This is a genomic window from Pseudoalteromonas sp. NZS127, assembly GCF_015864805.1.
Taxonomy (GTDB): Bacteria; Pseudomonadota; Gammaproteobacteria; order Enterobacterales; family Alteromonadaceae; genus Pseudoalteromonas; species Pseudoalteromonas nigrifaciens.
Window position 1 is genome coordinate 1 of the sequence record NZ_JADYWN010000015.1, and the last position, 57671, is coordinate 57671.

General features: G+C 40.5%; 49 protein-coding genes and 2 pseudogenes (1 of these 51 running past the window's edge). 21 read left to right on the top strand and 30 right to left on the bottom strand.

Annotated features, from left to right (window positions below; genetic code table 11):
• Nucleotides 1-296, top strand: a pseudogene (locus tag I6E78_RS18705) (hypothetical protein); the annotation flags it as partial.
• An 827-nt stretch (nt 297-1123) separates the two neighbouring features.
• Here I6E78_RS18705 and I6E78_RS13350 read toward each other — a convergent pair.
• Both I6E78_RS13350 and I6E78_RS13355 read right to left on the bottom strand, forming a co-directional pair.
• Nucleotides 1124-2035 (bottom strand): hypothetical protein, encoded by a 912-nt coding sequence (locus tag I6E78_RS13350; protein ID WP_197182686.1) that lies wholly within the window; start codon nt 2033-2035, stop codon nt 1124-1126.
• Between the two features lie 285 nt (nt 2036-2320).
• On the bottom strand, nt 2321-2926 hold the full coding sequence (locus tag I6E78_RS13355) for an excalibur calcium-binding domain-containing protein (RefSeq protein WP_197182687.1): 606 nt from the start codon (nt 2924-2926) through the stop codon (nt 2321-2323).
• A gap of 284 nt (nt 2927-3210) precedes the next feature.
• On the opposite strand from I6E78_RS13355, the gene gloA reads away from it, so the two are divergent.
• Nucleotides 3211-3738 (top strand): lactoylglutathione lyase, encoded by a 528-nt coding sequence (gloA, locus tag I6E78_RS13360; protein WP_086993386.1) that lies wholly within the window; start codon nt 3211-3213, stop codon nt 3736-3738.
• Between the two features lie 82 nt (nt 3739-3820).
• On the opposite strand, the gene I6E78_RS13365 is transcribed toward gloA, so the two are convergent.
• From I6E78_RS13365 to bioB, 8 genes and pseudogenes are all read right to left on the bottom strand, one after another.
• Nucleotides 3821-4099, bottom strand: a complete 279-nt coding sequence (locus I6E78_RS13365) for a hypothetical protein (RefSeq protein WP_011328280.1) — start codon at nt 4097-4099, stop codon at nt 3821-3823.
• Nucleotides 4100-4325: 226 nt separating this feature from the next.
• Nucleotides 4326-4682 (bottom strand): annotated as a pseudogene (locus I6E78_RS13370) (NADPH-dependent FMN reductase); the annotation flags it as partial.
• A gap of 49 nt (nt 4683-4731) precedes the next feature.
• Complete coding sequence (locus tag I6E78_RS13375; RefSeq protein ID WP_197182689.1) at nt 4732-5184, bottom strand: DUF302 domain-containing protein; 453 nt, start codon at nt 5182-5184, stop codon at nt 4732-4734.
• Between the two features lie 116 nt (nt 5185-5300).
• The gene (gene htpX, locus I6E78_RS13380) at nt 5301-6170 is read right to left on the bottom strand and encodes a protease HtpX (RefSeq protein ID WP_089368331.1); all 870 of its coding nucleotides are present in this window, start codon (nt 6168-6170) and stop codon (nt 5301-5303) included.
• 154 nt (nt 6171-6324) lie between these two features.
• Nucleotides 6325-7008, bottom strand: coding sequence for a dethiobiotin synthase (gene bioD / locus I6E78_RS13385; RefSeq protein WP_197182690.1), 684 nt, complete (start codon nt 7006-7008; stop codon nt 6325-6327).
• Nucleotides 7009-7073: 65 nt separating this feature from the next.
• Entirely contained in the window at nt 7074-7958 is an 885-nt protein-coding gene (locus I6E78_RS13390) for a methyltransferase domain-containing protein (protein WP_197182691.1), read from the bottom strand.
• Nucleotides 7955-9106 carry an aminotransferase class I/II-fold pyridoxal phosphate-dependent enzyme gene (locus tag I6E78_RS13395; protein WP_197182692.1) on the bottom strand — a complete coding sequence of 384 codons (1152 nt, stop codon included), beginning with the start codon at nt 9104-9106 and terminating at the stop codon, nt 7955-7957. The genes I6E78_RS13390 and I6E78_RS13395 overlap by 4 nt, the downstream gene beginning before the upstream one ends.
• Nucleotides 9107-9164: 58 nt before the next feature.
• Entirely contained in the window at nt 9165-10205 is a 1041-nt protein-coding gene (gene bioB, locus I6E78_RS13400) for a biotin synthase BioB (protein ID WP_182676656.1), read from the bottom strand.
• Nucleotides 10206-10305: 100 nt separating this feature from the next.
• Between bioB and bioA the strand changes: the two genes are divergently transcribed.
• The 5 genes from bioA to I6E78_RS13425 all read left to right on the top strand — a co-directional run bounded on the left by bioA (nt 10306) and on the right by I6E78_RS13425 (nt 16150).
• On the top strand, nt 10306-11607 hold the full coding sequence (gene bioA, locus I6E78_RS13405; protein ID WP_197182693.1) for an adenosylmethionine--8-amino-7-oxononanoate transaminase: 1302 nt from the start codon (nt 10306-10308) through the stop codon (nt 11605-11607).
• A 156-nt stretch (nt 11608-11763) separates the two neighbouring features.
• The gene (locus I6E78_RS13410) at nt 11764-12576 is read left to right on the top strand and encodes a hypothetical protein (protein WP_011328289.1); all 813 of its coding nucleotides are present in this window, start codon (nt 11764-11766) and stop codon (nt 12574-12576) included.
• On the top strand, nt 12577-13617 hold the full coding sequence (locus tag I6E78_RS13415) for an extracellular solute-binding protein (RefSeq protein WP_011328290.1): 1041 nt from the start codon (nt 12577-12579) through the stop codon (nt 13615-13617). It abuts the gene before it with no gap.
• A complete protein-coding gene (locus I6E78_RS13420) occupies nt 13617-15116 on the top strand; it encodes an ABC transporter permease (RefSeq protein WP_011328291.1) in 1500 nt (499 codons plus the stop codon). Before I6E78_RS13415 ends, I6E78_RS13420 begins: the two co-directional genes overlap by 1 nt.
• A 14-nt stretch (nt 15117-15130) precedes the next feature.
• On the top strand, nt 15131-16150 hold the full coding sequence (locus tag I6E78_RS13425; protein ID WP_179807023.1) for an ABC transporter ATP-binding protein: 1020 nt from the start codon (nt 15131-15133) through the stop codon (nt 16148-16150).
• Nucleotides 16151-16205: 55 nt separating this feature from the next.
• Here the strand turns inward: I6E78_RS13425 and I6E78_RS13430 are convergent, their stop codons facing one another.
• Nucleotides 16206-16640 (bottom strand): ATP-binding protein, encoded by a 435-nt coding sequence (locus I6E78_RS13430; protein WP_011328293.1) that lies wholly within the window; start codon nt 16638-16640, stop codon nt 16206-16208.
• Nucleotides 16641-16944: 304 nt separating this feature from the next.
• Here I6E78_RS13430 and asnS point away from each other — a divergent pair, with 304 nt between their 5' ends.
• Nucleotides 16945-18342, top strand: a complete 1398-nt coding sequence (gene asnS / locus I6E78_RS13435; protein WP_197182694.1) for an asparagine--tRNA ligase — start codon at nt 16945-16947, stop codon at nt 18340-18342.
• A gap of 275 nt (nt 18343-18617) precedes the next feature.
• Here the strand turns inward: asnS and I6E78_RS13440 are convergent, their stop codons facing one another.
• Nucleotides 18618-19544 (bottom strand): electron transfer flavoprotein subunit alpha/FixB family protein, encoded by a 927-nt coding sequence (locus I6E78_RS13440; protein ID WP_197182695.1) that lies wholly within the window; start codon nt 19542-19544, stop codon nt 18618-18620.
• On the bottom strand, nt 19545-20294 hold the full coding sequence (locus I6E78_RS13445; RefSeq protein WP_011328296.1) for an electron transfer flavoprotein subunit beta/FixA family protein: 750 nt from the start codon (nt 20292-20294) through the stop codon (nt 19545-19547).
• Between the two features lie 219 nt (nt 20295-20513).
• On the opposite strand from I6E78_RS13445, the gene I6E78_RS13450 reads away from it, so the two are divergent.
• From I6E78_RS13450 to I6E78_RS13470, 5 genes are all read left to right on the top strand, one after another.
• Nucleotides 20514-22160, top strand: coding sequence for an electron transfer flavoprotein-ubiquinone oxidoreductase (locus I6E78_RS13450; protein ID WP_197182696.1), 1647 nt, complete (start codon nt 20514-20516; stop codon nt 22158-22160).
• Nucleotides 22161-22281: 121 nt separating this feature from the next.
• On the top strand, nt 22282-22746 hold the full coding sequence (locus I6E78_RS13455; protein WP_011328298.1) for an acyl-CoA thioesterase: 465 nt from the start codon (nt 22282-22284) through the stop codon (nt 22744-22746).
• 261 nt (nt 22747-23007) lie between these two features.
• The gene (locus I6E78_RS13460) at nt 23008-23577 is read left to right on the top strand and encodes an outer membrane beta-barrel protein (RefSeq protein WP_011328299.1); all 570 of its coding nucleotides are present in this window, start codon (nt 23008-23010) and stop codon (nt 23575-23577) included.
• A gap of 403 nt (nt 23578-23980) precedes the next feature.
• The gene (gene tsaA, locus I6E78_RS13465) at nt 23981-24685 is read left to right on the top strand and encodes a tRNA (N6-threonylcarbamoyladenosine(37)-N6)-methyltransferase TrmO (RefSeq protein WP_197182697.1); all 705 of its coding nucleotides are present in this window, start codon (nt 23981-23983) and stop codon (nt 24683-24685) included.
• 94 nt (nt 24686-24779) lie between these two features.
• On the top strand, nt 24780-26504 hold the full coding sequence (locus I6E78_RS13470) for a proline--tRNA ligase (RefSeq protein WP_086994275.1): 1725 nt from the start codon (nt 24780-24782) through the stop codon (nt 26502-26504).
• 120 nt (nt 26505-26624) lie between these two features.
• On the opposite strand, the gene I6E78_RS13475 is transcribed toward I6E78_RS13470, so the two are convergent.
• From I6E78_RS13475 to I6E78_RS13490, 4 genes are all read right to left on the bottom strand, one after another.
• A complete protein-coding gene (locus tag I6E78_RS13475; protein WP_197182698.1) occupies nt 26625-29684 on the bottom strand; it encodes an ATP-binding protein in 3060 nt (1019 codons plus the stop codon).
• A gap of 229 nt (nt 29685-29913) precedes the next feature.
• Nucleotides 29914-31122 carry an ABC transporter permease gene (locus I6E78_RS13480; protein ID WP_011328303.1) on the bottom strand — a complete coding sequence of 403 codons (1209 nt, stop codon included), beginning with the start codon at nt 31120-31122 and terminating at the stop codon, nt 29914-29916.
• On the bottom strand, nt 31115-31903 hold the full coding sequence (locus I6E78_RS13485; RefSeq protein WP_011328304.1) for an ABC transporter ATP-binding protein: 789 nt from the start codon (nt 31901-31903) through the stop codon (nt 31115-31117). Before I6E78_RS13485 ends, I6E78_RS13480 begins: the two co-directional genes overlap by 8 nt.
• Nucleotides 31900-32712 carry a DUF3025 domain-containing protein gene (locus I6E78_RS13490; RefSeq protein WP_011328305.1) on the bottom strand — a complete coding sequence of 271 codons (813 nt, stop codon included), beginning with the start codon at nt 32710-32712 and terminating at the stop codon, nt 31900-31902. Before I6E78_RS13490 ends, I6E78_RS13485 begins: the two co-directional genes overlap by 4 nt.
• A 116-nt stretch (nt 32713-32828) precedes the next feature.
• Here I6E78_RS13490 and I6E78_RS13495 point away from each other — a divergent pair, with 116 nt between their 5' ends.
• Both I6E78_RS13495 and I6E78_RS13500 read left to right on the top strand, forming a co-directional pair.
• Nucleotides 32829-34454 (top strand): M28 family metallopeptidase, encoded by a 1626-nt coding sequence (locus I6E78_RS13495; RefSeq protein ID WP_197182699.1) that lies wholly within the window; start codon nt 32829-32831, stop codon nt 34452-34454.
• Nucleotides 34455-34575: 121 nt separating this feature from the next.
• On the top strand, nt 34576-35748 hold the full coding sequence (locus I6E78_RS13500) for a putative manganese transporter (RefSeq protein ID WP_197182700.1): 1173 nt from the start codon (nt 34576-34578) through the stop codon (nt 35746-35748).
• Between the two features lie 76 nt (nt 35749-35824).
• Here I6E78_RS13500 and I6E78_RS13505 read toward each other — a convergent pair whose 3' ends face one another.
• The 6 genes from I6E78_RS13505 to seqA all read right to left on the bottom strand — a co-directional run bounded on the left by I6E78_RS13505 (nt 35825) and on the right by seqA (nt 43257).
• A complete protein-coding gene (locus tag I6E78_RS13505) occupies nt 35825-37399 on the bottom strand; it encodes a dihydrolipoyllysine-residue acetyltransferase (protein ID WP_011328308.1) in 1575 nt (524 codons plus the stop codon).
• 8 nt (nt 37400-37407) lie between these two features.
• On the bottom strand, nt 37408-38385 hold the full coding sequence (locus I6E78_RS13510) for an alpha-ketoacid dehydrogenase subunit beta (RefSeq protein WP_011328309.1): 978 nt from the start codon (nt 38383-38385) through the stop codon (nt 37408-37410).
• The gene (locus tag I6E78_RS13515) at nt 38385-39599 is read right to left on the bottom strand and encodes a thiamine pyrophosphate-dependent dehydrogenase E1 component subunit alpha (protein WP_197182701.1); all 1215 of its coding nucleotides are present in this window, start codon (nt 39597-39599) and stop codon (nt 38385-38387) included. Before I6E78_RS13515 ends, I6E78_RS13510 begins: the two co-directional genes overlap by 1 nt.
• 264 nt (nt 39600-39863) lie before the next feature.
• A complete protein-coding gene (gene astE, locus I6E78_RS13520) occupies nt 39864-40919 on the bottom strand; it encodes a succinylglutamate desuccinylase (protein WP_011328311.1) in 1056 nt (351 codons plus the stop codon).
• Between the two features lie 97 nt (nt 40920-41016).
• The gene (gene pgm / locus I6E78_RS13525; RefSeq protein ID WP_011328312.1) at nt 41017-42654 is read right to left on the bottom strand and encodes a phosphoglucomutase (alpha-D-glucose-1,6-bisphosphate-dependent); all 1638 of its coding nucleotides are present in this window, start codon (nt 42652-42654) and stop codon (nt 41017-41019) included.
• A 9-nt stretch (nt 42655-42663) separates the two neighbouring features.
• Complete coding sequence (gene seqA, locus I6E78_RS13530) at nt 42664-43257, bottom strand: replication initiation negative regulator SeqA (RefSeq protein WP_197182702.1); 594 nt, start codon at nt 43255-43257, stop codon at nt 42664-42666.
• 263 nt (nt 43258-43520) lie between these two features.
• Here seqA and I6E78_RS13535 point away from each other — a divergent pair, with 263 nt between their 5' ends.
• From I6E78_RS13535 to fur, 5 genes are all read left to right on the top strand, one after another.
• On the top strand, nt 43521-44288 hold the full coding sequence (locus tag I6E78_RS13535; RefSeq protein WP_086994251.1) for an alpha/beta fold hydrolase: 768 nt from the start codon (nt 43521-43523) through the stop codon (nt 44286-44288).
• Nucleotides 44289-44383: 95 nt separating this feature from the next.
• Entirely contained in the window at nt 44384-44605 is a 222-nt protein-coding gene (locus I6E78_RS13540) for a DUF2788 domain-containing protein (protein WP_011328315.1), read from the top strand.
• A 2-nt stretch (nt 44606-44607) separates the two neighbouring features.
• The gene (gene ybfE, locus I6E78_RS13545) at nt 44608-44886 is read left to right on the top strand and encodes a LexA regulated protein (protein ID WP_011328316.1); all 279 of its coding nucleotides are present in this window, start codon (nt 44608-44610) and stop codon (nt 44884-44886) included.
• 12 nt (nt 44887-44898) lie between these two features.
• Nucleotides 44899-45426, top strand: a complete 528-nt coding sequence (gene fldA, locus I6E78_RS13550; RefSeq protein ID WP_011328317.1) for a flavodoxin FldA — start codon at nt 44899-44901, stop codon at nt 45424-45426.
• A 196-nt stretch (nt 45427-45622) separates the two neighbouring features.
• Nucleotides 45623-46066, top strand: coding sequence for a ferric iron uptake transcriptional regulator (gene fur, locus I6E78_RS13555; RefSeq protein ID WP_011328319.1), 444 nt, complete (start codon nt 45623-45625; stop codon nt 46064-46066).
• A 113-nt stretch (nt 46067-46179) separates the two neighbouring features.
• Here fur and glnS read toward each other — a convergent pair whose 3' ends face one another.
• The gene (gene glnS, locus I6E78_RS13560; RefSeq protein ID WP_197182703.1) at nt 46180-47838 is read right to left on the bottom strand and encodes a glutamine--tRNA ligase; all 1659 of its coding nucleotides are present in this window, start codon (nt 47836-47838) and stop codon (nt 46180-46182) included.
• A 216-nt stretch (nt 47839-48054) separates the two neighbouring features.
• Between glnS and I6E78_RS13565 the strand changes: the two genes are divergently transcribed.
• Nucleotides 48055-49125, top strand: coding sequence for a DUF3083 family protein (locus tag I6E78_RS13565; RefSeq protein ID WP_197182715.1), 1071 nt, complete (start codon nt 48055-48057; stop codon nt 49123-49125).
• A 74-nt stretch (nt 49126-49199) separates the two neighbouring features.
• Here I6E78_RS13565 and sucD read toward each other — a convergent pair whose 3' ends face one another.
• The 6 genes from sucD to sdhA all read right to left on the bottom strand — a co-directional run.
• Entirely contained in the window at nt 49200-50072 is an 873-nt protein-coding gene (gene sucD, locus I6E78_RS13570; protein WP_011328322.1) for a succinate--CoA ligase subunit alpha, read from the bottom strand.
• On the bottom strand, nt 50072-51238 hold the full coding sequence (gene sucC, locus I6E78_RS13575; protein ID WP_011328323.1) for an ADP-forming succinate--CoA ligase subunit beta: 1167 nt from the start codon (nt 51236-51238) through the stop codon (nt 50072-50074). Before sucC ends, sucD begins: the two co-directional genes overlap by 1 nt.
• A gap of 177 nt (nt 51239-51415) precedes the next feature.
• Nucleotides 51416-52954, bottom strand: coding sequence for a 2-oxoglutarate dehydrogenase complex dihydrolipoyllysine-residue succinyltransferase (odhB, locus tag I6E78_RS13580; RefSeq protein WP_011328324.1), 1539 nt, complete (start codon nt 52952-52954; stop codon nt 51416-51418).
• 3 nt (nt 52955-52957) lie between these two features.
• A complete protein-coding gene (sucA, locus tag I6E78_RS13585; RefSeq protein ID WP_197182704.1) occupies nt 52958-55777 on the bottom strand; it encodes a 2-oxoglutarate dehydrogenase E1 component in 2820 nt (939 codons plus the stop codon).
• A gap of 88 nt (nt 55778-55865) precedes the next feature.
• A complete protein-coding gene (locus I6E78_RS13590) occupies nt 55866-56582 on the bottom strand; it encodes a succinate dehydrogenase iron-sulfur subunit (protein ID WP_011328326.1) in 717 nt (238 codons plus the stop codon).
• A 10-nt stretch (nt 56583-56592) separates the two neighbouring features.
• A protein-coding gene (gene sdhA / locus I6E78_RS13595; protein WP_011328327.1) for a succinate dehydrogenase flavoprotein subunit crosses the window boundary here: on the bottom strand, nt 56593-57671 show its 3' portion. The gene runs 694 nt beyond the window's last position; only the last 1079 of its 1773 coding nucleotides appear in the window; the start codon falls outside the window, past its right edge; it ends in the stop codon at nt 56593-56595.

Consider the following 57671-nt stretch of genomic DNA (forward strand, 5'->3'; position numbering starts at 1 on the left):
AGCGCAGTGGCAAGAAGGAATGGATACACTGGCGATATTCGTGCACTAAATTTTTAAGGCAAACATTTGTTGAATGGGCAGGATTATCTGTGCGTTATTCATTTTGGGCAAAAGCATATTATCGGCAGCAAGAGGCCAAAGGAAAACCCCATAATACCATCATCAGATCATTAGCATTTAAGTGGATAAGAATACTATTTAGGTGCTGGAAAACACATACGCCCTACGATGAATCAACTTACTTAATCGCATTGAAAAGTAAGNACATACGCCCTACGATGAATCAACTTACTTAATCGCATTGAAAAGTAAGGGATCACCGCTGTTAAAATTTGCGGTGGAAAGTGAACTTTAGTGCTTGCTGTCCACCTCAGGGCGTGTTGTTAGTTGTTTGTAACTGTAATTGCCCAAACAACCAATTTTTAAAATATTCAATAGTTTTTCGGAAGAATCAAAAAATACCCCGCCGTAACTTTGCCACTTACCATGAATTTGAGCCTTTAATACTTCGGCTAGTTATTCACACTAAAAAACTTAGGCGAAAACTGTTTAGCAACAAATACCAAATCAGAATAGGGCACTAAAGATACCACAATAAAGAAACGAAACAAGTGCAAAATTTTCATATAAATACAACAAGTTCCAAATAAATTTAACAAGAACAAGTTGCGGCAACTAACGCCCAAATAATGGGCAAATAAATAGTTGGCTATACTGTGCGAGGCACGAGCGCAGCCAACTGTTTTTTGTCCTGTTGATTTGCTTGTTAGCAGCAAGGTTTATTAAAAATACTTAAATTGCCAACAATGCAAAAACTCAATGAATGGAAGTAAGAAGCAAAAAACACTGCTGCACTACTTAGCCACAAACCTCAATTGATAAACAATAACAAAAAGTGTTTAACAATCAATTTATAAAATATTATTAACCAAAAAAAAGGAAGAAAAAGCAGAGAACACAATCCTTTGTTTTGAAATATTCACTTAGCCAAACACTTTAAATAAAGAACAAGTAGTGCCTGCTAACGCCCTGTTAACAGGCAAAATGCAGTTGGCTAAAATGAGGAACGAAGTGACAAAAAGCCAACTGTATTTTGTCCTTGTTTAACAGCTTGTTAGCAGTATCACTTCTGGATTTCCGCCAGTTCTTGTTCATTGAAATCGATTTCGCTTACTCGGAGAAGTCCGCTAGCAATCGCAGGTTCAAATGATTCCAGAACCCTATTGAAACCACCACTTCTAGATGACTCCTCCTCAGGTACATTCATTAAAACCAACTCAAGATAGGCATCAACGTTTTTGGTTGCTTTGTAATGAGATATTTTACTGAGCATCACATAGAGGCGATCCCGATACATAAATGGCATTCCCCTATTTGGCCTGAAATCTACAAAGACTTCATTTTCACCTTCACGATAGTAGGCATCATAAATTGGCTGAATATTACTCACAGGATCAACGCCGTGAAACTGCGTTGTTAATTTCGCCTCTGTTATTACGTTAGACTGATGAAGTTTTTTCTTATCCAAATATTTTGCTAATGATAATTTTTCAGCCTCTCTCCAGTTGTAGCTAATCCTTGTTGGCGCAGAATCTTCGGATTTTAAGGGGGCTTGCTCAGAACTATTACTCTCCTCCTCTACTTCTTCTTCTGATGCTTTAGTCACCGTTGGAGCTGGAGCATGAAAGTCGCCATAAACATTTGTATGACTTTGATTCTGGGTATTATTACTTGTAATAGATATTAACTGGGATAGGAGAGCAGTGTTCTTTTTCTCTAGGTTTTGTACTTCAACCTCTTTCTTTTTTGCCTCCCGTGAAATTGACACGAGCTTACCTAGAGAGAAGTTATCAAACGATTCGGCCAAAACGAGAACCAGTAATAGAAATAATAGAAATATAATACCGTTATTGATCTCACCTTTTGGCTCAACCCCAACATAATTAAACAATACCATTGCGGCTAACAAGAAACAGAATATTGAAATTAAAACTCTGACAAATGTAGATGCTTCTTTTTCTTCGGATTTACTCATATCTTCCCTTGTACTGCTAACAGCTTATTGAACACCACTTTGGGGGGTTATAACACCCCAAAACGGCGCATATTACGTTGCTCGATAACCAAACCAAACAACTTACTTATAAACAAGCAGTTACAATTGCTATTTTGTAACTTTTGTTATTTAATCCCAAAACGACTTTTAATAATGTTATGGGACAAAACCTACAGCACTGTATTTGTATACAGCCATTTATTAAATCTATTTTTTATATAAACGCATCTGCAATTATCACCTATTTAAAACCTTGAATCATTTTCACAAGGTATTTTCACAAGGTATTCCGTCGTTATCGCCATCCATTTTTGTATTCGGGCAGTTTTTTATAAAGAATACAGCTTCGGCTCGTGAGGTCATTTGGCTGCAGTGTTGCCTGCCATCGCAGCTAAAATTTTGAGTGTTTTTAGGAATAACTGCCTTTGGGTCTTTTTCATCAAAGGTGGTTAAGTCGGCATTGGTAATAACGGGGGTGTTGTTTTTATTGCCTGCATGAGTGTTTGCGAAGTACCTATTGTATGCGCTAAAACCTATGCTTAATATAATTACCAGCGCAACAAGGTTAGCTAAAGTGCTCGACTTCTTTTTTGCTTTACTCATTTTAAAGGGTTTATTAAAAGCAGCTGTTTTTGCTAGTTTGGTTTCTACTTTGCTTTCGATTACGCCTTCAATGCGGCAATTAATTGCTTTGCTTTTACCATTGGGATCAGTAGCTACCTCAAAATAGATAGTGTCGCCTACTTTGGGTTTGCGGTTCATGTGTTTAAGCGAAGATATGTGTATAAAGGTGTCGTGTGCAACGCTGCTAGATTTAATAAAACCATAGCCTCGGTTGTCGTTCCACGACGTTAACAATCCTTTGTTCATTGGTGTTCCTGATTTTTATACTTTTTATTAGTTATTTTTTATGTGTTACTTATGCAAACTATACGTTTCTAAAAGTGGTCGGTAAACTTATTTTAAGTAATTTTAAAATTAAACTACTTTATAGCCATTGCTTGGCGGTATTTTAATTAACTAATTATTGAATAGTGATTGAATAACGAATGAATTACATAGGGTGGTTTTAATTTGCGGTGCTGTTGATTATGATGGCACTAGAAATACTTAATAAGTCTGTTGTGCTTTAAATTTTTAGTAAGGATCATCTTATGTCTAGCTATAACGAATCTCCAGAGCAAGTTACTAAAGCGACCGAAGGTTATGTAATGCAGCAAACTATGCTGCGAATTAAAGACCCAAAACCGTCATTAGCATTTTATGAAAACGTATTAGGTATGAAGTTGTTGGGCAAATATGACTTTCCTGGTATGAAGTTTACCCTGTACTTTTTAGGTTACGAGCAACAACTGCCTGCGGGCGATGATAAAACCAAAGCTGAATGGGTGTTTCGCCGCCCTGCACTAATTGAGCTTACCCATAATTGGGGCACAGAAAACGACGATAGCTTTGCAGGCTATGTAAGTGGTAACGAAGAGCCAAAAGGCTTTGGCCATATTGGTATTAGCGTACCCGATGTATACGCCGCGTGCGAACGTTTTGCAAAATACGATGTAGAGTTTGTAAAAAAACCAGACGATGGCTCGATGAAAGGTTTGGCGTTTATTAAAGACCCCGATGGTTATTGGATAGAAATACTCTCGGCCGAGGGCATTACCGAAATTATTATGTCTCAGTAATAGCTAGGCCGTATGTTTAAAGTTACAAAGCCAGCAGCTAAGCTGGCTTTATTGTTTGTAGGCGTTGTTAATTAAACTTAGTTTATTTAGGAGCGTTTCGCTGTGAGGGATCTTTAGTAAAGCTGCTTAATACTTCAGTTGGATTTTGAGTTAGTTTTTGCTGTTGAGCAGCCTCTGCCCACCAGGCTAATTGGGTAAATGTACGTGAGAAGTAATTAAACCAAGTGTCTTGTTCACTTTGCTCATTGAACGAGCCATTTTCAGCCATTACCTCTTGCGCTTTTGGTACATGGATCATTGCTGATACGGGTAAACAGCCTAATTCACTTAAAAAGTTACGCATACCCATTGCGGCGCGCATACCACCCCATTGCCCAGCGGAATGGATAACCTAAACTCTGGATAATAAATCTATCTCAAGCAGCTACTTTCTGCGCTAACTGCGTTGAATTCACTTGCAATAGGCCAGCTATTGACGCGTAAATTCGCCTTGTTTTCACTAAAAGTCTCTGGCTAGAGAAAATAAATTTAAATATAACAATGATTCAATACGTTAGTAAATCTCTTAACCAGAGTTTAGGTTAAGCAACAATGGCGCTGGGTTTGTACGAAAACAGTGAGCTGCCAAAATGGTTTAATAAGTTGGCCAGTGCTGGGCTCATAGAATGGTTGTACTCTGGGCTGATCATAATATAGCCATCGACTGCGGCAATTTTATCGGCTAGGGTATTTAGCTGCTCGGGAGCTTTACTTTTGGGGTAAGCAAAGTGTGGCTTAAATACCGGTTCGAGCGGATAATCTAGCGCGTCGATTAGCTCTATTTCGTGTGTACTAAATTGGCTTTGCAAACACGCTATACATGCTTGGGCTACGCGCTCACCAAGCCTTGCTGGTTTAGGGGGTGTGCTATTGCGTACTGTGCCTAAAAATACTAAAAACTTCATGTATATTCCCTCGTTGTTTAAATTACTTTTTTAGGATTGGTAATTAAGCTCAGGACTGCAGTGCCTGTGCAGCAAGCTCTGCAAGTACATTGGCAAGCTTTGTAGCAACAGCGCATTGCCCTGCACCATGGCGCTTAGTTAAATAGCTAAGATCGTTGTAGCTTAACCATACTTTTGCATTGGCGTCTTGCCAAACAAGTGCTTTAAGCGGTAAATCAATCCCCATTGTTTGCGCGCACTGCATTAAAGGAGTACCGCCTTGTGGATTACCAAATATAATAACTTCGGTGTAGCCAAGCTGCTGCCCTACTTTTTTAGCCCCTGCGGCGTGATCAATACGTGCAAAAATTGTTAGTCCTTTATTTTTAGCCAGTAACTCAAACTTATTCATAGTGGCTTGGGCACTTTGCTGGCTTTGTAGTGTTATTAGGCCGTTTGTTGCTTTAGCCGGAAAAAACACAAAAAGTAACGCAAATACAAAAGTGGTGCTTAATAGTTTCATGTATAAACTCTGGTTTGGTTAAACATATGAGCAACTAACTTAGCATGTAATTTAGCCACAAAAAAGCCAGCGGTTAAGCTGGCTTGGTATATATGCAATAACTTTGCGCTAAAACATTATTTACGCAGTGCGTCTATGCGGGCGTCAAGCGGTGGGTGCGACGAAAACAACTCAGCCATACCTTTACCACTGGCAATACCAAACGCCATCATTGAGCCTTCTAGTTGCGAAGGATGATTTTGCTTTAATCGCTCAAGGGCTGAACGCATTTTGTCTGCGCCTACAAGTTTGGCAGCGCCGCTGTCGGCAGCAAACTCACGTTGGCGGCTGTAATAAGCCACTATAACGCTGGCTAAAATGCCAAAAATTACTTGAAACAACATATCGAACAGGAAGTAGGTCCAGCTGTTGCCGCCCTCTTGTTCATCGTTGTTACTGTTTATAAAGTTATCGACTATGCCTGCTAGCACTTTAGCGGCAAATATAACAAAGGTGTTTACCACGCCTTGTATAAGTGTAAGCGTTACCATGTCGCCATTAGCAATATGCGATACTTCGTGGGCAAGTACGGCTTCGGCTTGATCTTGGCTCATGCTGTGTAATAAACCTGTGCTTACTGCCACTAGTGAGTTGTTTTTACTTGGGCCGGTGGCAAATGCGTTCATTTCTGGGCTGTCGTAAATGGCCACTTCTGGCATTTTAATGCCGGCTTTTTGCGCTTGTGCTGCAACCGTAGTTACTAGCCAATGTTCGGTTTCGTTACGTGGTTGGGTAATAACATGTGCGCCGGTTGATTTTTTAGCCATCCATTTCGACATAAATAACGAAATAAACGAGCCACCAAAACCAAACACAGTAGCAATCATTAGCATACCGCCTAAGCTACGGTTGCTTAGTCCAAATACACTCATCACTATTGAAAGCACTACACCTAATACCAACATAACCGCGAGGTTTGTTAGTAAAAATAAAAAAACACGTTTCATACTTGTCCTCAAAAAATAATATCGATTGCGGTACTATTAATATGTTTAGTACGTTTGGCACTAAATTGATTAAAAGCAATCACTGCGTTATGACACAGTATGTCACAACGTCAGCGCTATTCTGTGACAAACTATGTCGTAAAACAAGTGTTTTTTATGTGTTTAGTGCGAAATTTTCTAGCAATGTTTTATATATTTGTAATTTAGGGGTTTGCTCACTGTATGGGCTTATTGCCAGTATAGGAAAGGGTAAACGTAATTTAAGTGAATCAAGATTAGCTTGGTACTCGTCCATGTTTGGCTCAACCTGATTTGCAATCCAGCCAATGCAATTTATACCCATACTTTGCATATGTGCAGCCGTAAGTAGCGCATGATTTAAGCAGCCTAACTTCATACCTACTACTAATATTACCGGCAGTTGCTCTGCTTTAACCCAATTGTATAAATAATCTGTGTTGCTTATAGGCAGCGCCCAGCCACCAGCCCCTTCGGTAAGTATGTAATCGGCACCTTGCTGTTTTATGTTTTTATACGCGCTGCTTAGCTTATCTGCAGTAATAGTAACCCCTGCTTGCTCGGCGGCTATGTGCGGGGCAATAGCAGGTGCAAAGGCAAACGGATTAATTACATCGTACTTGGCACTTACCGTTGCGCTTTCCATTAATATTAGTGCATCGGCATTTACTAGCTGATCAAACGCCATTTCGCAGCCAGACGCGAGCGGTTTAAAACCAATTGCTTGCTTTTTATGTTGGGCAAGTAGCTTTAGTAATAAACTGGTAACGTGGGTTTTTCCGGCGTCGGTGTCGGTGCCGGTAATAAAAAATTCTTTCATGGCGTTATTCACCTTTGCTGTTTTATTTAACGGTTTTTATTTAGCGATTTTTATTTAACTGGTTTTTATTTACCAAGTGCTAATAGCATAACGTGATACGACACGTGCGCTTTATTATTTTTAAGCGGATATGCGCTGCATACCTGCTGCAAAGCGTGCTTAGTTAACAAGCCTCTGCGCGTATTACTGTGATTTTGCGCTGTAGCACCTATGGCCTTAATAGAGCGAATGGCATTTAATGGCGATGTAAACTCATCGCAATACAAGGCTTTTTGCATTGTATTAATAGTAAACCCAGACTTTTGGACTGATTGGTTTATATGCTGTTCGCTATTAAAGGTATTTATATGGCTGTTGTTATCAAGTGCGCTAAATGCGGTTTTTATCTCGTTAAGCGAGCCTTCAATAACGCAGCTAATATAGGCTTGCCCGCCTGGTTTGAGCGCAGTATAAAGCGATTTTAATAATTGAGCAAAATCGGCCGACCATTGCACTGCAAAGTTACTGTAAATAATATCAATACTATTGGCTTGCAGCGGAAGATTATCCATATCGGCGCATAGCCGTGGCGTATTTAGTGCGCTGCTTTGTAGCATGTTTAAACTAAGATCCATGGCAATAACGCTGCCAAATAATGTTTGCAAAGTATGTGTATTAACTAATGGCCCTGCGCCTAAGTCGATACACAGTTTGGCTTTATTACTGCTATTTGCATTCGCTTTTATAAGTTTAAATAAATCATCTGCGGCTTGTTTTTGCACATTAGCATGGTGGTTATAACTGCTGGCTGCTTTTGAAAATTTACTCTGCGCCCCTTTTTTAAGGCTACAGCTTGGTAATAATATAGGCCCTGCTGATAATGATTGTATATTTAACGGCTGCCTATTTGGCTCTGTATTTAATGGCTGTGTAGTTATAGAAGCAGCATTTAAAAGTGTTTGAGCAATCATACTAATGCACCTACTAAGCTATTAACTAAATGGTTAATGTCGTGCTTTGTATGCGCTGCGCTGAGTGTAATTCGCAAACGTGCGGTGTTATGAGCAACGGTTGGCGGGCGAATAGCAGTAAGCCAAACACCGTATTCTTTAAGTTTACTAGCCACGTTTAAGGTGTGCTCGGCGCAGCCTAAAACAATGGGCTGAATAGCGGTACTTGACTCCATTACGCCAATATTATGTTGTTTAGCAAGTTGCTTAAAGTAGCTAATATTTGCGTTTAATTTAGCGCGTTTATCATCTGCGGTTTTAATCGCTTTAATACGTGCAAGAGTAAGCCCTGCAATAAGCGGCGACATAGCCGTGGAATAAGTGTAATCGCGATTAAATTGCAGCATGTAATCAATAAAATGTTTACTGCCTAATACACACGCGCCGCTACTGGCTACCGCTTTGCCAAAAGTAATAACCAGTAACTCAGGTAGTTGCTCGGTATTAAGCGCCTCGCAGCTGCCTAATCCGGTTTTACCTAATACGCCAAAACCATGAGCGTCGTCTATCATTAGCCAAGCATTGTGCTGTTTGGCTAACGCCAGTAGCTCGCTAAGTGGCGCTTTGTCGCCATCCATCGAAAATACACCTTCGCTTATAATTAGCTTATGTTTGGCTGTTGATTTTTCTAAGCGGGCGCGTAAATGGTTCATGTCGTTATGATTAAAACGGATTAAAGCGGCGTTAGCATGCAGTGCGCCGTCTATTAGGCTGGCATGATTAAGCTTATCTTGAAAAACAGCACTGTGCTGCGCTACGGTTTTATCTTGAAACAGCGCTTTTATTACACTGCTATTAGCACTAAAGCCCGAGCTAAACAGCATAGCGGCTTCGTAACCTAACTGTGCGCATAAATACTGCTCTAGTGCGTGTTGCTGAACTTGATAACCGGTAACTAACGCTGAGCTGTGACTCCCTAATGCCGGTAATTCATTTAAAGCAATTGCGTTATCGCCAAAGCCTAAGTAGTCGTTACTGGCAAAATTAAGATAGGTTTTGTTATTAATAGTAATTTTGCGCGCCGTAGCATGCTGTACTTGGTGGCGTTTACGCAGTAGCGCATCGTGCAAGCAAGCTTGCAGATGCGTATTTATAAATTCAAATGACATTTGGCTGTGTTTACCTAGGCTTAGTTATAGCTTAGTTATTACTTAGTTATAATTATGGTTATGCTTCGTAAAATAACTTAGACGTTGCTTTGTCGGCCACTTGCGATGAAAGCGACGCGGCTACGGCTTCATCTGAATAGTCGTGACGAGTTTCTGGGTTCATCCCTAACTTTTTAATTAAGGCCATATCGGCATCGGCATCTGGGTTTTCGGTGGTAAGCAGTTTGTCGCCATAAAATATAGAGTTAGCACCTGCAAAAAAGCACATTGACTGCATTTGCTCGTTCATGGCGTTGCGCCCTGCCGACAAACGCACATAGCTTTGCGGCATCATAATGCGCGCGGTTGCAATTGTGCGTATAAACTCAAAATGATCTAAGTCATCTACGTTTTCAAGCGGTGTGCCTTTAACTTTAACCAGCATATTAATGGGTACGCTTTCTGGTTGTTGATCTAAGTTGGCCAGTTGCATTAATAAGCCATAGCGATCGGCTGCTTGCTCGCCCATACCTACAATACCGCCCGAACATACTTTCATACCCGCGTCGCGTACATTGCCTATGGTATCTAGGCGGTCTTGAAAAGTTCGGGTAGATATAATTTGCTCGTAATACTCAGGCGAGGTGTCAAGGTTATGGTTGTAGTAGTCAAGCCCAGCATTGCGTAGTTCGTGGGCTTTTTCGTTATTAAGCATGCCTAGGGTCATACAGGTTTCTAGGCCAAGCTCTTTTACTTCTTTAACCATTTGCGAAATATACGGCATGTCTCTGTCTTTTGGATCTGACCACGCGGCACCCATACAAAAACGAGTTGCGCCTTTTTGCTTGGCTAAACGCGCTTGTTCTACTACTTTTTCTACCTCGATTAGGCGTTCGCGTTCTAAATCGGTTCGGTAATGCCCAGACTGCGGGCAATATTTACAATCTTCTGGGCAGGCACCGGTTTTAATCGATAATAAAGTAGAAATTTGCACTTCATTTGGGTTGAAATTAGCACGATGAACCGATGCGGCTTTAAATAGTAAATCGTTAAATGGCATTTCAAATATTGCTTTAACTTCACTGTGGGTCCAGTTGTGACGAACAGGTGCAAGTTCCATAGTTTTCTACTCTCTTTATTTTTTTCATAACGGTGATATTGGCTTAGTCTACTTCTTGAAGTACCATTGTCAACGAACCCAAGCCCACTTAAGTTTACATATGATTAAAAAGAATACGATTGACCTGAATTTTGATCGCCAGCATATTTGGCACCCTTATACCTCTATGACCAAGCCTATAATGGTTTACCCTGTTACCCACGCAAATCATAATATTATTGAGCTTGAAACAGGCGAGCAACTCATTGATGGCATGGCCTCATGGTGGAGCGCTATACATGGCTATAACCACCCAGTTTTAAATAACGCCATGATTGAGCAAATTAACTCTATGAGCCACATTATGTTTGGCGGATTTACCCATAAACCCGCTGTAGAGCTGTGTAAAAAGCTAGTAAGCATTACCCCTGCTAGCTTAACTAAGGTATTTTTAGCCGATAGCGGCTCGGTAAGTGTTGAAGTAGCTATAAAAATGGCACTGCAGTATTGGCTTAGCCAAGGCATTACTAACAAACAAAAATTAATGACCCCCTACAAGGGCTATCATGGCGATACCTTTGCGGCTATGAGTGTATGCGATCCAGTTAATTCAATGCACAGTTTGTACAGCGGCTTTTTACCCGAGCATATTTTTGTACCAGCCCCGGTAAGCCAATTTAATAGTGAATTTAACCAAGCTGAGGCAACCGAGCTTGAAGCGTATTTTAAAGCGCACCACCAGAGCGTAGCGGCATTTATTATTGAGCCAATTGTACAAAATGCTGGTGGCATGAACTTTTATCACCCTGAGTACTTAGCCTGCGTACGCAAGTTATGCACGCAATATAAGGTGTTACTTATATGCGACGAAATAGCCACTGGCTTTGGCCGTACCGGTAAATTATTTGCCGTAGAGCATGCTAATATTCAGCCCGATATAATGTGTATAGGCAAAGCACTTACTGGCGGCGCTATGACCCTATCGGCCACTCTTACCAGTGACAAAATAGCCACAGGTATAAGCGAAGGCGAAGCCGGTGTATTAATGCACGGTCCTACTTTTATGGGCAACCCGCTTGCCTGCGCTGTGGCCTGTGCCAGTATAGATTTACTGCTTGAGCAAAACTGGCAGCAGCGCATTGCCAATCTAAACAGCCAACTGCAACAACTCAATAAATGCAAAGAGCTTGATGACGTAGCCGATGTACGCACTTTAGGCGCTATTGGGGTGGTAGAGCTAACAGCGGAAGCAGGCAATGTTGATGTGGCTAAAATTCAGGCTTATTTTGTAGCACAAGGTGTATGGATACGCCCCTTTGGTAAACTTATTTATTTAATGCCGCCATATATTTCAGACCAGAGCAGCATAAAAACCTTGTGTGATGCCATTTATAACGCCATTAAAGGCAAGCATTACGCTTAAACTTACCGCTAAATTAAAGTTTTAGGGTTAAAAGTTGTACACACTTTGCCCTAATAAACAAACAGCCTTCTAACTCACCTTTAAGAGTATTGATCTCAGTGATCTTTACCTATATGATAATACCTATCATTTACAGTTACCTTTTCGGACTCTTTTATGAACTTATTATTTAAACCAGCTAAAGCGTTAGGCGTAAGCCTGTTATTAGCCTCTGCTTTTATAACGCAACCGGTACTTGCTAATGGCCCTATTGGCGAGCATGTTAATCACCTTCAGGCTAATCTTAAAAGTTACGCCGAAGAAGTAGAGTGGATGGTTGGCAAAGTCGATACTATGGTAAGCGACTACGATACCAAAGGTGCTAAAGCGGTAAAAACAGATGACCTTATTGAATATTGGGAATCGGTTAAATTTCACAGCGCCATAGAAACCAATTTTGTACCTGTTTACGCTTCTATTTGGCAAGGTATTTACGGCGTAAAAATGGCTATCGAAAACAAACAGCCTGCAGCTGAAGTTCGTAAACAACAACAAGCCATGAACAATGCCCTATGGCAAGGCCTTGGCGCTGTTAAATTAGCGGCTAAATTTCAGCAACAGGGTTTATTAGCAAATGTAACAACAACGGCAACCAAAGAAATGACCCAAAGTGCCACTATCGACGAAATTAAGCACCGACTCGATCGTGTTGTTGCAAAATTTGCTGAGCGTTTAAACGACGAAGCCACCGAAATTGTACACGACACTTACCTACACTTATTTGAAGGCGTAGAAGGCACACTAATAGCGCAAGACGCTAACTTAGTTGAAGTGTTAGAGAAAGACTTTAACGTAACACTGCCACTTGCTATTTCTAGCAACAAAAGCGTAGACGAAGTACGTAATGTAATAAGCGACATGCAAACAAAATTAGATCGCGCTAAAACGCTGATCGAAAAAGCCGAAAAAACACGTAAGGATGTATTTTAAGTGAAGCGTAGGACCTTTATACAAGGCCTGGTTGCGCTTGGGGCTGTGGGTGCATTACCACTGCCTCTTGCTCGCGCACTAGCGGCCAATATAGCAAACCCTGTGTCTGTAGATAGCTTACCTAAACTAGAGGGTGAGCTTACGCTTTATTTAGGGCGTGGTGAAGGTGGCTTATACGAAAACGTATTACAAGCTATCGAGAAGAAAAATCCAAACCTTAAACTCGGTATACGCCGAGGCCCAACTGCTGCATTAGCAAATACCATAGTAGCTGAAGCAAAAGCAGGCGTTCGCCGTGCTGACTTATTTTGGGCGGTTGACTCAGGCGCAATTGGTTTAGTTACCGATGCTGGCCTTGCACAGCCAATACCAAGTGATTTATCGGCTCAGTTACAACCGCAATTTAGATATAAAGAATGGACGCCGGTAACCGGCCGTATTCGTACCTTGCCATACAACACGTCGCGTTTAACTAAAGAGCAAATTCCAACCAGCATTATGGAAATTGCCGACAGCGATTTAAGTATTGGTTGGGCCCCTGCTTATGCATCGTTCCAGTCGTTTGTAACTGCAATGCGAATTTTAGAAGGTGATGACAAAACCGCTAAGTGGCTTAAAAAAATTAAAAAGCGCTCTAAAACCTATGCCGGTGAATTAGGTGTAGTTATGGGCGTTGAGCGCGGTGAAGTTGATATTGGTTTTGCCAATCACTATTACACACTTAGGTTAAAGTCGGGTAAGCCCGATGCTAAGTTAGATTTAGCTTTTACCCAAAACGATGCGGGCTGTTTGGTCAATGCCTCAGGGGTGTTAGCTTTAAGTGACGATCCGTTAGCAACTAATTTTATGCGTTATTTACTAAGCACCGAAGTGCAAAGCTATTTAGCCAGTGAAGCTTACGAAATCCCACTTGTTAATGGCATTAGTGTGCCACAGGGCATACCGTCTTTATCGAGTATTTCGCCGCCTAAAATTGATTTAACTCAGCTCGCCGATTTACGCCCCACTATCGATTTAATGCGCAGTAGCGGCGTACTGTAATGCGACTACCAGCATCCTACCCAATGGCGCTGCTTGCAGCGCTCATTACGCTTACCCCTATTTATGTGTTAATTACCCTTGCCAGCGACACAAGCTCAGTATTTGACAGCCATAACCTCGACATTTTAGCTAATACCTTATCGTTAATGGCGTTAACTGTATTGGGTTCTATTTTAATTGGCGTGCCACTGGCGTTTATTAGTGCTTATGTGCATTTGCCATTTAAAAAATTATGGCTGGTTATATTTGCAGCTCCCTTAGCTATACCGAGTTATATAGGGGCGTTTACACTTTATGCAGCTTTTGGCCCTGGGGGGGAAATAAATAACCTGCTTGGTATTCCAACGCCCTCAATGGACGGCCTTAGCGGCGCAGCCATAGTAATGACCTTGTACACATTTCCGTTTGTAATGATGACCACCCGCTCGTCCTTACTCAGCCTTGATGCCAGTATGGTAAACGCTGCACGTACACTGGGTATGTCGATGACACAAAGTGTATTTAAAGTAATATTACCCCGCGTAGTTAATGGTATTGCCGCGGGATCTTTGCTTGTTGCACTTTATACTTTATCTGACTTTGGTACACCGGCAATGATGCGCTTAGATACCTTTACCCGAGTTATTTATGTGGAATACAACGCCTTTGCTTTGGGCCGTGCGGCTATGCTCTCGTTGCAATTAATGGTTATTGTTGGCTTTTTATTAATGATTGAATCACAAATAAAAACCGCCACTGAACGCCAAGGCAGACCACTTATTTTATTCCCTAAAAAGTGGCAGTTAAGCGCTATGTTTATAACTTTTGCGCCTATTTTGTTATTAGCCATTGGCTTACCTTTAGCTATATTTTCGTTGTGGCTGGCACGGGATGGTTTTAGCGGCTTTGATTTTAGTATTGCTTGGAACTCAACATATGCCTCAGCAATTGCTGCTGTAGTAGCTGTAATTGTGGCCATTCCGGTTGCTCATGCGGCTCTTAGCGGTAAAGCAGGTAAAGTAATGGAGCGCGTAACTTACTTTGGCTTTGGTATTCCGGGCATAGTAATGGGCACAGCGCTTGTTTATGGCGGCTTGCAACTGCCCTTTTTGTATCAAACATTAGGGTTGCTTATTATCGCTTATACGCTGCGCTTTTTACCCCTTGCTGTAGGCTCAGTACGTACCAGCACCGAACACTTAGATCCAAGCTTGGTAAAATCGGCCCGGGTACTTGGTGCCAGCCCACGCGAAGCATTTATGCGTATAACACTGCCCTTAACTATGCGCGGTATTATTGCCGGTGCGGCATTAGTGTTTTTAGAGTCGATGCGTGAACTAGAGGCCACCTTATTACTTGGCCCTACGGGGTTTGAAACCCTCTCTACTTATTTGTGGCGTGTATACGAAGCCGGCTATTTTGGCCGCGCTGCTATTCCGGGGTTATTATTAGTGGTGATTTCTGCGTGCGCGTTAGCTATTATGCTCACTGGCGAAAAACGCAACCAGCTCGAACATTAAGGATTTAATAACAAATGCTATCTGTAAGTCAGTTGTCTATAGATTATGGCAGTAACCGTGTAGTAAGCGATTTAAACCTATCATTAGGTAATAACGAAATTCTTATGCTTGTAGGCCCTACTGGCTGCGGTAAAAGTACTATTTTGCAGGCATTAGCCGGCCTTATACCTATAAGCGAAGGCGAAATAAACAGTGGTAAATGGCGGGCAACGCCTAAAATTACTGTGCCTGCGGAAAAACGCAGTGTAGGTATGGTGTTTCAAGATTTTGCTTTATTTCCGCATTTAACCGTGCAGCAAAATATTTTTTTTAGGTTAAAAGACACCAGCCCAGGCGAACATTGGATAAAGTTACTTGGCCTTGATGAGTTTAGAAATAAAAAACCAGCAACGCTTTCAGGCGGGCAAAAACAACGCGTAGCACTTGCGCGCACCCTTGCCCACCAGCCCGACTTTGTATTATTAGATGAGCCGCTTTCTAACTTAGACGCCGCACTTAAAGACATGCTGCGCTGGGATATTCGCAACGCGCTTAAAGCGGCGGGCGTACCTGCAATTTGGGTAACGCACGACCAAGAAGAAGCATTGTCGGTAGGCGATCGTGTGGGTGTACTGCAAGGCGGTAAAATTCAGCAAATAGATACACCAGAGCGCTGTTTTAGTATGCCTAACAATCGATTTGTGGCACGCTTTTTAGGGGAAGCCAGCTTTATAAGCGGCCAGTTTAGCCAAGGCCAAGCAACCACAAGTATTGGTAATGCCCCTGCCCACGGTGTTGATTGCGATAGTGGCGATGTAGATGTGCTGCTGCGCCCCGATGATGTATTACTAGTGCAAAGTAGTGTGGGTAATAATGGCGAAATTATTTGGGTGCGCTTTGAAGGTGGCAGCCGCTTATGTGCTATAAAGCTTGCCTGCGGAACTGTAGTAACCAGCCGCGTTAGCCATGAAATAGTGGTAAACCCCGGTGATGCTGTACATGTATCTTTAAGTACCTCACACCCGTTAGCGGTTTATAAACAACTCGCGCAATAATAAAGTATACAACACTATAAAGCCCATTCACATGGGCTTTTTTAATCTGTATAAATTACCATTCAAACATATAGGCCATTTTACTAATAGTTTTAAGTGGAATGTTATGGCTGTTACGCTTGGCATATAAATGCTGCATAGATTTGTCTTTTACTTCGCCCACAATCACTTCTTTTACTTGATAACCCAAAGCAACTGCCGCTTGCGCATAGGCAATAAATTCCCATTTTTTAATATTGGTGTTATCTACAATCACCAACGGGATATTTTGTGCTAAAGCGTTAATAAAGCGCGCTAAATTTAAATTATGGTATTGCGGCAATTTAAACTTATCAAATTGGTATTCACCTTGATCATTAATAAAATAATCATCGGTTGAGCAAATAACATATTGGCTTTCGTCTGCACCGGCGAGTTCATCGGCAAGATTTTGCGCATAATAAGACTTACCGCTTCCTGGTAGTCCTCGTAAAATAAAAACTTGTTTCATAGCATCCATTTTTTAGTATGTAATGGTAAAACGATTAATATAAAAATATCTGAATGTTCATAATGCCACAAAATGGGTAAACATAAGAGCAACAAATAACAATACTCACATTTAGGCCTTAAAACTGTATAAAAATAAAGCGCATTTATAAAAATTTTTAAAGAGTTGCCCACAATAGTTTTTTTATCTTACTTTACTAGGTAAGATACAGGGTTCAAGTGCAGCGCCGTTTAAGAGCAATTTTGCCAGCGTGTGGTGCGTAGTTAAATTATATAGTTAGGCAACTTATATCATTGGAGTGAAGATGAGCCATTTAGCGATTTCAGAGCTATTAAAAGGCAAGGTATCGGTAGACAGCCAAGTTACAGTAAAAGGCTGGATCCGTACTCGCCGCGATTCAAAAGCAGGAATTTCATTTTTAGCCGTTCATGACGGTTCGTGTTTTGATCCTATTCAAGCGGTAGTTCCTAATTCACTTAATAATTATGATGAAGTCACTAGCCTAACAGCCGGTTGTTCTGTGTCGGTTACCGGTGTTTTAGTGCAATCTGCTGGCCAAGGTCAGTCTTATGAGATTCAAGCTAACTCGGTTACTGTATTAGGTTGGGTAGAAAACCCAGATTCGTACCCTATGGCTGCAAAGCGTCATAGTATTGAGTACTTACGTGAGCACGCTCACCTTCGCCCTCGTACTAACATGATTGGTGCCGTAACCCGTGTACGTAACTGTTTAGCTCAAGCTATTCATCGCTTTTACCATGAGCAAGGTTTTTTATGGATAAGCACCCCTATTATCACAGCAAGTGACTGTGAAGGCGCAGGTGAAATGTTCCGCGTATCAACGCTTGATATGCAAAACTTACCGCTTACCGATAAAGGCGAAGTAGATTACAGCGAAGATTTTTTTGGTAAAGAAGCATTTCTTACTGTATCTGGCCAGTTAAATGGTGAAACTTACGCGTCGGCAATGTCAAAAATTTATACGTTTGGCCCAACCTTCCGCGCAGAAAACTCAAATACTTCGCGCCACCTTGCCGAGTTTTGGATGGTAGAACCTGAATTAGCATTTGCTGATTTAGAAGATATTGCAAAACTAGCAGAGCAGATGTTGAAGTATGTGTTTAAAGCCGTACTAGAAGAGCGCCGCGATGACATGGAATTTTTTGCACAACGTATAGAAAAAACAGCCATTACTCGCCTTGAAGAATTTGTAGAAAAAGACTTTGCACAAGTTGATTACACCGAAGCGGTAGAAATATTAAAAGCCTGTGGTAAAAAGTTTGAGTACGCTGTTGAATGGGGCGTAGATTTACAGTCTGAACACGAGCGTTACTTAGCAGAAGAACACTTTAAAGCACCGGTTGTTATTAAAAACTACCCACGCGATATTAAAGCGTTTTACATGCGCCAAAACGAAGACGGTAAAACCGTTGCCGCAATGGACATAGTAGCGCCAGGTATTGGTGAGATCATTGGTGGCTCACAACGTGAAGAGCGCCTAGATATTCTCGATGCTCGTTTAGACGAAATGGGCTTAAACAAAGACGACTACAGCTGGTACCGCGATTTACGTAAATACGGTACTGTGCCGCACTCAGGCTTTGGCTTAGGTTTTGAGCGTTTAGTTGCTTATGTTACTGGTATGGGCAACGTACGTGACGTTATCGCCTTCCCTCGTACTAAAGGCAGCGCAACGTACTAATACGTTAACGCTTACTGTGTACCATAGTAAAAACCAGCCGATGGCTGGTTTTTTTATGCCTAAGTAACCTGAGCTCCGGATAATAAACTTATCTCAAGCAGCTATTTTTCAGCGCTAACTGCGTTGAATTTTCTTGCAATAGGCCAGTCAGGTTAAGTGAATAAGTACCTTAGGTTTATTAGGCACAATCAAAAGCCGCAGCATCATAAAATGATACTGCGGCTTTTAATTTATCACTATAACTATAAATACAAATATAATTTTTAGTTATTAACTTATAGAGCTTGCTCTAGCTGTGGTAAAACATCAAACAGATCGGCAACTAAACCGTAGTCTGCAACCTGAAAAATAGGTGCGTCTGGGTCTTTATTAATTGCGACAATTACTTTTGAGTCTTTCATACCGGCTAGATGCTGAATTGCACCACTAATACCCACTGCAATGTACAAGTTTGGCGCTACAATTTTACCTGTTTGCCCTACTTGCATGTCATTTGGTACAAAGCCTGCATCAACTGCTGCGCGCGAAGCACCAATAGCAGCGCCTAACTTGTCGGCTATTCCGTGTAATAAACTAAAGTTTTCGCCATTTTGCATACCACGACCACCTGAGATAACCACAGTAGCTGCGGTTAATTCTGGGCGCTCTGATTTAGTTTGCTCATCGCTTACAAAGCTGCTTAGCGCAGAATCGGATACCGTATTAACTGCCGTTATTGGCGCGCTTGCTTGCTCTGTTTGTAAGTCGAAGCTACTAGCACGTACAGTGATAACTTTTTTGCTATCGAGTGACTTAACCGTGGCAATTGCGTTGCCCGCATAAATAGGACGCTTAAATGTTTCTGCGTCAACAACGTCAATAATTTCTGAAATTTGTGCAACATCAAGCAAGGCTGCAACGCGCGGCATAAAGTTTTTACCTGTAGTGGTAGCACTTACCACTACGTGGCTATAAGAATCAGCAAGCGATAGCACTAAATCTGCCATACTTTCAGCTAATTGATGTGCATATACTGCGTTATCTGCTACCAGTACACTGGCTACGCCATTAATAAGCGCAACTTCTTCGCTTAATACACCTAGGTTTTCGCCCGCAATAAGCACATCAATAGGAAAACCAAGTTTTGCTGCTGCGTTAATTGTTTTTGAGGTTTCTGGTTTTAATACACCGTTATCGTGCTCTGCTATTACAAGTGTTTTCATTTAGATTACCTTCGCCTCTGTTTTTAATTTTTCTACAAGTTGCGCCACGTCCTCAACTATAATACCGGCAGTACGTTTAGCTGGCTCTTCAACGCTAATTAATTGCACACGGGCCGTTAAATCAACACCCAAAGTATCGGCTGCAATAACCTCAAGCGGTTTACGTTTTGCTTTCATTATATTTGGCAGCGACGCATAACGTGGCTCGTTTAAACGTAAATCGGTAGTTACAATAGCCGGTAAATTAAGCGCTACTGTTTGTAAGCCGCCATCAACTTCACGGGTAACATTAACTTTTCCATCAACCACTTCAACTTTTGAAGCAAACGTACCTTGGCCACGTTTGGTCAATGCAGCTAGCATTTGGCCGGTTTGGTTATTGTCTGAATCAATTGATTGCTTACCTAAAATAACTAATTCTGGTGCTTCTTGTTCTACAATTTTTGCAAGTAATTTAGCAATGTGCAGCGACTCTAACTTTTCATCGGTTTCGATGTGAATGGCTTTGTCGGCGCCTAGGGCTAATGCCGTACGTAACTGTTCTTGCGAGGCTTTTGGGCCAATTGTTACGGCAATAACTTCGCTTGCTGTGCCCGCTTCTTTTAAGCGAATCGCTTCTTCAATTGCAATTTCGCAAAATGGGTTCATCGCCATTTTTACGTTGGTTAAATCAACGTCTGTTTTGTCTGACTTAACTCGCGCTTTTACGTTGTAATCTATAACTCTTTTTATTGGTACGAGAACTTTCATATGGACTCCATCGTTATTTAAACCTACAAGCTGACGTGCACGTCAACCTATTTATTTTATGAAATCAGACTACTGTCTATTGACGTAAACATCAACCTAAAATAACCTTTAAACATTCACAACCCATAACTTTTTATTAGCATCTATCAAATGGGTTATGTATTTCATTAACGTGTAGTTAAATATAGGGTACGTTAACCATTCGAATAAGAGGTATTTATGATCACCCGGGAAACCATGGAATTTGATGTAGTTGTTGTAGGTGCAGGCCCAGCGGGTCTTGCATGTGCAATAAAACTGGCACAACAAGCGCAAAATAAACAACAAGAATGCATGATCTGTGTCGTTGAAAAAGGTTCAGAAGTGGGTGCTCATATACTCTCTGGTGCCGTGTTTGAAACCAAAGCGCTGGATGAATTACTGCCAAATTGGCAAGAGCTCAACGCCCCTGTAACCACCAAAGTAGCAAAGGATGAAATTTACTGGTTTAACAACGAACAAAAAGCCACCGCTATTCCGCACTTTGCCACACCAAAAACCTTTCATAATGATGGCAATTATATTGTCTCTATGGGGAATGTTTGTCGCTGGTTAGCTGAGCAAGCAGAAGCACTGGGAGTCGAGATTTTTCCTGGGTTTAGTGCGCATTCGCTTATTATTGAAGACGACACAGTAAAAGGCATTATTACTGGCGATATGGGCCTTGATAAAGACGGCAACGAAAAAGATGGTTACATGCCTGGCATGGAGCTACGCGCTAAATACACCGTATTTGCCGAAGGTTGTCGTGGTCATTTGGGCAAACAACTCATTAATGAATTTGCCCTCGATGATGAGTCATCACCGCAGCACTATGGCTTAGGCTTAAAAGAAATTTGGCAAATTGATGAAAGTAAGCATCAATTAGGCACAGTAGTACACGGTACAGGCTGGCCATTACAAGGCGATACTAACGGCGGCGCATTTATGTACCACTGTGAAAACAACCAAGTTGTGGTAGGACTGATTGTTGATCTTAATTATTCAAACCCGCATTTAAGCCCGTTTGATGAGTTTCAGCGCATGAAACATCATCCGGTGTTTAAAAATGTATTAGCAGGCGGCGAGCGTGTTGCTTATGGTGCTCGTGCTATTGCTAAAGGCGGTTTGCACTCATTACCAAAAATGCATTTTCCTGGTGGGTTATTGGTAGGCTGCGATGCAGGTACGCTTAACTTTGCAAAAATTAAAGGTAATCATACTGCAATGAAATCGGGTATGGTGGCAGCTGAAGTTATTTTTAAAGCATTAGAAAATGAGCAAGCAAATACCGACTTAAGCGAGTTTAAAGACGCGTTTGAGCAATCTTGGGCTTATAAAGAATTGCAGCAATCACGTAACTTTGGCCCTGTTATGCACAAGTTAGGTAAATTTGTTGGTGGCGCATATAACACCCTAGATCAAAATGTTTTTAATGGTTGCTTGCCATTTACCTTTAAAGATAACACCCCAGATCACGATACTTTAGTTGATGCGGCGGATGCCGATAAAATAGTGTATCCAAAACCCGATGGTAAACTCAGTTTTGATAAGTTGTCGTCGGTATTTTTATCAAATACTAACCACGAAGAGTCACAGCCGTGTCATTTGCAATTAAAAGATCCGAGTATTCCAATTGCAGTAAACTTAGTTAAATTTGATGAACCAGCGCAGCGCTATTGCCCTGCTGGGGTTTATGAAATTCAAGAAATTGCTGGCACTAAAGAGTTTGTGATTAACTCGCAAAACTGCGTGCATTGTAAAACCTGCGATATTAAAGATCCGAGCCAAAATATTACTTGGGTAACTCCGGAGGGGACTGGCGGGCCAAATTATCCTAATATGTAGTTATTATTGTTAACAAAAAGTAGGTTTTTACATATAAATTATAAACCTACACTAATTTGCAGGGGCTTGTGCCCCTGTTTTGCGCTATGCTTACCCTAGTTTTTATAAAAGAGAATTAGTTATGCCGTCGTCAAAAGTTGTTTTTCGTTTTTTAGCAGAGCCTACTGATGTAAATTTTGGTGGTAAAGTGCATGGTGGAGCCGTCATGAAGTGGATTGACCAAGCTGGCTATGCATGTGCTGCAGGCTGGAGTGGCCATTACTGTGTTACCGTATCTGTTGCTGGGGTTAAGTTTAGACGCCCTATTTTAGTAGGCCAAATTGTTGAAGTGGAAGCTAAAATAGCCCATACCGGTAAAACCAGTATGCAAATATTTATTCAAGTGCGTTGTGGCGACCCTAAAACACAAAATATGGTTGAAACCAACCACTGTGTTATTAGCTTTATTGCTATGGATGAAACTGGTTACCCAGTAGCAGTGCCTTCTTTTAAAGCGATTACCGAAGAAGATTTAAAATTAGAAAACTACGCTATAAAAATGAAAGAAATTGCAATAGAGACGGAAAACTTACTGCATAAGGTATAAGTAACTAAAGTGTGCCTGTAAAAACCTCACACTTTTTGTAAAACATGCAATTGAGCTTAGAAAGTAACAACTAATAAAAGTTCACTGCTGTACACGCATCATACAAACGGCCATAAAAACCAATACTAAAGTAGGTTTTTATGGCCGTTTTTTTATGTTTTTAATAAGTGGCATGCTCACTGCACCTACCTTGATGACGTTTGATTTAATTACATCTTATTTTTTCAAGCATTTGATTTTTATTATTAAAGGAGCTAATTCATGATTAAAACACTTTCTCTTTCTACACTTGCTTTAGTAACACTGGGTTTTAATACTGCAGCTAAGGCTGATATTGCTGATTTCGATTCTCCACGTATCTACACGGGTGTTGGTTACGGTCAATATTCTTTTGAATTTGAAGACAGTGACAAAGACACTGACTTTGACGACGATGCACAAATGCTAAAAGGTTACGTTGGCGCACAATTTAACGAGTATTTAAGCTTAGAGCTTGCTTATCAAAACTTTGATGAAGTAAGTGATGTGGACAGCAAAGCTGAAATTGATGGCGTATCGCTTGCCGCACGCTTGGGCTACCCTATTACAGAGAGTTTTTCTGTGTATGCAAAAGGCGGTTGGCTTGAGTGGGATGCAGAATACACACAAGATTTACCAGTAGGTTCTGTTTCAGCTTCTACAGATGGTGGTGATGCGTTTTACGGTGCAGGTATTGAATATGCACTTACAACAAACGTTCAATTTCGTTTAGAGTATGAACGCTATAAACTTGATGACGATATTGACCCAGATATGGATGTAGCGTCTGTATCAGTGCAGTACATGTTTTAATTAAACCCTAAAACGTGTGTAAAAGGTAAGCTTAGGCTTACCTTTTTTGTTTTGAGTGGTTTAAACGCACATGCATATAAACCACTTAGTCTAATCAATACCTTTTAGACTAGGCTTCTATAAGTAACCTGAGCTCTGGTTAAGAGATTTACTAACGTATTAAATCATAGTTATATTTAATTTTATTTTCTCTAGCCAGAGATTTTCAGTGAAAATAAGGCGAATTTACGCGTCAATAGCTGGCCTATTGCAAGTAAATTCAACGCAGTTAGCGCTGAAAGTAGCTGCTTGAGATAGGTTTATTATCCGGAGCTCAGGTTAAGTAATAAACTCACTTACAAGTAATGCCATAAACGCTAAATATGGGTAGAATAGCGCTCTATTTCATTTGCACCCGAGTACTATGAGCGATTATACCATTTCGGCTATTGGCCACATTCAATCTCCTTATAAACAAAAGTTTGCTATACCTAGGCAACCTCGTTTAGTGCCAGAAGCTAAAGCAAAGCTTATTTTTGCGCCTGACTTTAATCGTGAAGAATTTGTACGCGGGCTCGATGAGTTTAGCCATATTTGGCTGCTATTTCGTTTTCATGAAACAGCCGACAAAGGCTATTCGGCTATGGTGCGCCCGCCTCGTTTAGGTGGTAATGCCCGCAAAGGCGTGTTTGCCACGCGAGCCACTTTTAGGCCTAACGCCATTGGTATGAGCGCGGTAAAACTAGAAGGTATAGAGTATAAAAATGGCCAACTGAGCTTATTACTCGCCGGAATAGATTTACTCGATGGCACACCAATAATCGATATAAAGCCTTACTTACCCTATTCTGACTCTATGCCAGAGGCCAGTGCGGGGTTTGCCGACACCCGCCCAGAAACCCACATGAGCGTTGAATTTCCCCCTGAAGTACTAGATTTTATTGCGCAGCAAACGCAATATCCAGATTTACAGGCGTTTATAAGTAATGTGCTAAAGCAAGATCCTCGCCCTGCTTATAAAAAGCAAAAAGACGGACAGCAAAGCTACGGCATGACTTTGTATAACTATAATATTTGCTGGCAAGTTAATGAGTCGCATAATTTAGTTACTAGTATAGAAAATACCTAAATAATTTATCACTTAGCGCTTTAGTGTAAATGCAACCGCTGGTAGACTGAAGCCCTTACAATATGTACATAATTACTCTAATTTCGGAAACAACATGCGTACCAGTCAATATATACTCGCCACACTTAAAGAAACGCCTTCGGATGCTGAAATTGTATCGCATCAATTAATGCTTAGAGCCGGTATGATCCGTCGTGTCGCTTCGGGTTTATACACTTGGTTACCCACTGGGTTACGGGTACTTAGAAAAGTAGAAAATATCGTACGTGAAGAAATGAATAAAGCCAATGCGATTGAAATGCTGATGCCAGTAATTCAACCAGCAGATTTATGGGAAGAATCAGGTCGTTGGGATGAGTTTGGTCCTGAACTTATGCGTTTTACCGATCGTCATAATCGTACCTTTGCGCTTGGCCCAACTCACGAAGAAGTGATCACTGATTTTGTTCGTAAAGAAATTAGCAGCTATAAACAGCTACCAATTTCTTTATACCAAATACAAACTAAAGTGCGCGACGAACGTCGTCCGCGTTTTGGTGTAATGCGCGCCCGCGAATTTACAATGAAAGATGCCTATTCATTTCACTTAAGTGATGAGTGTTTAGATGCAACGTATCAAGTAATGCACAAAGCGTATTGTAATATTTTTGAGCGTTTAAACTTAGACTACCGCCCTGTTATTGCCGACACTGGCTCTATTGGTGGTAGCGTATCGCATGAGTTTCATGTACTTGCAGAATCTGGTGAAGACGCTATTGCATTTAGTGATGGCAGCGACTACGCAGCAAATATTGAAAAAGCAGAGGCACTTGCACCAAGCGAGCCACGCCCAGCTGCAACAAAAGAGCTTAAAGCGTTTCCAACGCCTGACGCTAAAACAATTAACGAGCTTAAAAAGCACTACGGTGTTAAACCACATCGCGGTGTTAAAACATTAATCGTTTACGCTGCGCCTGATGAAAACGGGGTACGTGGTTTAGTTGCGCTAGTTTTACGCGGCGATCACGACCTTAACGAACTAAAAGCTGAAAAACACCCGTTAGTAGATTCTCCGCTTGAAATGGCAACAGAGGCAGACATTGTTGCTGCTATTGGTGCAAAACCTGGCTCATTAGGCCCGGTTGGCCTGTCTATGCCAATTATTGTTGATAGAAGCGCTAACATACTAGCTGACTTTGTTGCCGGCGCTAATAAAGACGACGAGCATTACAGCGGCATTAACTGGGATCGTGATGTAACTGATTATGAAGTTGCTGATATACGTAATATTGTAGAAGGCGATGCAAGCCCATGTGGCCAAGGCACTTTACAAATTAAACGTGGTATTGAAGTTGGCCATATTTTCCAACTTGGCACTAAATACTCACAAGCAATGAAGGCTGGCGTATTAAACGAATCAGGTAAAAACCAAATAATGACTATGGGTTGTTATGGTATTGGTGTGTCGCGTATTGTGGCTGCAGCAATCGAGCAAAACAACGACCAATACGGTATTATTTGGCCACAACCAATTGCACCGTTTGATTTAGCTATTGTGCCTATGAATATGCATAAGTCGCATCGCATTCCAGATATTGCTAACAACCTTTACCAAGGCTTAAAAGATGCTGGACTTGATGTGTTATTTGATGACCGTAAAGAGCGCCCTGGCGTTATGTTTAACGACATGGAATTAATTGGCGTGCCATTTACATTAGTTATTGGCGAGCGCAACCTTGATGAAAACAAAGTTGAACTTAAAAACCGCCGCACTGGTGAAAAGCTAATGATTGATATTGATACAGCAATCGATGCAATTAAAGCAGCTGTTAAAGGTTAAGCATAAAATACACTTAACTATAAATAAAAAAACCGCTTTAAAGCGGTTTTTTTATATCTAAAATATAATCACTTCAGCTAAAAAGGTGACTTATTAAAAGCCGCCTATTTCGCTTTAGTGTTAACTCAACCACGTAATAAGCTTGTCTTTTAACGTTTGCGGCTTAATTGGTTTAGTAATGTAGTCGTTCATACCGGCCGTTAAACAACGCTCTCTGTCGCCTTCCATTGCACTTGCTGTCATCGCAATGATAGGCACATGAATATATTCTATTCCGGCTTTGGCGTTTCTAATTTCGCTGGTGGTATCGTAGCCGTTTAAATTAGGCATTTGGCAATCCATTAAAATAACGTTAAAAGGTTGCTGTTTATTGCTCTTTAACGCCTCTAAAGCTTCAAGACCGTCAGATGCACAGGTGATTTTAACTTTAGTGTGCTTTAAAATCGCTTTAGCCACTTCTATGTTGATCATATTATCGTCAACTAAAAGCACATGATAAGCTGATAAGTCTGCATCCACAGGCTCTTCAATTAAGCTCTTTGGTGGGGTAATAACAAACTCACTACTGGCACCGAATAAACTCGCTAATTTGTAACTAAACTCATCTTGGGTAAGCGGTTTATTTAAAATATGTAGATGATCAGGAAATACTTTTTTCGATTGTTTGTTCATCACCATATCACGCAAAATCAGTACATATTTTTTATCGTACTGTTTGCAAAAGCTAATCAGGGCATTAACTTGTGGATGGTCGTCGTCAATAATTAATAAGTCCGCTTCAAACTCATCATGCTCACTAAAGTAATCTAACCTAACAATATTACTTTTATCTACTTTGCATGTTTGCAGTAATAAATCACACACATTGTTATACACATTATCGCGAGCAATTAATGCAGCAACATCAATACTGGTAGCAAGCTCAATGCCGGTATTTAGCTTTTTCTGGGGTGCTACATGCAGCTCAACGGTTGCAGTAAAAGTGCTCCCTACCCCTTTTTCGCTTGTTAGCGATATATTACCACCCATTAATTGCGCTAGCTTTTTACAAATTGATAAACCCAAGCCGGTACCGCCAAAATGGCGTGTGGTGCTTGAATCTTCTTGGGTAAACACTTCAAATAGTTTATCTATATTTTCAGCTGCTATGCCAATTCCAGTGTCTTTAACCGCAAAACTCATCTGTAATTTAGTATCGGTAATGTATTTAGAGCCTATGGTTAAGCTAACTTCACCTTTGTGAGTAAACTTAAAAGCATTATTAACCAAATTAATTAAAATTTGCTTAAGGCGATGGCTGTCACCTACTACCATACGATCAACAATATTGTGGGTGTGTAAAAATACTTCAAGTCCTTTGCGTTGCCCTTGTAGCGCTAATGAGTTAATCATATCGCTGCACACGGTAACAACATCAAAGCTGTGATTATCAATATCGAGCTTACCCGCTTCTATTTTTGAAAAATCTAAAATATCATTAATTAAATTCATTAAAGAATTAGCACTGCTATTTGCAAGTTTTAAATAATGATGCTGTTGCTCTGATAAGCCATCTTCTTTAAGCATTTCTAGCATGCCTAATACCCCGTTCATAGGGGTGCGTATTTCGTGAGAAATATTAGCTACAAAGTCACTTTTAGCTTGGCTTGCTGCTAATGCTTCATCTATTGCGCGCTCAAGCTCTCGGGTTCTTTGCGAAACTTTAAGCTCTAAAGTGGTATTAACTCCCTCAAGTTCAGCTTGAATATTTTTAAGCGAGCTTATGTCTCTTAAAATAGCCGCAACTTGATAACGCTCATTAAACACATCATAAATACTGCTGAGGGTTATTGAGTAGTAGTATTTATTGCCCGAACTGTCGGTGTGCATGGCTTCAAAGGGCATTTTAGAGCCATTTTTAATGGTTTCTCTTATGCATTTTTCATCTTCTTTATTTAAAGTAAATAAAGAAATAAAATTTACGTTATCACTCTCTAGTATATCGCCAAACACTTGCTTAGCTGTGTTATTAAATTGCACTACTTTACCCGACTCTGAAATGCTAAAAATAGCATCTAAGGAGTTTTCTATTACTCTGTTATTTTGCTCTTTTAACGAGTTAATAAGTAACTTTCGGTTTATAAAGCGCTGATACAGCATGGTCATAACTAAAAACACACCAAAAAATACAGCTAATGTAGTAATAAAGCTTTGGCGTCTCTCGCTCACTTTTGCTAATAATGTTTGCGTATCTACACTCACAGCAAGCTCGAGTGGCAGCATGGCAATATCATTACCAAAATAAATACGCTTTTGAAGTGTGTATTGTTGTGGGTAGTTATTTAACGGCAGCGTTTTGTCTGCAGCCATATTTTGCGCGCCAACAGACTCTTGCTCCCAGGTTCTGCTTTTATTAAACTCAAACCCAAAGCGCAGCTCTGGGTTTGGATGATATAAAAACTCACCTTGGTTATTCATTAAATAAATTGCAGTGCCTTGCGGAGACTCAAAAGTGAGGCTTTTAAATAATTGTTCTGCATAATAATTCGTAACTAAAACCGCAGAAACCTGTTTGTTTTTGTCAAATACAGGTTTTGCTACCCGAAAGGTACTGATATAAGGCTGCTGAATTTTACCATTTTCACGGTTGTAATTTATTGGTGAAATATAAACAGTGTGCTCATCAAGCATACTGGTTTTAATAACGTAATCTCGTTGGCCTTTTTGTTGTAATTGCTCGCCTTCGAGTATGGTAATTTTGCCTTGCTCGGTCCGATCAACCCTTACGACTTCTTGCCCGCCTTCTGCTAGCATTATATAACGCGCTTGTAATATGCTTTCGTCGGTGCGCATAAAGCCAGAAAATATACTCGCTAAGCGATTTTTCCAAATAGCCATAGGCGTTGCAGATGCTGGATCTGACAATTGATTTTCACTAGCGCGTGATATTGCTTTTATAGGTGGGGTTGCATCTAAAAATCGAATGGCGTTAACGCTGTCGGTAAAGTGTTTTTTTAACGATAATGTTTTAGTTTCGAGTTCGCGTTTTAGCTCTATTTGCGCCGTGTGATAAATTTCACTTCTTACTTTTTGCTCAAATATATACATTGAAGGCAACGCAATGATCATAAAAATCATTACGGCAAAAAGTATTAGCTTATTACTTTTTGCAACTCTAGATAAAAAATTTCGTTTTAACATTTACTATTACCTACACTATAGTACTTACATAAGTAGTCTAGATTGAGAAACAATAAACCTCAAAATTAATTACTTACCTCTTTTATTTGCAATAAAGAGTGCCAAATTATGAAGTGTATTCTACCACTACCATTGCTCTTAATGAAATAAACTAAACGCTATTTATATTTGTTTATAAATGAAAAAGGCAGCGAGTGCTGCCTTCAAAACTTAAAGCTTTGTCTATTAACTATCTAAATAACACATCTTCGCGGTTAAACCATTTAACGCAAAAAGCTAATAAAATACCGGCAATAATAGCTGTAGCTAAAAATATTAGCCCTATTAGCGTGTAATCTACTGTGCCTTTAACTATTTCTTTTATTGCTAACGCTACATTAGTGACAGGAATAAACGCTGTTTTAACAGTGAGTTCCACATTTGGCATTAAGGCAATTATTACCGGAAAAATAACGCCCAGAGATAACGGTGTCATGTAGTTTTGCGCTTCTTTAAAGGTACGTGCGTAAATTGAAATAGCTAACGCTAGCGCAGAAAATATAGCCGCCAGTGGTAACAGTAATACAAAAATCATTAATAAATCAGAAACGGCTAAGCTACTAAATGCAACTTTAATAAATTCAAGATCCGCAAAAGTAATCGCCAAGGCTATCCACACTCCCATACTCAGCACAGTAATGGTTGTAGAGGCAATCGAAGTAGTTAAAAGGGTAATAAATTTACCTAAAACAAGTTGCGTACGGGTGATAGGTGTTAACAACAATGTCTCTAGGGTGCCACGTTCTTTTTCGCCTGCCCCTAAGTCAATGGCAGGATAAGTTGCTCCCATTAATACTAAAGGCACTAATAAATACGGTAAAAACCCACCTATTTTTTCACCTAAGTTTTCACGTTTATCGGCGGTATCTACTTTTACAACTTCAATTGGTTCAAGTATTGCTTTTTGCGTTGCTTCGTCAATGCCAAAACTAAGCAGCTTTTGTACTTGTAACGCATCGCTGTATTCTTGCGCTAGCTCTTTCACCCGCTGAAACAAAAAGTTAATAGACTTAGCGTCGTTAAACACTACCTGCCATTTGCTTTGCTGTGCATTATTTAACGTTTGCTGTGCATTGCTTGGTAAATAAATGCCCATATCAATATCGCCAGCAATCACTGCGGCTTTAAGCTGTGCAACACTATTAAAGGTTTTAGTGCCTTTATACTGCTCAAAACTTTTATGGTAAAACACTTTGTCGGTAAACTCTGGCGCATAGTCGCCGTTTACAATAGCGTAGGTATTTACTTTTTGCTCTGCATCCATAGCTGCTTGTGCGCTAATAAAGGCAACAACGGCAAAAATAAGTGGGAACACTGCAACTGGCACAGCCACTACAAATATGAGCGTTTTTTTATCGCGTAGTAACTCTCTTAATTCCTTTTTAAATACTTCAAACATCACGTTTCTCCGTTAATATGTTCATAAACGCTTGGTTAAGTTCTTCACTGTTACCTGTTTGTTTAAACTCTTCTACAGTGCCATCAAAACAGCTTACGCCTTCGTTAATCACTGCTACGCGGTCGCACAGTAAAGCAACTTCATCTAGGTGGTGCGTTGAAAAAACAACCGGTGTGCCTTGCGCTTTTAAACCTTTTATAAAGTTAATTACCGTTTGTGTGGTCATAATATCTAACCCGGTCGTTGGCTCATCTAAAACCACTACAGCAGGATAATGCACTACTGCGCGGGCAATATTGGCTTTTTGTTTCATTCCGGTTGAGAGGTTTTCTGCACGCTTATCTATAAATTTATGCATATCGAGCAAGGTAAATAGCTCTTCGCAGCGTGTTGCAATATCTTTTTTGCTCATGCCATGGAGTTTTGCAAAATATTCGATGTTTTCTTTTACAGTTAAACGCCCGTATAAGCCGGTTGAACCCGATAAAAACCCAATTGATTTACGCCCCAGCAATGGCTTTTTTATTATGTCGTTACCGGCAATGGTAATACTGCCTGCATCGGGTTTTAAGGCAGTCGAGATCATTCTTAACGTGGTGGTTTTACCTGCGCCATTTGGTCCTAGCAGTCCAAGTACTTCGCCTTTTGCACAACGAAAGCTAACATCTCTAACTGAATGAAAATAATCTTTATCTTCGCGCGGGTCTATTTCGTCTACTTTGTTTTTTTTATGATCTTTAGTTAGCTTAAATTTCTTTTTAAGGCCAATAACTTCTATCATGTTCGTATCCTTCGTTTTTCTCTAAAGTAATCCGTATTATTATAAAATGTGTCGTCGGTGTTGTCCTCATGCCACCCCGGAACACCTAGTAGTGGTAAAGGTGAAAGGAGTTTATTGTCGGCTAAACACTGATCGGTTTTTATCATCTCATAAAGTCTTTGATCTAGGTACTGGTATTGGGTAACTAAATCTTTACAAAATATTTCATCGGGTACAGTTACAAACAACGCTTTACCCGTTAAACCAATATAGGGTTTAGTTAGCATTTCGTAATTTGCATGGCCAAACATAAATGGTTTGATGGTTTTTCCCCACTGCGCTCTATGCTCAACAAACGCTGTTTTCCATTGATGATCGCGCAACCACTGTTGCCATTGGGTATTGCTAATAGCCAGTACAACACCGCATTCGTCAAATAAGGTTAGGGCATTGCGATGTTTGGTACGCTGCTTTGTGCCATGTACTGCAATATCTGCTACGTGGCGTTGATTAATGAGCGCTTTGGTTTTAGGAAATAAACACCAAATAAAGCCACCAAATAAGTCGTGCCAATTTTCAGTACGCGTAGGCACCTGCCCTGTTTCAAAAATAACTTGCTCGTAATAACGCTCAGCAAAATCTATTTTTGCATCATCGACAAAGCTAATAGCCAAGTTATTGGCATTAATTGCGTTTAAGTGTGGGCTAAACCAGCTAGGCAGAGGCCAATTTTTTTGCTCATGTATATTAAACAACGTGCGCAAATGCTCAAAAGCGCCGCTTTGTAAGCAGCTTGGCTGAAATTCTTCTGGGGGAGTAAAACGCTTCATTATTATTTGTACTTACTAGTTTATACCTTAAATTTTGTAACAGTTTACCGCAAAAACTGGTTCTAATTAATAGAACTTCATATACTGGGTTATCTTAAAACAAAAATAGAGCCAATATGAAACGTTATTTCTCTCTTACCCTTATCACTGCTGCCGTATTAGCGGGCTGCGCTACAACAAGTATTACCTCCGATGATGTAACTAAGGGCTACAACAGTATTCAAGCTGATGAAATTGCTAAGCATGTAAAAGTGTTAGCATCGGATGAATTTGGTGGCCGTGCCCCTTCATCGCCAGGCGAAAAGCTAACGCTTGATTACCTAACAGCGCAATTTAAAGCCTTGGGTTTAAAGCCCGGTAATGGCAATAGCTTTTTACAAGAAGTTCCACTAGTTTCGCTTGAAGCAGACTCAGACATGGTATTAAAAATTGGTGGTAAAAACTACCAATACAAAACAGACATGGTAATGGGCAGTAGTCGCATTAGCGAAAATCAAGCAATTGAAAACTCTGAGCTAGTATTTGTTGGTTACGGCGTTAATGCACCAGAGTATAACTGGAACGATTACGAAGGCTTAGATGTTAAAGGCAAAACGGTAGTAATGCTGGTAAACGATCCGGGCTTTGCAACTAAAAACCCTGATTTATTCACTGGCGATGCCATGACCTATTATGGCCGTTGGACTTATAAATACGAAGAAGCGAGTCGCCAAGGTGCAGCGGGCGCAATTATTATTCACGAAACAGCACCGGCTTCATACCCTTGGTCTGTAGTAGAAAACTCGTGGAGTGGTGAGCAGTTTGGTTTTCAAAAAGAAAACAACAATATGGACCGTGTAGCGGTTGAAGGCTGGGTAACAACAGACGTAGCCAAAGAGCTGTTTAATAAAGCAGGGCTTGATTTTGATACACTAAAAGCCAATGCTGCAAAAGGCGCTTACCACGTTGATATGGGCGATTTGACTGCCTCTATAAAGATAAAAAACACCATTAAAAAGTCTATCTCGTATAACTTTATTGCCACTTTACCGGGCAGTGAAAAACCAGATGAACATATTATTTATTCTGCACATTGGGATCACTTAGGCACTGATAAAAACCGCAAAGGGGATCAAATTTTTAATGGCGCGCACGATAATGCTACCGGTACGGCTGGTTTAATTGAAGTGGCTGAAGCCTTTACTAAATTACCTAAGCACCCTAGCCGTTCAATGACCTTTTTAGCGGTAACCGCTGAAGAGCAAGGCTTATTAGGGTCAAAATATTATGCAGCTAACCCTGTTATTGCTGCCAATAAAACCGTTGCTAACATTAATATGGACAGCTTAAATTTATTAGGCAAAGTGAAAGATATTAGCGTGGTAGGTATTGGTAAATCACAAATGGATGATTTATTAACAACGGTTGCGCTTGAGCAAGGCAGAACAATATCTGGCGATCCTAATCCTTCTTCGGGTGGTTACTATCGCTCTGATCACTTTGCTTTTGCAAACATGGGCATTCCAGCCATGTACGCAGGTGGTGGCACGCAAGCCTTTGACGAAGAAACTGCAAACTACCGTAAGCGTATGAGCTTAGTACTGCGTGGTTGTTATCATCAACCATGCGATCGCTACCGTGATGAATGGGATTTATCGGGCGCGGTGCAAGACCTACAATTATTTTATAAAGTAGGTTTTAATATTTCTGAGCAAGAGCAATGGCCAACGTGGAACACTAACTCTGAGTTCCAACGTAAGTAATTTAATCTTATCTAATCGAAAAACTCAAATAGAGTAATCGATACAATTGCACTCAAATGATATTGATTATCATTTGAGTGCAATGTAAAGTGTAGCTTAGTTACTTACTAGGCCACACTTTATGCAATTACTCTCACATAGTGGATTTATAACAGCCAATTCAAAACGCTTTATGGGTCAAAACAAACGCTTATTATTACCACTCTTTATATTAGTGTGTTTAGCCCTACCTAATTTACGCGCTATTACTATTACTGCACTCAGTGACGCATTTTTTCAGGTCAGTGTTTTTGTAGCAGCTACCTTACTAATTTACTACTATGCCATAGCACGTTTACCACAATTAGAGCTTAGTTATTTAAGCGCTAAGTCGCCTATTTTAGAAGTTGCTTTTGCATCTATACTAGGTGCATTACCAGGCTGTGGTGGTGCAATTATTGTTGTTACCCAATTTACAAAAGGCCAAGCCAGTTTTGGCGCTATTGTCGCGGTTTTAGCTGCAACAATGGGTGATGCGGCATTTTTACTACTTGCTACTCGCCCTACCGAAGGAGTAATTATTATGGGTATTGGCTTGGTTGTAGGAACTTTAAGCGGGTTGATAGTAAATGCTATTCATAAAAAAGACTTTTTGCGACCACTCCCACAACAGCATAAACAACAGGTTATACAGCTACCAACAGCTATTATTAAAATATCTAAGCCGGTATGGATGGTTGCTATTGTTCCAAGCTTAATTATTGCTTTGTTAATTGCGTTTAATGTTGATTTTAACAAGTGGGATACTAATATACCTAACATTATTAGCTTTTTTGGCGCTGCAATGGCACTGTTTATTGTCAGTATTTGGGCGTATTCGTCTAAAGGAGAGAGCTATAAAGAAGTCACCGCAGAAGACGATGCATATAAGCGTAATCCTCCCTCTAATATTACCAAGGTATTACAAGACACTCACTTTGTAACTGCGTGGGTCGTTGCGTCATTTATGTTATTTGAAATATTAGTAAATGTGGCAGGACTTGATTTAAAAGCATGGTTTTTACACTATGCGTATTTAGCACCACTTATAGCGGTATTAATCGGTTTTTTACCCGGTTGCGGGCCACAAATAATTGTTACCACTTTGTACATTCAAGGTATTATTCCATTTAGTGCTTTAACTGCAAATGCTATTTCTAACGATGGCGATGCGCTATTTCCTGCCATAGCAATGGCACCAAAAGCCGCGCTCATAGCAACTTTTTATACTGCAATACCGGCTTTAGCCGTGGGTTATGGTTTATATTTTTGGTGAGTAAATAATACTTTTAAATACAGTAAACAAAAAACCAGCCGAAGCTGGTTTTTTTAATAACAATAAGCGCGTATGTTTAGCTCATCGCCATCATCATTACCGATGGATTTTCTAAGTACGATTTCCAAAGGTTATTAAAACGGGCAATAGTGCCACCATCAATCACGCGATGATCGCCAGACCAGCTCACCTGCATTATAGCTTTGCTTACCACTTGGCCGTTTTCATCAAAACGCGGTAAGTGCTGTAATTTGCCCAAAGCAACAATAGCCACCTCTGGTTTATTAATAATAGGCGTCGCAATAGTGCCGCCAATTGCACCAATATTTGAAATACTAATAGTACCGCCTTTCAAATCATCTGGCGCAACACGACCTTCTCGCGCTGAGTCGGTTAAACGGGTTAAATCGTTTGCAACTTCTACAATACTTTTGCTCTGACACGATTTAATATTAGGCACTAATAAACCTATTTTTGAGTCAACTGCAATTCCAATATTATGATCGTTATAATAGGTAAGCTCGCTGCACTCATCATTTACTTTAGAGTTAAGTACTGGGTACTCTTTCATTGCAAGCGATAATGCTTTAACAAAAAACGGCATCATGGTTAGTTTAATACCTTGCGCTTTATACTGCTCTTTTAAACTAGAGCGAAGCGCAATTAGCTTAGTTAAGTCTACTTCATCACTAAAGGTAAAGTGTGGAATGGTCGAAACCGACGCCACCATTTGTTTAGCCATTGCCGCTTTTATGCCTTTAATTGGCTCTACACGTGTACCACCTGAGTGTGTAGCTGATGTTCTTTGCTCATTGCCACTGTGCAATGGTGAGGTATCGATAGTGTTAGGAACTTCGCCTTTTACAAACTCTTCTATGTCTTGTTTATAAATACGGCCATTTTTACCACTGCCCGGTACACAGGTTAAATCAACATCAAGCTCGCGTGCTTTACGACGAACCGCTGGCGATGCAACTGCTTTTTTATTCACAATTTTAGTTGTTTGCTCAGCTTTAATAGCCGCTGGTTTATCTGCTGCATTAGTTTGTGCTTTTACCACTGCTTGATTTATATCTGCATCGGCTTTAGCTGTACGCCCTGCTACCGTCATTTGAAATAACGGGCTGTGCACTTTGGCTATTTCACCTTTTTGATAATACAGCTTATTTACAACACCAGTATATTTTGCCGGTATTTGTACCAAGGCTTTGTCTGTCATTACATCACAAACCGCTTGATCCTCAACTATTTCTTCACCTTCGGCAACTAACCAGTCAACAATTTCACACTCAACAATACCTTCGCCTATATCTGGCAAAATAAAATCTTCTAAGTGCTCGCTGCTATTATTACTGACAACCGTTTGAGCTGCTTTTTCAGGTGCTGCATCAGCTTCTTCGCTAACTGCTTCACCACTTACATTCATAGCAAATAATGGCCCATGAACCTTGGCAATTTCACCTTTTTGATAATAAAGCTTGGTAATTACCCCATCATGTACAGCGGGTATTTGCACTAATGCCTTGTCTGTCATTACATCACAAATAGGCTGATCTTCAGCCACAGTGTCACCTTCTGCCACAAGCCATTCAACAACTTCGCATTCAACTATGCCTTCACCAATATCGGGTAATATAAAATCTTTAGCCATGGTATCCCCTAAAAATCCATTGATTGTTTAATTGCGGCCAATACTTTTAATGCATCCGGTACATATTCTTTTTCAAGCGCTAACGGATACGGCGTATCTAAGCCACACACGCGCATAATTGGCGATTCTAAATGTAGGAAACATTCTTGACCAATGGTTGCCGCTATTTCTGCACCAAAGCCATTAGTAATTGGCGCTTCGTGGCTAACAATCAAGCGTCCAGTTTTAGTCACCGACTGTGCAATTGCCTCTACATCCCATGGTAAAATACTGCGTAAATCAATTACTTCACAGCTAATGCCTTGTTCACTTGCTTGTTTGGCGGCGTCTTCTATTATTTCCATTTGCGCGCCCCACGCAAGTAAGGTCACGTCTGTACCTTGCTGTACTACCTCGGCTTTTCCAAGCTCAATGGTGTAATCTTCTTCTGGCACTTCGCCGATTGATGCGCGGTATAAGCGTTTTGGTTCAAAAAACAATACCGGGTTGTCATCTTTGATTGCCGCGCGTAATAAGCCTTTTGCTTGGTACGGGTTACGTGGCACAATAACTTTTAAGCCTGGTGTATGTGCAAAGTAAGCCTCGGGTGATTGTGAATGATACAAGCCCCCTGCAATTCCGCCGCCGTAAGGTGTACGAATAGTTAAATTACCCACATTAAACTCATTACCACTGCGGTAGCGAAATTTAGCTGATTCATTAACTATTTGGTCAAAGGCTGGAAATATATAATCTGCAAACTGTATTTCTGCCAGCGCTGGAGCGCCAAAAGCCGCTAAACCATTCGCAAAACCTAAAATACCTTGCTCTGTAAGCGGAGTATTAAATACACGGTGTTTACCGTACTTTTCTTGTAAGCCTGAGGTTGCTCTAAATACACCACCAAAGTAACCCACATCTTCGCCAAAAATACAAGCTTGTGGATGCTCTGCCATAGTAATGTCAAGTGCAGAGTTAATTGCGTGTAGCATGTTCATTTTAGCCATTACTTAATTCTCCCTGCTGTAACTGGGTAGGCATCTGGATGCAGTTTTATATGCGCTTTTAGTTGCTCATATTGGCGTTGCAATGATGGAATTGGGGTATCGTAAACATCTGATATTAATTCTTCTAAAGCTGGCTTTGCCACTACTTCGGCACGTTTTAGCGCAGCTAAAATTTCTTCACGAATTGATTCTTTAGCTTTTACATCGTCGGCTACGTTTAGCCAGTCTTGCTTAATTAGCCATTTTCTAAACTTGTCGATTGGGCATACTTGATGATTAGCTTCTTCATCTTTAGAGCGATAACCACTTGGATCGTCTGAGGTCGAATGCGCACCTAAGCGATAAGCAATTGATTCAATTAAAATTGGCTCGCCTGTGCTCACTGCAATTTCACGGGCTTTTTTAGTTGCCGCATACACTGCAAGGGCATCTGTGCCATCAACACGAATTGTTTTAATACCGTAACCAACGCCACGAGAAGCAATGCCGTCACCTTTAAACTGCTCATCTGCAGGGGTCGAAATAGCATAACCATTATTACGGGCAAAAAATATTACCGGCGCTTGATGCACTGCAGCCATATTTACACCGGCATGAAAGTCCCCTTCAGACGCTGCGCCTTCACCAAAATAACAAATAGTGATGTTATCTATAGTGCTGGCAAGCTCACCTGTTTTAGCATCTATATGTTTAATTTTTTGACCATAAGCGTAGCCAGTCGCTTGTGGAATTTGTGTTCCTAATGGCGATGATATGGTCATATAGTTTAATGCTTTAGAACCATAATGAATCGGCATTTGGCGGCCTTTGCCTAAATCCAGTTCATTAGAAAACATTTGGTTCATAAACTGATCAAGCGTAAAACCACGATAGTGAAGCGCCGCTTGTTCACGGTACTGAGCCATAATCATATCATTTTGATCAAGCGCAGCTGCAGAGGCTGTTACTGCAGCTTCTTCACCTAAACATTGCATATAAAAGCTAATGCGGCCTTGACGCTGTGCACCTTGCATGCGCTCATCTAACAAACGTATAAAGCGCATGGTTTCGTATAATTTAATTGCGGTATGTTTTGAAATGTCGGGTGCGGTTGCACCTGGATGAATCTCGCCGTCCTCAGTTAAAATACTAAGGGTTGGAATAGTTAACGCATTGCCATCGATAAACTCAAGCTTATGGTTAATATTCAGCGATACGTTATTTGGATTACTCATAACCTACCTTCTTTTGTTGTCGATAAAACAGTGCCCATTAAATTATTATTGTGGGTTGATTGCTGCGAATAAACTTTGCAACATCTGCACTGTCTTTAATTAAAGCTGCCGACACTTTACGTTAACGTAAAGTGTTATTCAACAAATCTGTGACGAAACAAAACTAAATAGTGAGTATAAAAATGGCAAGTTAACTATACAGATATTTTACTATTTATTAATCATATAGTTAACTTATTACAACAAGTGGTCTGATCAGCTATTTTAAATAAAATTACTGTCTATCGCCATTGGCACAACGGTTAACAGCGCTCGCTGCCCGATAGCTACGTTTGCATTGGGGAAAATAATCGCCTCTCCTTGCACGTCGGCGTAGTAAGGTGTATCGCCATCAGTAGCTAACAACTCACCCTTGGCAAAACCTGTGAAGTTTTCGGCCTGATCTGAAAATGGAAAACTAAATTCATTCTGCGTTCTATTTATGGTGCGGTGCACAGTAAACAACTCGAATTCATCTGCATTAAATTCTGGATATTCAACCTTATCTTGGCTAATTAATGCAGTGAGTGTTTGTTTTGTTTTTGCAAAGCGGCTCATGTCATTCTCACCAAAGGGCTTAACTTGGCCAAGCTCGACCGTAAACGAATCGGCACCATGCACAAATGATGAATAATAACTAAAGGTGGTTGCTGGGGATTTCATCATTAATACGGTATTTACCCCACAACTTAATAAAAACTGTAATTGCGACTTTTTCCACGGTTTACCATGTAAATAAGGGTACACTGCAAACTTTTCGTTTTTAGAGCCACGAATTGCAGTATGTAAATCGTAATGGCAGCGGCTGCTACCTTGCTCGCCTCGGCTAAAAAAGTCACTTACGTACTGCTCTAATTTGGCTGCACGGGTACGTTCGTTATTCATTGGTACGCCGTCTACGCTATGGTGGCCATTAAACAACCTGTTAAGGTTTTCTTCTACAAAACGCAAACCAATATTAATTGATTGCGGATTACCAAAAATAAATAAAGCGCGCTGCTTTAAGAGCAGCTCACCGGCGATTATTTGTTTAATTAATTCGTCGCATATTTCGATTGGTGCGGTTTCGTTTCCGTGCACTGCACTTGAGTACACTACGTCTTTGCTTGAAACAGTGGCCGGTTGAAACTCTATAACACCGGTATCATGAATAGTAACTACGGTGCCATTATTGAGGGTGAACTCCCCTGCGGCTAAGTGCCATTCGTTATTGCGGCTTAGCGTTAAAAAGTCGCCAGTTTGTTTTAATTCTTCGATGTAATCTGGAGTAGTGGCTGACATATGGATAAAAGCCCTTTGTAAAATTGAAATTATTATTATGCAATTAAAAACAAAAACGGCTGATTAAATCAGCCGTTTTTAAGTAATATAAGCGATATTAGCTAATAACTGAGTCTACTAGCTTTTTAGCTTCTTTTTCAAGTAGTGCTAAATGCGCTTCACCTTTAAACGACTCAAGGTAAATTTTGTATATATCTTCAGTACCCGATGGACGCGCTGCAAACCAACCACTTTCGGTAACTACTTTTAAACCACCAATTGGCGCATTATTACCTGGCGCATGGGTTAGCTTTTGTAAAATAGGTTCACCTGCGAGTGTATCGGCTTTAACGTCGTCGGCACTGAGGGCTTTTAAACGCGATTTTTGCGTGCTTGTAGCCGGTGCGTCTATACGTTTATAAAGCGGCGAGCCAAATTCTTGCTCTAACTCTTTATAAAGAGCAGACGGTGTTTTACCGGTAACAGCAAGTATTTCGGCCGCTAATAAGCCCATAATAAAGCCATCTTTGTCGGTACACCAAACACTGCCATCAAAACGTAAAAATGCGGCGCCAGCACTTTCTTCGCCGCCAAAGGCTAACTTGCCTTTATTTAACCCTTCAACAAACCATTTAAAGCCAACCGGTACTTCTTTTACTTTACGGCCATTACGCTCAGTAACTTTGTCGATCATGGAGCTGGAAACTAACGTTTTGCCAATTTGCACATTTGCGTTCCAGTCTCGATTTTTAAGCAAATAATCAATCGCAACCGCTAAAAAGTGATTAGGGTTCATTAAACCATCTGGCGTTACTATGCCATGGCGGTCGTAATCTGGATCGTTACCAATGGCAATATCAAAATCATCTTTAAGCGCAATAAGGTTGGCCATTGAATAAGGTGACGAGCAATCCATACGAATTTTGCCATCTTTATCAAGTGGCATAAATGCAAAACGAGGATCAACAACATCATTTACAACGCTAATGTCTAAATTATATTTTTTAGCGATAACCGGCCAAAAATTAATGCCTGAGCCGCCCAGCGGATCAACGCCAATTTTAATACCCGCTTCGCTAATCGCTTTTAAATTAACAATATTTTCTAGATCATTAATATACGGGGTCATTAAGTCTTGGTATTTAATAAACCCTGAGCGCGAGGCTTTAGCAAACGGAAATAATTCCACTTCAACTAAGTCCTCTAGTAATAACTGATTAGCTCTGTCTTCTATCCATTTAGTCACGTCGGTATCGGCAGGCCCGCCATCGGGTGGGTTGTATTTAAACCCGCCATCCTCTGGTGGGTTATGCGAAGGCGTAACTACAATGCCGTCGGCTAATTCATTTGGGTGCAGCTTGTTGTAACTTACAATAGCGTGGCTAATTACCGGTGTTGGAGTAAAGTCACCATCGTCTTGGGTGATCACTTGCACTTCGTTGGCTACTAATACTTCTATTGCCGAATTAAAGGCCGCTTCACTTAAAGCGTGGGTGTCTTTTCCTAAAAATAACGGGCCAAAAATATCGTTTTGTTTTCTGTAGTCACAAATAGCTTGAGTAATAGAGAGTATGTGCGACTCGTTAAATTTAACATCGTAGGAGCAACCACGATGCCCTGATGTACCAAATGCAACACAATGCTCTGGATTCTGCTCAAGGTCTGGCTCATTTAAATAATACGCAGATACTAATTTAGGTACATTTATTAATACCGATTGTGGAGCTGGTTTGCCCGCACCTGGATGAATAGCCATAGTATTTCCTTACAGGTAGTCGCGAATTTTTTCAGCTTGTTCTGTGCTATAACCTAAACACAAAGCAACTTCATGAAGCATCATTTTTTTACGTGTAGTGTTAGAGTTTGTCATTACCCAGTACTCACTGTCGGTGATGTTTTTAGGGTTCATACTGCTACCACTATTAACTAAGTCTTCTTTGCTAGTAGCAAAGTAAACGCGATCACGGCCTTTGATATCTAATACGGCGCGAAAGTCAGTTTTATGGGTACGGTAAAATGCACTTAAAATAAATAAAAACCGACCCACAACGCCTTTCTGCATTGCCAACTCTTCTTTATTTAATACATTAAATACATTCGCATTTTTTTGCTGCGCAGACTTCTCAGCTACTGCACTTGGCTTAGCAGCAAGCGCAGGTGTTTGCTCTGCTACAGGGGTAATTTTAGGCAAGGTAGTTGTTGTTTGATTATTTTGATTAAGCTCTACGTTTGCGGTCTGAATTTTTTCGCCGCTCAGATTTAATAAACGACGTAAAATAGTGGATGCGCTCTCACCAATACTTTGCGTATTGCTGGCAATATACTGATATAACTCGTCGTCTATGTCGATTTGTTTCATGTTCTTCCTGTCATTACGGCCACATTTTTCTTTCCGTGTGATTATACCCAAACCAGTTAGAAATGCGAGTTACAACAAACCCCGCTGTAAACATATATTTTAAATTACTTATGTGCGCTATTTAAATTACTATTTAGCACGATTAAATAGCTAAATATTGTTGATAAAACAGGCTACAGCCCAATATTATATTTTGTGACTGTATTTTTTGCTTTTTAAGCAAATGCTCGTCACACTATGGCGAATTTTACACTGAGGCTAATATGCAGTTAAATTATAAGCAACAAGGGCAAGGCCCACATGTTATTTTAATTCATGGGCTTTTTGGATCATTAGAGAACTTAAACGTGATCGCAAAACCCCTTAGTGAATTTTATACCGTAACCAATGTCGATTTACGTAACCATGGCAAATCGCCCCATAGCGATACAATGACTTATGCGGCAATGGCCCAAGATATTATTGAATTATTAACACATTTGAACATAGATAAAGCGCACATTATAGGCCACTCTATGGGCGGAAAAGTAGCAATGGAATTGGCATTAACCCATCCAGAGCACGTTAATAAATTAATCGTACTTGATATAGCACCTGTTAGTTACCCTGCTCGTCACACTAAAATTATTCAAGCGCTTAAAGCGGTTGCAAACGAATCTATTACAGATAGAAAGCATGCCGATGCAATTATGCAGCCTTTTATAGACGAGATGGGTGTGCGTCAGTTTTTATTAAAAAGTTTAGCTAAAAACGATGAAGGCAATTTTGCATGGCGGTTTAATTTATTGAGTCTTGATAAAAATTATTCGATAATTACCGACAATGTTAATGAAAACAATTCTTGTTTGTGCGACACTCTATTTATTAAAGGTAATGATTCTGACTATATATTAGCTGAGCATAGAGCGGCTATTAATGCGCGCTTTAGTAATGCCAGTGCCAAAATAATTCACGGTGCTGGCCACTGGTTGCATGCGCAAAAGCCATTAGCAGTGAATAAAGCAATAAATGACTTTTTAACTGCGATTTAAACTCATTTTAATCGCCTGTTTTTGATTTTGCGTACTAAAAAGTCGTATATTTATATGCTATAGTATGCGCCGTTTAATTTAAAGGTTACACGTTGATGGTCAGTCAGTTAATTAACGAATTTGATACCTTAGGGTTGTATTTTGGCTTAGCCGGTATTTTTATATTCATCGGTATGGCAATTAAAGACGTACTAAAAAGCGGCAATGTACCCAAGTTTGGTCGTTACATTGTTTGGGCTGTACTCTTTTTAGGGTGTTCTGGCTTTATTGCTAAAGGACTTATTCAAGTATTTTGGCAAGGCGCAGGTGTAGGTTAAGCATGGCCAAGTCAGAAACAGATAGAACAACGCTCGATTTATTTGAATACGAAAAACGCCCAGGCAGACCTAAAACCAATCCCCTTCCACGGGATATGCAGTTAAAGGTTAATAAACGTAATCAAATAAAAAGAGATAAAGCACGTGGTTTAAAGCGTGTTGAATTTAAAGTTTCTTCACAGTTATATCAGGCACTTAGTGATATGGCAGATGCACAAAATATTAGCCGCAGTGTGTTGATTGAAACAATTTTACAAGAAAGATTGGCTATTGATAGATAAAAGGTTTAATCCATGGCAAGTGTAGGCATTTTTTTCGGAAGTGACACAGGTAATACAGAACACGTAGCAAAAATGATCCAAAAAGAATTGGGTAAAAAGCTCGTAGCTGTACATGATATTGCAAAAAGCTCTAAAGAAGAGATTGCGGAATTTGATTTAATCTTATTTGGTATTCCTACTTGGTATTATGGCGAAGCGCAATGTGATTGGGATGATTTTTTTCCTGAGCTTGAAGAAGTAGACTTTGAAGGTAAGCTGGTTGCTATTTTTGGTTGTGGTGACCAAGAAGACTACGCAGAGTACTTTTTAGATGCAATGGGCATGATTAACGATATAGTTACTGAACGTGGTGCTATTGTGGTTGGTCATTGGCCAAGTGAAAGTTATAACTTTGAAGCATCTAAAGGTATTGCTGATGACAAACATTTTGTTGGTTTAGGTATCGATGAAGACCGTCAACCAGAACTCACTGAGCAGCGTGTTAAAGCCTGGTCTGCCCAAGTTTATGAAGAAATGTGTTTAAGCGAGCTTGCTGATTAACTTTATTTTTTCTTGGTTTTTGCTTAAATTAGTAGCAATATATTAGTAAATGCGCTTTTATCGGTATTTATTAGCTTTGACCTTTGCACTTAGTAGCTAGGCACGTTACCCTTACCGGTTGATGTGTCGTGTACATCTATTCGTGTACATCCTTGCAAGGTGTCTAGTATAACCAAACAAAATTGAGACAGATTTAATGACTGATCATAATTTGGAATTAAAAAAAGCCGGTTTAAAGGTTACTTTACCGCGAATTAAGATTTTAGAGATTTTACAATCACCTGATAACCAGCATATTAGTGCTGAGGATGTTTATAAAATTCTTCTAGATTTGGGTGAAGAAATCGGTCTTGCAACTGTATATCGCGTACTTAATCAATTTGATGACGCTGGTATTGTTACTCGCCATCACTTTGAAGGTGGTAAATCAGTATTTGAACTTGCAACCAGCACTCACCATGACCACTTAGTATGTCTAAAATGTGGTAAAGTGGTTGAGTTTGAAGATGATGTTATTGAACGTCGCCAACTTGAAGTTGCTGAAAGAAATGGTATTAAATTAACCAATCATTCTTTATATTTGTATGGTGAATGCGAAGACAAAGAAGCGTGCAAAAATTTTGCTAATAATATAAGTTAAGCTTGTATTATAAACAAAAAAAACCTGCTTAATGCAGGTTTTTTTGTCAGTAAAATTCCCAGTACTCATTACTAACACTTCCTAGGTAATAATGAGTACTGAGGCGTTAACCTTTACTGGGTTTTTGACCATGAGTCACGCAGACCCACTGTTTGATTAAATACTATGTTTTTCGCTTTTGAATCTCGCGAAAAATAGCCAGTACGTTCAAACTGAAAACCTTGCTCGGCTGCTGAATTAGCCAACGATGGCTCTAACTTAGCATTCGTTAAAATAACTAATGAGTCAGGGTTTAAGGTGCTTTCAAACTCATCGGCTGCTGCTGGGTTTGGTACGCTAAATAAACGGTCATATAAACGTACTTCTGCTGTAATCGCTTCACTTGCCGATACCCAATGAATAACCCCTTTAACTTTACGACCATCACTTGGGTTTTTACCTAGCGTTTCTGGGTCAAAAGTACAATAAATAGTGGTAATTTCACCATTTTCGTCTTTTTCAACACGCTGTGCTTTAATAACATAAGCGCCGCGTAAGCGTACTTCTTTATCAAGTACTAAACGTTTGAACTTGTTATTAGCTTCTTCTTTAAAGTCTTCACGTTCAATATAAATTTCACCTGTGAATGGCACATCACGGCGACCCATTTCTTCTTTATTTGGGTGATTAGCCACAGATAAGGTTTCAACTTTATCAGCATCATAGTTTTCAATAACGATTTTAACGGGATCAAGTACCGCCATTGCACGTGGTGCATTTTCGTTAAGATCTTCACGGATACAGGCTTCAAGCATGCCCATTTCAACCATGTTTTCTTGTTTGGTTACACCAATACGTAAGCAGAACTCACGAATGGAGGCTGGGGTATAACCACGACGACGTAAGCCTGCAATCGTAGGCATACGTGGATCATCCCACCCTTCTACATGATTATTCACTACTAAGTCGCTGAGCTTACGCTTAGACATAATAGTGTACTCTAGGTTTAAGCGTGAAAACTCAATTTGTTGTGGATGACACTCTAAACTGATGTTATCAAGTACCCAGTCATATAAACGACGGTTATCTTGAAACTCCAGTGTACACAATGAATGCGTAATACCTTCTAGCGCATCAGAAATACAGTGAGTAAAGTCGTACATTGGGTAAATGCACCACTTATCTGCAGTTTGATGATGATGAGCAAAGCGTACACGATAAATAATAGGATCGCGAAGCACCATAAATGAGCTTGCCATATCAATTTTAGCGCGCAGTACACACTCGCCTTCTTTAAACTCGCCATTACGCATTTTTTCAAATAACGCGAGATTCTCATCACTTGCTGTATCGCGGTATGGGCTGTTTTTACCCGGCTCTTTTAATGTGCCACGGTATTCACGGGCTTGATCTGCCGTTAAAAAGCACACATACGCTAAGCCTTTATTTATTAGCTCAACTGCATAATCGTATAATATATCGAAGTAATTAGACGAGTATTTAATTTCGCCATCCCAATTAAAGCCTAACCACTGCACGTCTTCTTTAATAGAATTAACGTAGTTAATATCTTCTTTTTCTGGGTTTGTATCGTCAAAGCGTAAGTTACATAAACCGTTATAGTCTTTTGCGATGCCAAAATTTAAACAAATTGATTTTGCATGGCCAATGTGTAAAAAACCATTTGGTTCGGGTGGAAAACGAGTATGCGTAGACGCATGCTTTCCACTTGCTAAATCTTGGTCAATGCGGGTTCTAATAAAATTACTTGGGCGATTCTCGATTTCCGCCATAGGAGTATGATCCTCAAAATAGTGCGTGATAACAAAACTGATGCATTATTACAAAAACATACACTAACATACAGCAATAGATTAAGGTTTATTTTAGATCTTGGTTAACTTTAATTCAGTAACGAGTCAGTTAATGAATAAACTTTGTTTTAGCGCAATAATAACGTCATCAAAGGCCATTATAGTAAGCAAATAACCTGACTTAAAGGAACCATGATGGCTATACAAAATCAACACCGTGTTTATATTCCAACCAATGCCCGTACCAATCACTACCTTTTAGCTGAAATAACCCCTACCACTGATTTTTATAAAAGCTTTAGTAATATTAACTGTTGTTATGAGCGTATAGCACGTGAGCTTTTTTCTTGCTGTGATGAGCTTGGCTTACACAATGTGCATTTATTAGCGAACAACAAACTACCTGTAGTACGCTTTAACGATGAGTCGTATCAGCTTGAAACGAATAAACAAATGTTGTTTTTTTATAACCCTCGCTACCACGAAGCACATAAAGCGTACTACACTGAAAATATAGCCAGTAAAAAAATCAGGCTGTTATTTTTAGCAACCGGTGACGATCTGCGTGCAAATTCAGCACTGTTTCATAGCAAAGTACAAAAGGTATTAAATAATTTACAACAGCAGTTATTTTTAGAACAACCACTGTTTAAACTGCGCGATCATCAACATTTAACCTATGACTTATTTGCTAAAGATAAAGGCAATAAACAAACCTACGGTTATAAACTGCGTAGCCTCTACCCTCGCTACCAGTCAAGGCAGTGTAATATTCCCAGTGATCATGCCCAAATGAGCTATGCAACCTTCGCTATTCCAGTGTCACGAGCAATCAAAACGCAATTTCAAACACAAATAAATAATCGTGATTTTAAGCAATTTTATACATACTTTACCGATTTATTTACCCAAATTTGTAATACCAATAAGTTAACCCACGGGGCTATGGTTGCTAATGGCGCTATACCAATTATTCGTAATAGCAGCATTGATAAAAATGACGGTAATCAAGAATTACAAAAGTTAAGCTTTGACATAGAGACTGATCAAGTGCAAATTAAAGCGCTATTTAATGAAGATAAATTAGTAGAAACACTGCATTTTGTAGTGGTAGCTGCGCAGCATAATAATAATGAAATGGGCTATGGGCGGTTTATGAATCAAGTAGAGAAAACGATTCATACTTTGTGCGATGAGTTAGCTATAAATAAACAACGCCAAGATTTATCAGTGCGGTTTTATCAGCATATAAGCTACCTATACTAAATGTAAAAGTAAAAGTAAAAGTGCAGATAACAAAAAGGCTCGCATTAGCGAGCCTTTTTAGAGCAAAAAAGCGATTACCAGCCTGTTTTCTCTTTAAGTGCTTTACCGATATCAGCAAGTGAACGTACAGTTTTTACGCCCGCAGCTTCTAGTGCAGCAAATTTCTCATCAGCAGTACCTTTACCACCGGCAATGATTGCGCCAGCGTGACCCATACGCTTACCTTCTGGTGCAGTAACACCAGCAATGTAAGATACTACAGGTTTAGTAACGTGTGCTTTGATGTACTCTGCAGCTTCTTCTTCTGCAGTACCACCAATTTCACCGATCATTACGATCGCTTCAGTTTGTGGATCTTTTTCGAACATTTCTAAAACGTCGATAAAGTTAGTACCTGGAATTGGGTCGCCACCAATACCAACACATGTAGACTGACCAAAACCAGCATCAGTAGTTTGCTTAACTGCTTCGTACGTTAATGTACCAGAGCGAGAAACAATACCTACTTTACCAGGTTTGTGGATATGACCAGGCATGATACCAATCTTAGTTTCACCAGGAGTAATAACACCTGGGCAGTTAGGACCGATCATACGTGTACCTGTTTGATCTAGTTTGATTTTAACATCAACCATATCAAGTGTAGGAATACCTTCAGTGATACAAACAATCAGCTCGATGCCTGCATCGATTGCTTCTAAGATTGCATCTTTACAAAAAGGTGCTGGTACATAGATAACAGACGCAGTTGCGCCAGTTTCTTGTACTGCTTCACGTACTGTATTGAATACAGGAAGACCAAGGTGCGTTTGACCGCCTTTACCTGGGCTTACGCCACCAACCATTTGTGTACCGTACTCAAGCGCTTGCTCTGAGTGGAAAGTACCTTGGCCACCGGTGAAACCTTGACAGATAACTTTTGTATCTTTATTGATTAATACAGACATTATTTGCCCTCCGCAGCAGCAACTACTTTTTCAGCAGCGTCTGTTAGTGATTCAGCAGCGATGATGTCTAGACCAGAGTTTTTAAGAACTTCACGGCCTAGTTCAGCGTTAGTACCTTCTAAACGTACAACTACTGGTACGTTTACGCCTACTTCTTTAACTGCGCCAATGATGCCTTCAGCAATCATGTCACAACGTACAATACCGCCAAAGATGTTAACTAAAACAGCTTTAACATTATCATCAGAAAGAATGATTTTGAATGCTTCAGAAACACGTTCTTTAGTCGCGCCGCCGCCAACATCTAGGAAGTTAGCCGGTTTGCCACCGTGTAGGTTTACGATGTCCATAGTACCCATTGCTAGGCCTGCACCGTTAACCATACAACCAACGTTACCATCTAGCGCTACGTAGTTAAGCTCAAAGCTTGCTGCATGTGCTTCACGTGAATCTTCTTGTGAAGGATCGTGGAATTCACGGATTTTAGGTTGACGGTAAAGTGCATTACCATCGATACCGATTTTGCCGTCAAGACAGTGAAGGTTACCTTCATCTGTGATCACAAGCGGGTTGATTTCAAGTAATGCGAAATCAAAATCAGTGAACATTTTACCAAGACCCATAAAGATCTTAACAAACTGTTTCATTTGTACTGGGTTAAGACCCAATTTGAAACCTAGTTCACGTGCTTGATAAGCTTGAGGACCTACTAATGGGTCGATCTCAGCTTTGTGGATAAGCTCAGGTGTTTCCTCAGCAACAGTTTCAATTTCAACGCCGCCTTCAGTAGACGCCATGAAAACAACTTTGCGAGATGCACGGTCAACAACTGCACCTAGGTACAATTCGTTGGCGATGTCAGTACAGCTTTCTACTAAAATTTTAGCAACTGGCTGGCCTTTTTCGTCTGTTTGGTAAGTAACTAGGTTTTTACCTAACCAGTTAGCTGCAAACGCTTTAACTTCGTCGATAGTTTTTACTAGCTTTACACCGCCAGCTTTACCACGTCCACCTGCGTGAACCTGAGTTTTAACAACCCACATATCGCCGCCAATTTTTTCAGCAGCAGCTGCAGCTTCTTCAGGTGTATCGCAAGCGTAACCTGTAGAAACTGGTAAACCATATTCGGCAAAAAGTTGTTTTGCCTGATACTCATGCAAATTCATGATGCTTTATCCAAATTTTTATACTAAAAGAGCCGAATATTTTTTCAAATAAACAACTATCCCAAATTGCGACCATAGTATAGATCCCAAGGCTTAACATGAAAACCCCAGTATGACCAAAGGCGCAAAAAAAAAGCTGTGAATGTTCATTCACAGCTTACATTTCATACAACTAAATTAAACATCCAGTAATAAGCGTGTTGGATCTTCAAGTAACTCTTTAATTGTTACTAAGAAGCCAACAGATTCTTTGCCATCAATGATGCGGTGGTCATAAGAAAGTGCTAAATACATCATAGGAAGTATTTCTACTTTACCGTTTACAGCCATTGGACGATCTTGGATTTTATGCATACCCAAAATTGAAGACTGCGGTAAATTAATGATAGGAGTAGATAGTAAAGAACCAAATACACCGCCATTTGTAATAGTGAAGTTACCACCCGTCATATCATCAAGTGTTAGCTTACCATCACGACCTTTTAGTGCTAGCTCACGAATACCTTTTTCGATTTCTGCAACTGATAACTTGTCACAATCTTTAAGTACTGGCGTTACTAGACCACGAGGTGTAGATACAGCGATGCTGATGTCGAAGTAGTTGTGATAAACAATATCGTCACCATCAATTGATGCATTTACATCTGGGAAGCGCTTAAGTGCTTCAGTAACCGCTTTCACGTAGAAAGACATGAAACCTAAACGAATACCGTGGCGCTTTTCAAACACTTCTTGATACTGCTTACGAAGGCTCATGATAGGTTCCATGTTCACTTCGTTGAATGTTGTTAACATTGCAGTTGAGTTTTTCGCTTCAAGTAAGCGCTTAGCAATTGTTTTACGTAAACGCGTCATAGGAACACGTTTTTGTGTACGATCGCCCATTGCTGCTGCAGGTGCCGCCGCTGGTGCTGCTTTTGCCGCTGGTGCAGGTGCTTTTAAGAAAGTATCTACGTCTTCTTTAGTTACACGACCGTTTTTACCCGTGCCTTTAATTTTTGCAGCGTCTAGGCCTTTTTCAGCAATTAAACGACGTACTGAAGGTGTTAACACATCAGAGCTGTCGTTTGACTCACTTGCTGCTGGTGCAGCTGCGTCTGCTTTTTTAGCTGGTGCTGCTGGAGCGCCGCCCGCTTTAACCGAACCAATTACTTGCTCGCCTAATACAGTGTCGCCTTCGCCGTGGATTATTTCACCCATGATACCGTCTTCTTGAGCAACAACCTCAAGTACCACTTTATCAGTTTCAATATCTACTAAGTTTTGATCGCGAGTTACTGCGTCGCCTGCTTGTACATGCCATGTAGCAATTGTTGCGTCTGCAACTGATTCTGGAAGTACAGGAACTTTAATATCCACTTCTTTACCTTCTGATGCTGGTGCTGATTGCGCCGCTGGCGCGTCTTCTGATTTAGTTGCTGCAGATTCTTCAGTTGAAGAGTCTTCTTTTGGTGCATCTTCACTTGCTGGTGCTGCATCAGCATCGCCAAGTAAACCGATAACTTGATCGCCAAGTACCGTAGCGCCTTCTTCTTGTGTAATTTCAGTAATCACACCGTCATGTTGCGCAACAACTTCTAAAACCACTTTATCTGTTTCAATGTCTACTAAGTTTTGGTCGCGAGTTACTTTGTCGCCAACACTTACATGCCATGTAGCAACGGTAGCATCTGCAACCGACTCAGGAAGAACAGGAACTTTAATTTCTGTGCTCATTGCTTATCCTTTATTTTCGATAGTAAGCGCGTCGGCAACGAGCGCTTGTTGTTCTTTAGTATGTACTGACATATAACCACATGCTGGTGATGCTGAAGCCTTACGACCCGCATACGTTAGTTTAGCGTTTTGTGGAATAGCATCTTTGAAGTGATGTTGCGAGCAATACCATGCACCTTGGTTTTGCGGCTCTTCTTGACACCATACAAAATCAGTTACGTGCTGGTAACGCTCTATAATAGTTTTCATTTCGTCGTGTGGGAACGGGTAAAGCTGCTCTACACGTACGATTGCAATATTATCTTGTTCAAGCTTGCGGCGCTCTTGTAATAGTTCATAGTAAACTTTACCACTACAAAAAATAACGCGTTCTACTTTCTCAGGGTTAATATCATCAATTTCGTCAATCACATTATGAAAAACACCTGCAGAGAGTTCTTCTAGCGAAGACACTGCTAACGGATGGCGTAGTAATGACTTAGGCGTCATAACAATCAGTGGACGACGCAATGGTCTAACTGATTGACGACGAAGCATTGCATATACTTGCGCTGGCGTTGAAGGTACACATACTTGCATATTGTGATCAGCACAAAGTTGTAAAAAGCGCTCTAAGCGTGCAGAGCTGTGCTCTGGACCTTGGCCTTCGTAACCATGTGGTAATAAAATAGTAAGGCCGCATAAACGCCCCCACTTTTGCTCACCCGAGCTTAAAAACTGATCAAATACAACTTGTGCGCCGTTTGCAAAGTCACCAAACTGTGCTTCCCAAATAATTAATGACGTTGGCTCTGCGGTTGCGTAACCATATTCAAAAGCAACAACCGCTTCTTCAGAAAGAACTGAATCGAATACTTGGAAAGTACCTTGATCTTTACCAACATGCTCAAGTGGAGTGTAAGTCGCACCATCGGCTTGACTATGTACTACCGCATGGCGATGGAAGAAAGTACCACGACCAGAATCTTGTCCAGTAAAACGAATATCTGTGCCTTCTGCTGCAATAGTTGCATAAGCTAGTGTTTCTGCCATGCCCCAATCAAGCGGCTTTTCGCCAGATGCCATTAGCTTACGATCGTCGTAAATTTTCTTCACGCGCGATTGCGCTTTATGATTCTCTGGGTAGCTAGACACTATGTTGCCAAGCTCTTTTAGTTTTTCAACCGAGACACTTGCATCGTAATCAACACTCCATTCATGGCCAACATACTTTGCCCAATCTGATGAATGTGATGTTTCTGGCTGTATTTCATCAACCACACAATTACCTTCGTCTAAACCATTACGGTAATCATCAACAAGTGCTTTAACCTCATCTTCAGTGAATGAGCCTTCGGCAATTAATTGATCAGCGTAAATTAAACGTGGAACTGGATGCTTTTTAATTTTTTGATACATAACAGGCTGAGTAGCATTAGGCTCATCAGCTTCGTTATGACCATGGCGACGGTAACAAACAAGGTCAATTACAACGTCACGCTTAAATTGGTTTCTGAAATCAAGTGCCAGTTGAGTAACAAATGCCACTGCTTCTGGATCGTCAGAATTAACATGAAATATTGGCGACTGCACCATTTTAGCAATGTCAGTACAGTATGGAGTAGAACGTACATCGTCTTGTTTAGACGTTGTAAAACCAACTTGGTTATTTACTACTATACGAATACTACCGCCACAGCTAAAGGCGTTTGTTTGTGACATGTTAAATGTTTCTTGTACAACACCTTGACCAGCAATTGCTGAGTCGCCATGAATAGTAATTGGCAGTGCTTTAATACCTGAGCTGTCACCTAAGCGGTCTAAACGAGCACGTACTGAGCCCATAACCACTGGATTTACAATTTCAAGATGCGATGGGTTAAACGCAAGTGCCATGTGCACATTGCCACCTTTAGTAGCAAAGTCAGATGAGTAACCCATGTGGTATTTAACATCACCCGAGCTTAACGTGTCTTTGTGTTTACCGGCAAACTCATCAAATAACTCTGATGGATTTTTACCAAGTACGTTCACAAGTACGTTTAAACGGCCGCGGTGAGCCATACCAATAACAGCTTCTTTTTGGCCACTTTCACCGGCGCGGTGAATCAGCTCTTTAAGCATAGGTACTAACGCATCGCCACCTTCAAGTGAGAAGCGCTTAGCACCTGGGAACTTAGCCCCTAAATATTTTTCAAGACCATCGGCTGCGGTTAATCCTTTGAGGATACGTAGCTTTTCGTCTTTATTGAATTTTGGCCTAGACTGAACAGACTCTAAACGCTGTTGTAACCAACGTTTTTCTTCTGTTGATGTGATGTGCATATACTCGGCGCCAATAGAACCACAATACGTGGTTTTTAGTGCTTGGTATAACTCACCTAGAGGCATAGTATCGCGCCCTACAGCAAACGATCCTACATTAAATTCGCGGTCAAAGTCAGCATTGGATAGGTCGTGGTAATCTAGCTCTAAATCTCGTACGCGCTCTCGCTGCCAAATACCTAACGGATCTAAGTTAGCATTTTGGTGTCCACGAAAACGGAAAGCATTAATAAGTTGCAATACTTTAACCTGTTTAAGGTCACCGCCACTGCCCTCTGCTACCACTACTTCTCTATGCTTGTTTTTAGCAAGCGCCGCAAACTGTGCTCGAACTTCTGAATGTTTTACTTCAACATCCACACCATCAACTTTAGGTAATTGTTCAAACACTTCTCGCCATTCTTCTGGCACCGAAGTCGCATCGTCTAAATACGCTTCATAAAGCTCTTCAATATAAGCAACGTTACCGCCGTTTAAATGTGAAGATTCTAGCCATGCCTTCATCACACCTTCGTGCATTTATAAGCCCTTTTCTTTAGCGCAGAAATTAATAGTTATGATAACAGGATGACTAATTAGTATTAGCCATCCTACATTTACTAAGTAATTAAACCGCTCGGTTTAATAACATAGATTTTATTTGTCCAATTGCTTTAGTCGGATTAAGACCCTTAGGACAAACGCTAACACAGTTCATTATACTGTGGCAACGGAACACACTGAAAGCATCGTCTAAGTCAGCTAAACGCTCTTCTGTTGCTGTATCTCGGCTATCAGCCAAGAAACGGTAAGCATGAAGAAGGCCTGCTGGACCAATGAACTTGTCTGGATTCCACCAGAACGAAGGACACGATGTTGAACAACATGCACATAAAATACACTCATAAAGCCCATCTAACTTATCACGTTCTTCGATTGTTTGAAGACGCTCGCCAGCTGCAGGCGTGTCATTAATTAGATACGGTTTAACTTTTTCGTATTGAGTGTAGAACTGACTCATGTCAATAACAAGGTCACGAACCACAGGTAAGCCTGGTAATGGACGCACTACTATTTTACCTTTGCCACCTTTTTGCAGCGTAGATAAAGGAGTGATACATGCCAAACCATTTTTACCATTCATGTTAACACCATCAGATCCACACACGCCTTCACGGCATGAACGACGGAAAGATAATGTTGGATCTTGTTCTTTTAAAAGAATAAGTGCATCCAAAACCATCATGTCGTGACCTTCCTCTGTTTGCAAGGTGTATTCTTGCATACGAGGTGCGTTGTCAACATCGGGATTATAACGATAAACTGAAAATTGTACTTGTGCCATCGTCTATCTCCTAGTACACACGTGCTTTAGGTGGGAAAGCTTCACGCGACTTAGGCGCGTAGTTTACGTCACGCTTGCTCATTTCATCCGTTAACGGATTAAATACTGAGTGACATAACCAGTTTTCGTCATCACGATCTGGGAAGTCAAAGCGAGAATGTGCACCACGGCTTTCGGTACGGAAGTTTGCAGCTACTGCAGTTGAGTAAGCTGTTTCCATTAAGTTATCTAGTTCAAGACATTCAATACGCTGCGTGTTGAAGTCTGATGATTTATCATCAAGACGTGCATGTTGCAGACGTTCACGAATTTCTTTAAGTTCTTGCAGACCAGCAGCCATTGAGTCACCTTCACGAAATACCGAGAAGTTAAGTTGCATACATTGCTGTAAGTCTTTTTTGATTTGAACTGGATCTTCACCTTGGCCAGCCGTTGAATTTTCCCAACGATTGTAACGTGCAAGTGATGTTTCTAAATCAGACTCTGATGCCGCTTTAGAAATTTCAACATCATTTAGGTATTTACCTAAGAAGTTACCGGCCGCACGACCAAATACCACTAAATCAAGTAATGAGTTACCACCTAAGCGGTTAGCACCGTGTACTGATACACAGGCAATCTCACCTACCGCAAACAAACCTTCAACGATTGTTTCTTTGCCGTTTGCGTCGATTTGTAGCGCTTGACCATTTACGTTGGTTGGCACGCCACCCATCATGTAATGACATGTAGGAATTACTGGAATTGGTTCTTTTGCAGGGTCAACGTGAGCAAATGTTTTAGCAAGGTCACATACACCAGGAAGACGCAGATTTAGTGTTTCTGCACCTAAGTGATCTAGTTTTAGCTTAAGGTGAGGACCCCAAGGACCATCACAACCACGACCTTCACGGATCTCAGTCATCATTGAACGTGCAACCACATCGCGAGACGCTAAGTCTTTTGCGTTTGGTGCATAACGTTCCATGAAGCGCTCGCCATCTTTATTTAAAAGATAACCACCTTCGCCACGACAACCTTCGGTTACTAGCGTACCCGCGCCAGCAATACCCGTTGGGTGGAACTGCCACATTTCCATATCTTGCATAG

Excerpts from the sequence above, each read along its gene's own strand:
- I6E78_RS13350 (WP_197182686.1), bottom strand. The coding sequence starts at position 2,035 with ATGAGTAAATCCGAAGAAAAAGAAGCATCTACATTTGTCAGAGTTTTA.
- I6E78_RS13355 (WP_197182687.1), bottom strand. The coding sequence starts at position 2,926 with ATGAACAAAGGATTGTTAACGTCGTGGAACGACAACCGAGGCTATGGT.
- gloA (WP_086993386.1), top strand. The coding sequence starts at position 3,211 with ATGTCTAGCTATAACGAATCTCCAGAGCAAGTTACTAAAGCGACCGAA.
- I6E78_RS13365 (WP_011328280.1), bottom strand. The coding sequence starts at position 4,099 with ATGCGCGCCGCAATGGGTATGCGTAACTTTTTAAGTGAATTAGGCTGT.
- I6E78_RS13375 (WP_197182689.1), bottom strand. The coding sequence starts at position 5,184 with ATGAAACTATTAAGCACCACTTTTGTATTTGCGTTACTTTTTGTGTTT.
- htpX (WP_089368331.1), bottom strand. The coding sequence starts at position 6,170 with ATGAAACGTGTTTTTTTATTTTTACTAACAAACCTCGCGGTTATGTTG.
- bioD (WP_197182690.1), bottom strand. The coding sequence starts at position 7,008 with ATGAAAGAATTTTTTATTACCGGCACCGACACCGACGCCGGAAAAACC.
- I6E78_RS13390 (WP_197182691.1), bottom strand. The coding sequence starts at position 7,958 with ATGATTGCTCAAACACTTTTAAATGCTGCTTCTATAACTACACAGCCA.
- I6E78_RS13395 (WP_197182692.1), bottom strand. The coding sequence starts at position 9,106 with ATGTCATTTGAATTTATAAATACGCATCTGCAAGCTTGCTTGCACGAT.
- bioB (WP_182676656.1), bottom strand. The coding sequence starts at position 10,205 with ATGGAACTTGCACCTGTTCGTCACAACTGGACCCACAGTGAAGTTAAA.
- bioA (WP_197182693.1), top strand. The coding sequence starts at position 10,306 with ATGATTAAAAAGAATACGATTGACCTGAATTTTGATCGCCAGCATATT.
- I6E78_RS13410 (WP_011328289.1), top strand. The coding sequence starts at position 11,764 with ATGAACTTATTATTTAAACCAGCTAAAGCGTTAGGCGTAAGCCTGTTA.
- I6E78_RS13420 (WP_011328291.1), top strand. The coding sequence starts at position 13,617 with ATGCGACTACCAGCATCCTACCCAATGGCGCTGCTTGCAGCGCTCATT.
- I6E78_RS13425 (WP_179807023.1), top strand. The coding sequence starts at position 15,131 with ATGCTATCTGTAAGTCAGTTGTCTATAGATTATGGCAGTAACCGTGTA.
- I6E78_RS13430 (WP_011328293.1), bottom strand. The coding sequence starts at position 16,640 with ATGAAACAAGTTTTTATTTTACGAGGACTACCAGGAAGCGGTAAGTCT.
- asnS (WP_197182694.1), top strand. The coding sequence starts at position 16,945 with ATGAGCCATTTAGCGATTTCAGAGCTATTAAAAGGCAAGGTATCGGTA.
- I6E78_RS13440 (WP_197182695.1), bottom strand. The coding sequence starts at position 19,544 with ATGAAAACACTTGTAATAGCAGAGCACGATAACGGTGTATTAAAACCA.
- I6E78_RS13445 (WP_011328296.1), bottom strand. The coding sequence starts at position 20,294 with ATGAAAGTTCTCGTACCAATAAAAAGAGTTATAGATTACAACGTAAAA.
- I6E78_RS13450 (WP_197182696.1), top strand. The coding sequence starts at position 20,514 with ATGATCACCCGGGAAACCATGGAATTTGATGTAGTTGTTGTAGGTGCA.
- I6E78_RS13455 (WP_011328298.1), top strand. The coding sequence starts at position 22,282 with ATGCCGTCGTCAAAAGTTGTTTTTCGTTTTTTAGCAGAGCCTACTGAT.
- I6E78_RS13460 (WP_011328299.1), top strand. The coding sequence starts at position 23,008 with ATGATTAAAACACTTTCTCTTTCTACACTTGCTTTAGTAACACTGGGT.
- tsaA (WP_197182697.1), top strand. The coding sequence starts at position 23,981 with ATGAGCGATTATACCATTTCGGCTATTGGCCACATTCAATCTCCTTAT.
- I6E78_RS13470 (WP_086994275.1), top strand. The coding sequence starts at position 24,780 with ATGCGTACCAGTCAATATATACTCGCCACACTTAAAGAAACGCCTTCG.
- I6E78_RS13475 (WP_197182698.1), bottom strand. The coding sequence starts at position 29,684 with ATGTTAAAACGAAATTTTTTATCTAGAGTTGCAAAAAGTAATAAGCTA.
- I6E78_RS13480 (WP_011328303.1), bottom strand. The coding sequence starts at position 31,122 with ATGTTTGAAGTATTTAAAAAGGAATTAAGAGAGTTACTACGCGATAAA.
- I6E78_RS13485 (WP_011328304.1), bottom strand. The coding sequence starts at position 31,903 with ATGATAGAAGTTATTGGCCTTAAAAAGAAATTTAAGCTAACTAAAGAT.
- I6E78_RS13490 (WP_011328305.1), bottom strand. The coding sequence starts at position 32,712 with ATGAAGCGTTTTACTCCCCCAGAAGAATTTCAGCCAAGCTGCTTACAA.
- I6E78_RS13495 (WP_197182699.1), top strand. The coding sequence starts at position 32,829 with ATGAAACGTTATTTCTCTCTTACCCTTATCACTGCTGCCGTATTAGCG.
- I6E78_RS13500 (WP_197182700.1), top strand. The coding sequence starts at position 34,576 with ATGCAATTACTCTCACATAGTGGATTTATAACAGCCAATTCAAAACGC.
- I6E78_RS13505 (WP_011328308.1), bottom strand. The coding sequence starts at position 37,399 with ATGGCTAAAGATTTTATATTACCCGATATTGGTGAAGGCATAGTTGAA.
- I6E78_RS13510 (WP_011328309.1), bottom strand. The coding sequence starts at position 38,385 with ATGGCTAAAATGAACATGCTACACGCAATTAACTCTGCACTTGACATT.
- I6E78_RS13515 (WP_197182701.1), bottom strand. The coding sequence starts at position 39,599 with ATGAGTAATCCAAATAACGTATCGCTGAATATTAACCATAAGCTTGAG.
- astE (WP_011328311.1), bottom strand. The coding sequence starts at position 40,919 with ATGTCAGCCACTACTCCAGATTACATCGAAGAATTAAAACAAACTGGC.
- pgm (WP_011328312.1), bottom strand. The coding sequence starts at position 42,654 with ATGGCTATTCATCCAGGTGCGGGCAAACCAGCTCCACAATCGGTATTA.
- seqA (WP_197182702.1), bottom strand. The coding sequence starts at position 43,257 with ATGAAACAAATCGACATAGACGACGAGTTATATCAGTATATTGCCAGC.
- I6E78_RS13535 (WP_086994251.1), top strand. The coding sequence starts at position 43,521 with ATGCAGTTAAATTATAAGCAACAAGGGCAAGGCCCACATGTTATTTTA.
- I6E78_RS13540 (WP_011328315.1), top strand. The coding sequence starts at position 44,384 with ATGGTCAGTCAGTTAATTAACGAATTTGATACCTTAGGGTTGTATTTT.
- ybfE (WP_011328316.1), top strand. The coding sequence starts at position 44,608 with ATGGCCAAGTCAGAAACAGATAGAACAACGCTCGATTTATTTGAATAC.
- fldA (WP_011328317.1), top strand. The coding sequence starts at position 44,899 with ATGGCAAGTGTAGGCATTTTTTTCGGAAGTGACACAGGTAATACAGAA.
- fur (WP_011328319.1), top strand. The coding sequence starts at position 45,623 with ATGACTGATCATAATTTGGAATTAAAAAAAGCCGGTTTAAAGGTTACT.
- glnS (WP_197182703.1), bottom strand. The coding sequence starts at position 47,838 with ATGGCGGAAATCGAGAATCGCCCAAGTAATTTTATTAGAACCCGCATT.
- I6E78_RS13565 (WP_197182715.1), top strand. The coding sequence starts at position 48,055 with ATGGCTATACAAAATCAACACCGTGTTTATATTCCAACCAATGCCCGT.
- sucD (WP_011328322.1), bottom strand. The coding sequence starts at position 50,072 with ATGTCTGTATTAATCAATAAAGATACAAAAGTTATCTGTCAAGGTTTC.
- sucC (WP_011328323.1), bottom strand. The coding sequence starts at position 51,238 with ATGAATTTGCATGAGTATCAGGCAAAACAACTTTTTGCCGAATATGGT.
- odhB (WP_011328324.1), bottom strand. The coding sequence starts at position 52,954 with ATGAGCACAGAAATTAAAGTTCCTGTTCTTCCTGAGTCGGTTGCAGAT.
- sucA (WP_197182704.1), bottom strand. The coding sequence starts at position 55,777 with ATGCACGAAGGTGTGATGAAGGCATGGCTAGAATCTTCACATTTAAAC.
- I6E78_RS13590 (WP_011328326.1), bottom strand. The coding sequence starts at position 56,582 with ATGGCACAAGTACAATTTTCAGTTTATCGTTATAATCCCGATGTTGAC.